37 protein-coding genes, 1 tRNA gene and 3 rRNA genes (2 of these 41 only partly in view) are annotated in these 57,671 nt (G+C 68.8%); 21 read left to right on the top strand and 20 right to left on the bottom strand.

What is annotated here, in order from left to right; all coding sequences use genetic code 11:
• On the bottom strand, positions 1–1,574 hold the 5' end (the start) of the coding sequence (locus AB6L24_RS34310) for a HAMP domain-containing protein (protein WP_405661902.1). 3,961 nt of this gene lie to the left of the window's left edge; 1,574 of the gene's 5,535 nt are visible here — the first part of the coding sequence; the start codon lies at positions 1,572–1,574; its stop codon lies beyond the left edge, outside the window.
• A gap of 264 nt (positions 1,575–1,838) precedes the next feature.
• Between AB6L24_RS34310 and AB6L24_RS34305 the strand changes: the two genes are divergently transcribed.
• Positions 1,839–4,499, top strand: coding sequence for a SpoIIE family protein phosphatase (locus tag AB6L24_RS34305; protein WP_405661900.1), 2,661 nt, complete (start codon positions 1,839–1,841; stop codon positions 4,497–4,499).
• 91 nt (positions 4,500–4,590) lie between these two features.
• On the opposite strand, the gene AB6L24_RS34300 is transcribed toward AB6L24_RS34305, so the two are convergent.
• The 7 genes from AB6L24_RS34300 to dapA all read right to left on the bottom strand — a co-directional run bounded on the left by AB6L24_RS34300 (position 4,591) and on the right by dapA (position 13,978).
• Positions 4,591–4,663, bottom strand: a tRNA-Thr gene (locus AB6L24_RS34300).
• A gap of 108 nt (positions 4,664–4,771) precedes the next feature.
• Positions 4,772–5,431, bottom strand: coding sequence for a DegT/DnrJ/EryC1/StrS family aminotransferase (locus AB6L24_RS34295; protein WP_405663530.1), 660 nt, complete (start codon positions 5,429–5,431; stop codon positions 4,772–4,774).
• A gap of 117 nt (positions 5,432–5,548) precedes the next feature.
• Positions 5,549–5,665 (bottom strand): 5S ribosomal RNA (gene rrf, locus AB6L24_RS34290).
• An 89-nt stretch (positions 5,666–5,754) separates the two neighbouring features.
• A 23S ribosomal RNA gene (locus AB6L24_RS34285) occupies positions 5,755–8,877 on the bottom strand.
• Positions 8,878–9,182: 305 nt separating this feature from the next.
• Positions 9,183–10,708 (bottom strand): 16S ribosomal RNA (locus AB6L24_RS34280).
• The 16S, 23S and 5S rRNA genes sit together here, the layout of an rRNA operon.
• A gap of 555 nt (positions 10,709–11,263) precedes the next feature.
• Positions 11,264–12,949, bottom strand: a complete 1,686-nt coding sequence (locus tag AB6L24_RS34275) for a ribonuclease J (RefSeq protein WP_030363224.1) — start codon at positions 12,947–12,949, stop codon at positions 11,264–11,266.
• Between the two features lie 129 nt (positions 12,950–13,078).
• Positions 13,079–13,978, bottom strand: coding sequence for a 4-hydroxy-tetrahydrodipicolinate synthase (dapA, locus tag AB6L24_RS34270; protein WP_405661898.1), 900 nt, complete (start codon positions 13,976–13,978; stop codon positions 13,079–13,081).
• A gap of 449 nt (positions 13,979–14,427) precedes the next feature.
• On the opposite strand from dapA, the gene AB6L24_RS34265 reads away from it, so the two are divergent.
• Positions 14,428–14,667, top strand: a complete 240-nt coding sequence (locus AB6L24_RS34265; RefSeq protein ID WP_030363222.1) for a hypothetical protein — start codon at positions 14,428–14,430, stop codon at positions 14,665–14,667.
• A gap of 173 nt (positions 14,668–14,840) precedes the next feature.
• Positions 14,841–15,401, top strand: a complete 561-nt coding sequence (locus AB6L24_RS34260; protein ID WP_405661896.1) for a PH domain-containing protein — start codon at positions 14,841–14,843, stop codon at positions 15,399–15,401.
• 33 nt (positions 15,402–15,434) lie between these two features.
• On the opposite strand, the gene AB6L24_RS34255 is transcribed toward AB6L24_RS34260, so the two are convergent.
• The 6 genes from AB6L24_RS34255 to eccD all read right to left on the bottom strand — a co-directional run bounded on the left by AB6L24_RS34255 (position 15,435) and on the right by eccD (position 22,862).
• Positions 15,435–15,887 (bottom strand): tetratricopeptide repeat protein, encoded by a 453-nt coding sequence (locus AB6L24_RS34255; protein WP_030363220.1) that lies wholly within the window; start codon positions 15,885–15,887, stop codon positions 15,435–15,437.
• A 5-nt stretch (positions 15,888–15,892) separates the two neighbouring features.
• Positions 15,893–16,645, bottom strand: a complete 753-nt coding sequence (gene dapB, locus AB6L24_RS34250; RefSeq protein WP_380846842.1) for a 4-hydroxy-tetrahydrodipicolinate reductase — start codon at positions 16,643–16,645, stop codon at positions 15,893–15,895.
• Positions 16,646–16,730: 85 nt separating this feature from the next.
• Positions 16,731–18,110 carry a M16 family metallopeptidase gene (locus tag AB6L24_RS34245; RefSeq protein ID WP_405661894.1) on the bottom strand — a complete coding sequence of 460 codons (1,380 nt, stop codon included), beginning with the start codon at positions 18,108–18,110 and terminating at the stop codon, positions 16,731–16,733.
• Positions 18,107–20,332, bottom strand: coding sequence for a polyribonucleotide nucleotidyltransferase (locus tag AB6L24_RS34240; RefSeq protein WP_030363217.1), 2,226 nt, complete (start codon positions 20,330–20,332; stop codon positions 18,107–18,109). Before AB6L24_RS34240 ends, AB6L24_RS34245 begins: the two co-directional genes overlap by 4 nt.
• Positions 20,333–20,734: 402 nt before the next feature.
• Positions 20,735–21,022: a 30S ribosomal protein S15 gene (gene rpsO / locus AB6L24_RS34235; RefSeq protein WP_030363216.1), complete on the bottom strand. Its 288-nt coding sequence runs from the start codon at positions 21,020–21,022 to the stop codon at positions 20,735–20,737.
• Between the two features lie 310 nt (positions 21,023–21,332).
• Positions 21,333–22,862 (bottom strand): type VII secretion integral membrane protein EccD, encoded by a 1,530-nt coding sequence (gene eccD / locus AB6L24_RS34230; protein ID WP_405661891.1) that lies wholly within the window; start codon positions 22,860–22,862, stop codon positions 21,333–21,335.
• A 465-nt stretch (positions 22,863–23,327) separates the two neighbouring features.
• Here eccD and eccCa point away from each other — a divergent pair, with 465 nt between their 5' ends.
• The 7 genes from eccCa to AB6L24_RS34195 all read left to right on the top strand — a co-directional run bounded on the left by eccCa (position 23,328) and on the right by AB6L24_RS34195 (position 34,368).
• Positions 23,328–27,296, top strand: a complete 3,969-nt coding sequence (gene eccCa, locus AB6L24_RS34225) for a type VII secretion protein EccCa (RefSeq protein WP_405661889.1) — start codon at positions 23,328–23,330, stop codon at positions 27,294–27,296.
• A gap of 146 nt (positions 27,297–27,442) precedes the next feature.
• Positions 27,443–27,775 carry a DUF397 domain-containing protein gene (locus AB6L24_RS34220; RefSeq protein WP_405661887.1) on the top strand — a complete coding sequence of 111 codons (333 nt, stop codon included), beginning with the start codon at positions 27,443–27,445 and terminating at the stop codon, positions 27,773–27,775.
• 168 nt (positions 27,776–27,943) lie between these two features.
• A complete protein-coding gene (locus AB6L24_RS34215) occupies positions 27,944–28,402 on the top strand; it encodes a hypothetical protein (RefSeq protein WP_405661885.1) in 459 nt (152 codons plus the stop codon).
• Entirely contained in the window at positions 28,399–29,124 is a 726-nt protein-coding gene (locus tag AB6L24_RS34210) for a hypothetical protein (protein ID WP_405661883.1), read from the top strand. The genes AB6L24_RS34215 and AB6L24_RS34210 overlap by 4 nt, the downstream gene beginning before the upstream one ends.
• A complete protein-coding gene (locus AB6L24_RS34205; protein ID WP_405661881.1) occupies positions 29,124–33,857 on the top strand; it encodes a putative T7SS-secreted protein in 4,734 nt (1,577 codons plus the stop codon). Before AB6L24_RS34210 ends, AB6L24_RS34205 begins: the two co-directional genes overlap by 1 nt.
• A complete protein-coding gene (locus tag AB6L24_RS34200; protein WP_405661878.1) occupies positions 33,854–34,114 on the top strand; it encodes a hypothetical protein in 261 nt (86 codons plus the stop codon). The genes AB6L24_RS34205 and AB6L24_RS34200 overlap by 4 nt, the downstream gene beginning before the upstream one ends.
• A gap of 83 nt (positions 34,115–34,197) precedes the next feature.
• Positions 34,198–34,368 carry a hypothetical protein gene (locus AB6L24_RS34195; RefSeq protein WP_405661875.1) on the top strand — a complete coding sequence of 57 codons (171 nt, stop codon included), beginning with the start codon at positions 34,198–34,200 and terminating at the stop codon, positions 34,366–34,368.
• Between the two features lie 77 nt (positions 34,369–34,445).
• On the opposite strand, the gene AB6L24_RS34190 is transcribed toward AB6L24_RS34195, so the two are convergent.
• The 4 genes from AB6L24_RS34190 to AB6L24_RS34175 all read right to left on the bottom strand — a co-directional run bounded on the left by AB6L24_RS34190 (position 34,446) and on the right by AB6L24_RS34175 (position 38,554).
• The gene (locus AB6L24_RS34190) at positions 34,446–34,748 is read right to left on the bottom strand and encodes a WXG100 family type VII secretion target (protein ID WP_380846863.1); all 303 of its coding nucleotides are present in this window, start codon (positions 34,746–34,748) and stop codon (positions 34,446–34,448) included.
• Between the two features lie 58 nt (positions 34,749–34,806).
• On the bottom strand, positions 34,807–35,109 hold the full coding sequence (locus tag AB6L24_RS34185; protein ID WP_405661872.1) for a WXG100 family type VII secretion target: 303 nt from the start codon (positions 35,107–35,109) through the stop codon (positions 34,807–34,809).
• A gap of 102 nt (positions 35,110–35,211) precedes the next feature.
• Positions 35,212–36,390, bottom strand: coding sequence for a S8 family serine peptidase (locus tag AB6L24_RS34180; protein WP_405661869.1), 1,179 nt, complete (start codon positions 36,388–36,390; stop codon positions 35,212–35,214).
• A 1,690-nt stretch (positions 36,391–38,080) separates the two neighbouring features.
• Positions 38,081–38,554, bottom strand: a complete 474-nt coding sequence (locus AB6L24_RS34175; RefSeq protein ID WP_405661867.1) for a hypothetical protein — start codon at positions 38,552–38,554, stop codon at positions 38,081–38,083.
• Between the two features lie 881 nt (positions 38,555–39,435).
• On the opposite strand from AB6L24_RS34175, the gene AB6L24_RS34170 reads away from it, so the two are divergent.
• The 4 genes from AB6L24_RS34170 to AB6L24_RS34155 all read left to right on the top strand — a co-directional run bounded on the left by AB6L24_RS34170 (position 39,436) and on the right by AB6L24_RS34155 (position 43,996).
• On the top strand, positions 39,436–40,083 hold the full coding sequence (locus tag AB6L24_RS34170) for a hypothetical protein (RefSeq protein WP_405661865.1): 648 nt from the start codon (positions 39,436–39,438) through the stop codon (positions 40,081–40,083).
• A gap of 473 nt (positions 40,084–40,556) precedes the next feature.
• The gene (locus AB6L24_RS34165; RefSeq protein WP_405661864.1) at positions 40,557–41,069 is read left to right on the top strand and encodes a hypothetical protein; all 513 of its coding nucleotides are present in this window, start codon (positions 40,557–40,559) and stop codon (positions 41,067–41,069) included.
• Positions 41,069–43,363 (top strand): hypothetical protein, encoded by a 2,295-nt coding sequence (locus tag AB6L24_RS34160; RefSeq protein WP_405661861.1) that lies wholly within the window; start codon positions 41,069–41,071, stop codon positions 43,361–43,363. The genes AB6L24_RS34165 and AB6L24_RS34160 overlap by 1 nt, the downstream gene beginning before the upstream one ends.
• A 111-nt stretch (positions 43,364–43,474) precedes the next feature.
• Complete coding sequence (locus AB6L24_RS34155) at positions 43,475–43,996, top strand: hypothetical protein (RefSeq protein WP_405661858.1); 522 nt, start codon at positions 43,475–43,477, stop codon at positions 43,994–43,996.
• Positions 43,997–44,017: 21 nt separating this feature from the next.
• On the opposite strand, the gene mycP is transcribed toward AB6L24_RS34155, so the two are convergent.
• Entirely contained in the window at positions 44,018–45,199 is a 1,182-nt protein-coding gene (mycP, locus tag AB6L24_RS34150) for a type VII secretion-associated serine protease mycosin (protein WP_405663528.1), read from the bottom strand.
• Between the two features lie 62 nt (positions 45,200–45,261).
• Complete coding sequence (gene eccB / locus AB6L24_RS34145; RefSeq protein ID WP_405661855.1) at positions 45,262–46,803, bottom strand: type VII secretion protein EccB; 1,542 nt, start codon at positions 46,801–46,803, stop codon at positions 45,262–45,264.
• Between the two features lie 238 nt (positions 46,804–47,041).
• Between eccB and eccE the strand changes: the two genes are divergently transcribed.
• From eccE to AB6L24_RS34110, 7 genes are all read left to right on the top strand, one after another.
• On the top strand, positions 47,042–48,274 hold the full coding sequence (gene eccE, locus AB6L24_RS34140) for a type VII secretion protein EccE (protein ID WP_405661852.1): 1,233 nt from the start codon (positions 47,042–47,044) through the stop codon (positions 48,272–48,274).
• Positions 48,274–49,098: a hypothetical protein gene (locus tag AB6L24_RS34135; RefSeq protein ID WP_405661851.1), complete on the top strand. Its 825-nt coding sequence runs from the start codon at positions 48,274–48,276 to the stop codon at positions 49,096–49,098. The genes eccE and AB6L24_RS34135 overlap by 1 nt, the downstream gene beginning before the upstream one ends.
• A 425-nt stretch (positions 49,099–49,523) precedes the next feature.
• Entirely contained in the window at positions 49,524–53,171 is a 3,648-nt protein-coding gene (locus AB6L24_RS34130; protein WP_405661849.1) for an SCO5717 family growth-regulating ATPase, read from the top strand.
• 303 nt (positions 53,172–53,474) lie between these two features.
• A complete protein-coding gene (locus AB6L24_RS34125; RefSeq protein WP_405661847.1) occupies positions 53,475–55,376 on the top strand; it encodes an ABC transporter substrate-binding protein in 1,902 nt (633 codons plus the stop codon).
• An 89-nt stretch (positions 55,377–55,465) separates the two neighbouring features.
• Entirely contained in the window at positions 55,466–56,536 is a 1,071-nt protein-coding gene (locus AB6L24_RS34120; protein ID WP_405663526.1) for an ABC transporter permease, read from the top strand.
• Positions 56,533–57,495 (top strand): ABC transporter permease, encoded by a 963-nt coding sequence (locus AB6L24_RS34115; protein ID WP_405661845.1) that lies wholly within the window; start codon positions 56,533–56,535, stop codon positions 57,493–57,495. The genes AB6L24_RS34120 and AB6L24_RS34115 overlap by 4 nt, the downstream gene beginning before the upstream one ends.
• A protein-coding gene (locus tag AB6L24_RS34110; RefSeq protein ID WP_405661843.1) for an ABC transporter ATP-binding protein crosses the window boundary here: on the top strand, positions 57,492–57,671 show its 5' end (the start). 873 nt of this gene lie beyond the right edge of the window; only the first 180 of its 1,053 coding nucleotides appear in the window; the start codon lies at positions 57,492–57,494; its stop codon lies beyond the right edge, outside the window. The genes AB6L24_RS34115 and AB6L24_RS34110 overlap by 4 nt, the downstream gene beginning before the upstream one ends.

Here is a 57,671-nt window from a genome sequence, read left to right as displayed (position 1 = left end):
GAGAGGTCGCCGTTGGCCACCGCCGTCGTCACCTGCGCGATGTTGCGCACCTGCCCGGTGAGGTTGCGGAAGGCGGTGTTCACCGAGTCGGTGAGGTCCTTCCACGTCCCGGCGGCGCCCGGCACCTGCGCCTGCCCGCCGAGCTCGCCCTCGACGCCGACCTCCCGCGCCACCCGCGTCACTTCGGCACCGAACGAGGACAGCTGGTCCACCATCGTGTTGACGGTGTTCTTCAACTCCAGCATCTCGCCCGCGACATCGACGGTGACCTTCTGCGACAGATCACCGTTGGCGACCGCCGTCGTCACCTGCGCGATGTCCCGCACCTGCGTCGTCAGGTTCCGGAAGACCGTGTTGACGGAGTCGGTCAGGTCCTTCCACGTCCCGGCCGCGCCCGGCACGTTGGCCTGCCCGCCGAGCTGCCCCTCCGCGCCGACCTCGTTGGCGACGCGCGTGACCTCGTCCGCGAACGTCCGCAGCGTCTCCGTCATCTGGTTGATGGTCTCGGCGAGCTGCGCCACCTCGCCGCGCGCGCTCACCCGCACCTTCTGCGACAGATCGCCGTTCGCGACGGCCGTCGTGACCTGGGCGATGCCCCGCACCTGCGCGGTCAGGTTGCCCGCCATCAGGTTCACCGAGTCGGTGAGGTCCTTCCACACCCCCGCGACGCCCGGCACCTGCGCCTGCCCGCCGAGCTCGCCCTCCGTGCCGACCTCCCGCGCGACCCGGGTGACCTCGGAGGAGAACGAGGACAGCTGGTCCACCATCGTGTTGACGGTGTTCTTCAGCTCCAGCATCTCGCCGGCCACATGCACAGTGACCTTGCGGGACAGATCGCCCTTGGCCACCGCCGTCGTCACCAGGGCGATGTCGCGCACCTGCGCCGTCAGTCGGTACGCCATCGTGTTGACCGAGTCCGTGAGGTCCTTCCACGAACCGGACATACCGCGCAACCGGGCCTGCCCCCCCAGCTTGCCCTCCGTGCCGACCTCACTGGCCACCCGCGTGACCTCGTCGGTGAACGTGGACAGCTGGTCGACCAGGTTGTTGACCGTGCGCCCGACCTTCAGGAACTCACCGCGCAGCGGATGGCCGTTGCCCTCGTCCACCTCCGCGCGCAGCTCCATGCGCTGCTCCAGGTCGCCCTCCGCGACCGCGGAAAGGACACGGCCGACCTCGGAGACGGGCCGTACGAGGTCCTCCACGAGCGCGTTCGAGGCGTCGATCGCCGCCGCCCAGGAGCCCTCCATGGCCCCGCCCCGCAGCCGCTCTGTGAGCTTTCCCTCACGCCCCACCGTGCGCCGCACCCGCGACAGCTCACCGGTGAGGTGGAGATTGCGGTCGGCGACCTCGTTGAAGACGGCGGCGATCTCCGACATCACGTCGTCGCCGGAGACCGTCAGGCGCTTGCGGAAGTTCCCGTCCCGCATCGCCACGAGGGCGACGAGCAGCCTGTTGAGGGCCGCGGCGTCCACCGTGGCCGTCGTCCCGCTGCGCGGTTTGCGCTGACTGCTCAGGGACTGTCCGTCTTTCGCGCGCGCCTTAGAGGTCCGCGTCGCAGCGCCAGACTCCACTGTGTCCCTCCCGCAAGGGTCGACCGTACTGCTGGGGCTCCATCTGGAAGCCTGCCCAGTGTTTCACCATGGCCGAACGAGGCCATAACAGTTCGGCAGCTTCGCACACCGTCCGCACACCCTCCGGGCGGAAACACTGGCGACCGGCATCAGCTTGGACGGCGAAGGTAAGTAACCTGGCATCCGGCTGTCCAACCACCCCGGTCCTGCCCGGCCAGGGCGGTGGCACACATAAACAGCGGGCATCGGAGGGGCGGCCGCACCATGGGACTGCAGATTCCCGGGGGACAACGGACGAGGAGCTCTGTGATCACCGCGCGCGCGGCTGCGACTTTCGAACCCGTGGGGCGTTCCGTCGCGACGGCCCGTTCGTTCGTCAGAGACACCCTCCAGGGCTGGGGGTTCTCCGACATCGTCGACGACGCGGTCGTGCTGACCAGTGAACTCGTCACGAACGCCGTCGTCCACGCGGGCACAGCCGCCGACGTCCTGTGTCTGCGCACCGAGGACGCCGTCCGCATCGAGGTCTCCGACCACTATCCCGAGCGTGAGATCCCCCTCCAGAGCTCCCCCGCTACCATGGGCAGCCCCGACCGCGAGGGCGGCCGCGGCCTCCAGCTCTGCGCCGCGCTCGCCACCCGCTGGGGCGTCGACTACACCTCGACCCACAAGCAGGTCTGGTTCCAACTCGACCTGCCCGACCGCCCCGTCGGCACCCGCGCCGCGGGCCCCGCCCTCCCGGCCGACCTCCTCCCGATCACCGACGGCCGCGTCCGTGTCGCCGTCGTCCAGATCGACCGCGCGGGCGCCATCTCCGCCTGGAACGAGGACGCCGAGGAACTCTTCGGGTACGTCGCCGAACAGGTCACCGGCAAGCCCCTCACCGACTTCGCCGCCTGGCCGCACACCCCCGGCACCAGCACCGGCATCGCCGACGCCCTCCGGCTCTCCCGCTGGGAGGGCAGCTACGGCATCCGCGACTCCGGCGGCCGCGTCATCCCCGTCTACGCCTCCCACCTGCGCGTGCGCGACACCGACGGCGACCCCTCCACGGTCTGTCTGCTCGTCCGCGACGACGAGCGCGCCGTCCTGCAGACCCCGCTGCGCGGCCCCTCCCCCGAGCCCGGCACCCTCAGCGAGCCGCGCGCCGCCGACCCCTTCGAGGTCTTCATCGGCTCCCCCGCGCCGGAGGACCTGGACGGCCTCCTGCAGCGCACGGTCGAGCGCGCCCGCGACATGCTCGACGGCGACGCGGCCTTCCTGCTCCTGGCCACGGACGACGAGACGGAGCTGGAGGTCCGCGCCTCCACGGGCCTGCCGTCGGCCCGCCAGCGCTTCGCCCGCGTCCCCGTGGAGGCGGGCCCCGGCCGGTACGGCTCAGCGCGCCTACCGGCCGTCCATGAGGACCTCACGGTGGTCCCAGGCGCAGTCCCGCTGCTCAACAGCACCGGCATGCGCTCGGTCGTCACGGTCCCGCTGAAGGTCGAGGGCCGCCTCACGGGCTCGCTCGGTGTCGCCGCCGAGGCCCCGGACCGGTACTCGAACGAAGAGGCCCTGCGCCTGCAGTTCGCCGCCGACCGCATCGCCCTCGCCGTGGAGTCGGCCCGCCTCGGCGAGCTGGAGCGCCTGCGCCGCGGCTCCCTCTCCTTCCTCGTGGAGGCCTCCGACCTGCTCGCGGGCACCCTGGACCGTGACCAGACCCTGGCCCTCATGGCCCAGATGACCGTCCCGACGCTCGCCACGTGGTGCGCCGTCTACACGATCGCCGACCAGGCCTCGGAGCCGTACCTCTCGTACGTCCTGCACGAGGACGAGGAGCGCATCGACGGCCTCAAGGCGCTCCTCACGAAGGTCGCCCCGCCGGACCCGGTCCCGACCCCCGGCGCCCGCGTCTGGACGGCCCCTTCCGACGCCGCGCACCAGGCGGCCCTGCGCACGTCGATGCGCAACCTCGGCCTCGGCGAGCCGATGTCGGTCGGCACGGGCATCGGCACGACCCTGTCGACGGCCTCCGCGGTGGGCGGCGAGACCGTCGTCCTGCCCCTGGTGGCCCGCAACCGCGTCATCGGCATGCTGGTGCTCGGCAAGCCGTCCGACGAGCACTTCCGCCAGGAGATCCTGGAGCTCGCCGAGGACCTGTCCCGCCGTGCCGCCCTGGCCCTGGACAACGCCCGCCTGTACTCGGAGCGCATGGCGATCAGCCAGTCCCTCCAGCGCAGCCTGCTCCCGCCCGGCCTGCCCCAGGTCCCCGGCGTGGAGGTGGAGGTCATCTACCGCGCGGCCGGCGAGGGCAACGAGGTCGGCGGTGACTTCTACGACCTCTTCCCGATCCGCGACGGCGCGTACGGCTTCGCGATCGGCGACGTCTGCGGCACGGGCCCGGAGGCCGCCGCGGTCACGGGCCTGGCCCGGCACGCCCTGCGCCTCCTCGCCCGCGAGGGCTTCGGCGGCCCCGCGGTCCTGGAGCGCCTGAACGCCGCGATCCTCGACGAGGGCGCCCGCAGCCGCTTCCTGACGCTCCTGTACGGCGAGTTGTGGCCCCAGGAGGACGGCTCGGCGGTCCTGAAGATCGTCTGCGCCGGCCATCCCCTGCCGCTGCGCCTGCGCCAGGACGGCACGGTCGAGCCGTATGCGGAGCCGCAGCCCCTGCTCGGCGTCATGGACGACCTGGAGCTGTACGAGCAGACGGTGACTCTGGATCCCGGGGACGTCCTGCTGTGCGTCACGGACGGCGTGACGGAGCGCCGCGAGGGCACGCGCATGCTGGGGGACGACGGTCTCGCCGATGTCCTGACGACGTGCACGGGTCTCACGGCGGGCGCGGTGGCGGCCCGCATCATGCGCGCGGTGGAGCGCTTCGCTTCGGACGCCCCGTCGGACGACATGGCGATCCTGGCGATGCGCGTGCCGGGCCTCGACGACTGACCGCCGTGTGCCCCCTCCCGAGAAGGGGGCACACAACGAAGAAGGCCACCGTCCCCAGGACGATGGCCTTCTCTCATTCCTTCAATCTCTGAGCCCCCAAGCGGAATCGAACCGCTGACCTTCTCCTTACCATGGAGACGCTCTACCGACTGAGCTATAGGGGCCAGTTGCGTTCTGCGCGGTTTCCCGCGCGGCAACGAAATAAATCATACCCGAACATCGGGCGCCTCAGAACCGCCGTCTCCTCGGGCGCAGAGGAAACCTGGCCGGATTCAGAACGCGGGCTGGAGCAGTCCGCCGAGGGCGTTGCACGCCGACACGATCCGCTGGAGTTCCCGTCGCGTCAACGAGGCGTCCACGGGCAGCGCGAGCGTCTCGTCGGCGGCCCTTTCGGTCTGCGGCAGTTCCACGTCCCGCCAGTACTTCGGCGTCCGGTGCAACGGCGTCTTCACGGGTACGCGGCAGTCAACTCCCCTGGCCCGTACGGCGCGCGCGAACGCGTCGCGGTCCGGCCGCCCGTTCCCGGGCACCCGCACGACGTACTGGTGGCTGTGGGCGGCTCCTCGGGCCGGCGTTATCACTCCGGTGAGGCGCCCATTCAGATACGAGGCGTACGCCTGCCGCTGCGCCATCCCGTCATGGGGCGCGTCCGGCTCGGCGTGCTCCAGTACGAGGAGCGCGTGCCGTTGTCCGACAGCGTGGAGCCCGGCGATGTCCGCCTGGTTCCCGAAGCGGTGGACGGCGACCACGGCGGCCGTTCGGGGGGTGACGACGGCGTCGACGGCCGCGGGGTCGAGGCAGTACGTCCGCGGGTCGATGTCCGCGAACACGGGCATGGCGCCCGCGAGCACGGCGGCCTCGGCCACTTCGGCGTTCCCGTAGGCGGGGACGATGACCTCGTCTCCGCTACCGACTCCTGCGGCTCGCAGCATCGCAAGTGTTCCCATGTCGCGGATGTTGGTCGCGCAACGTGAACGGGGAGTAACGCGCAACAAAAAAGAGCTGGTCCCTGAACCGAAGTTCAGGGACCAGCTCTTTTATCAAATTTAGTTCGGCGGCGTCCTACTCTCCCACAGGGTCCCCCCTGCAGTACCATCGGCGCTGTAAGGCTTAGCTTCCGGGTTCGGAATGTAACCGGGCGTTTCCCTCACGCTATGACCACCGAAACACTATGAAACTATCAACCGCACCATGCCGTGACCATGGCATGGGGTTGTTCGTGGTTTCAGAACCAACACAGTGGACGCGAGCAACTGAGGACAAGCCCTCGGCCTATTAGTACCAGTCAACTCCACCCCTTACAGGGCTTCCATATCTGGCCTATCAACCCAGTCGTCTACTGGGAGCCTTAACCCCTCAAAGGGGGTGGGAGTCCTCATCTCGAAGCAGGCTTCCCGCTTAGATGCTTTCAGCGGTTATCCTTTCCGAACGTAGCCAACCAGCCATGCCCTTGGCAGGACAACTGGCACACCAGAGGTTCGTCCGTCCCGGTCCTCTCGTACTAGGGACAGCCCTTCTCAAGACTCCTACGCGCACAGCGGATAGGGACCGAACTGTCTCACGACGTTCTAAACCCAGCTCGCGTACCGCTTTAATGGGCGAACAGCCCAACCCTTGGGACCGACTCCAGCCCCAGGATGCGACGAGCCGACATCGAGGTGCCAAACCATCCCGTCGATATGGACTCTTGGGGAAGATCAGCCTGTTATCCCCGGGGTACCTTTTATCCGTTGAGCGACGGCGCTTCCACAAGCCACCGCCGGATCACTAGTCCCGACTTTCGTCCCTGCTCGACCCGTCAGTCTCACAGTCAAGCTCCCTTGTGCACTTACACTCAACACCTGATTACCAACCAGGCTGAGGGAACCTTTGGGCGCCTCCGTTACCCTTTGGGAGGCAACCGCCCCAGTTAAACTACCCATCAGACACTGTCCCTGATCCGGATCACGGACCCAGGTTAGACATCCAGCACGACCAGAGTGGTATTTCAACGACGACTCCACGAACACTGGCGTGCCCGCTTCACAGTCTCCCACCTATCCTACACAAGCCGAACCGAACACCAATATCAAACTGTAGTAAAGGTCCCGGGGTCTTTCCGTCCTGCTGCGCGAAACGAGCATCTTTACTCGTAGTGCAATTTCACCGGGCCTATGGTTGAGACAGTCGAGAAGTCGTTACGCCATTCGTGCAGGTCGGAACTTACCCGACAAGGAATTTCGCTACCTTAGGATGGTTATAGTTACCACCGCCGTTTACTGGCGCTTAAGTTCTCAGCTTCGCCACCCCGAAGAGTGACTAACCGGTCCCCTTAACGTTCCAGCACCGGGCAGGCGTCAGTCCGTATACATCGCCTTACGGCTTCGCACGGACCTGTGTTTTTAGTAAACAGTCGCTTCTCGCTGGTCTCTGCGGCCACCCCCAGCTCAGACCGTAAAGATCATCACCAGGTGTGGCCCCCCTTCTCCCGAAGTTACGGGGGCATTTTGCCGAGTTCCTTAACCATAGTTCACCCGAACGCCTCGGTATTCTCTACCTGACCACCTGAGTCGGTTTAGGGTACGGGCCGCCATGAAACTCGCTAGAGGCTTTTCTCGACAGCATAGGATCATCCACTTCACCACAATCGGCTCGGCATCAGGTCTCACCCTCATGAACGACGGATTTGCCTATCGTTCGGGCTACACCCTTACCCCGGGACAACCACCGCCCGGGCTGGACTACCTTCCTGCGTCACCCCATCACTCACCTACTACCAGATCGGGCCGGCGGCTCCACCACTCCCCTCAACTCCGAAGAGATCAGGGCGGCTTCACGGCCTTAGCATCACTGGATTCGATGTTTGACGCTTCACAGCGGGTACCGGAATATCAACCGGTTATCCATCGACTACGCCTGTCGGCCTCGCCTTAGGTCCCGACTTACCCTGGGCAGATCAGCTTGACCCAGGAACCCTTAGTCAATCGGCGCACACGTTTCTCACGTATGTATCGCTACTCATGCCTGCATTCTCACTCGTGAACCGTCCACCACTGCCTTCCGGCGCAGCTTCACCCGGCACACGACGCTCCCCTACCCATCCCAGCCGCCGTTGGGCGTATATGCTGGAATGACACGACTTCGGCGGTACGCTTGAGCCCCGCTACATTGTCGGCGCGGAATCACTAGACCAGTGAGCTATTACGCACTCTTTCAAGGGTGGCTGCTTCTAAGCCAACCTCCTGGTTGTCTCTGCGACTCCACATCCTTTCCCACTTAGCGTACGCTTAGGGGCCTTAGTCGATGCTCTGGGCTGTTTCCCTCTCGACCATGGAGCTTATCCCCCACAGTCTCACTGCCGCGCTCTCACTTACCGGCATTCGGAGTTTGGCTAAGGTCAGTAACCCGGTAGGGCCCATCGCCTATCCAGTGCTCTACCTCCGGCAAGAAACACACGACGCTGCACCTAAATGCATTTCGGGGAGAACCAGCTATCACGGAGTTTGATTGGCCTTTCACCCCTAACCACAGGTCATCCCCCAGGTTTTCAACCCTGGTGGGTTCGGCCCTCCACGAAGTCTTACCTCCGCTTCAGCCTGCCCATGGCTAGATCACTCCGCTTCGGGTCTTGAGCGCGCTACTAAAACGCCCTATTCGGACTCGCTTTCGCTACGGCTTCCCCACACGGGTTAACCTCGCAACACACCGCAAACTCGCAGGCTCATTCTTCAAAAGGCACGCAGTCACGACTACACAGCAAGCTGCATAGCGACGCTCCCACGGCTTGTAGGCACACGGTTTCAGGTACTATTTCACTCCGCTCCCGCGGTACTTTTCACCATTCCCTCACGGTACTATCCGCTATCGGTCACCAGGGAATATTTAGGCTTAACGGGTGGTCCCGCCAGATTCACACGGGATTTCTCGGGCCCCGTGCTACTTGGGTGTCTCACAAGCAAGCCGCTGACGTTTCGACTACGGGGGTCTTACCCTCTACGCCGGACCTTTCGCATGTCCTTCGCCTACATCAACGGTTTCTGACTCGCCGACCGGCCGGCAGACCGGTCAAGTGAGATCCCACAACCCCGTATACGCAACCCCTGCCGGGTCTCACACGCATACGGTTTGGCCTCATCCAGTTTCGCTCGCCACTACTCCCGGAATCACGGTTGTTTTCTCTTCCTGCGGGTACTGAGATGTTTCACTTCCCCGCGTTCCCTCCACACTGCCTATGTGTTCAGCAGCGGGTGACAGCCCATGACGACTGCCGGGTTTCCCCATTCGGAAACCCCCGGATCAAAGCCTGGTTGACGACTCCCCGGGGACTATCGTGGCCTCCCACGTCCTTCATCGGTTCCTGGTGCCAAGGCATCCACCGTGCGCCCTTAAAAACTTGGCCACAGATGCTCGCGTCCACTGTGCAGTTCTCAAACAACGACCAACCACCCATCACACACCGCGCAAACGCAGTGCTGCACTGGGGTCGGCATTGAGGTCAGGAACAAGTCCGTACCCTCAGATACCCAACAGCGTGCCCGACACCCTTACCCTCTCCATCTCGCTTTCCACGCCGAAGCAGTACTTGCGACCAGATCAGGTCAAGTGTGCCGAGTAGTCAACGTTCCACCCATGAGCAACCAGCATCAGACGTTCGCTGATGTTCTGGCCTCTGACCGAGCGAACTCGGTTAGAAGTGCTCCTTAGAAAGGAGGTGATCCAGCCGCACCTTCCGGTACGGCTACCTTGTTACGACTTCGTCCCAATCGCCAGTCCCACCTTCGACAGCTCCCTCCCGCAAGGGGTTGGGCCACCGGCTTCGGGTGTTACCGACTTTCGTGACGTGACGGGCGGTGTGTACAAGGCCCGGGAACGTATTCACCGCAGCAATGCTGATCTGCGATTACTAGCGACTCCGACTTCATGGGGTCGAGTTGCAGACCCCAATCCGAACTGAGACCGGCTTTTTGAGATTCGCTCCACCTCGCGGTATCGCAGCTCATTGTACCGGCCATTGTAGCACGTGTGCAGCCCAAGACATAAGGGGCATGATGACTTGACGTCGTCCCCACCTTCCTCCGAGTTGACCCCGGCGGTCTCCCGTGAGTCCCCAACACCCCGAAGGGCTTGCTGGCAACACGGGACAAGGGTTGCGCTCGTTGCGGGACTTAACCCAACATCTCACGACACGAGCTGACGACAGCCATGCACCACCTGTACACCGACCACAAGGGGGCGACCATCTCTGGCCGTTTCCGGTGTATGTCAAGCCTTGGTAAGGTTCTTCGCGTTGCGTCGAATTAAGCCACATGCTCCGCCGCTTGTGCGGGCCCCCGTCAATTCCTTTGAGTTTTAGCCTTGCGGCCGTACTCCCCAGGCGGGGCACTTAATGCGTTAGCTGCGGCACGGACAACGTGGAATGTTGCCCACACCTAGTGCCCACCGTTTACGGCGTGGACTACCAGGGTATCTAATCCTGTTCGCTCCCCACGCTTTCGCTCCTCAGCGTCAGTATCGGCCCAGAGATCCGCCTTCGCCACCGGTGTTCCTCCTGATATCTGCGCATTTCACCGCTACACCAGGAATTCCGATCTCCCCTACCGAACTCTAGCCTGCCCGTATCGACTGCAGACCCGGGGTTAAGCCCCGGGCTTTCACAACCGACGTGACAAGCCGCCTACGAGCTCTTTACGCCCAATAATTCCGGACAACGCTTGCGCCCTACGTATTACCGCGGCTGCTGGCACGTAGTTAGCCGGCGCTTCTTCTGCAGGTACCGTCACTTTCGCTTCTTCCCTGCTGAAAGAGGTTTACAACCCGAAGGCCGTCATCCCTCACGCGGCGTCGCTGCATCAGGCTTTCGCCCATTGTGCAATATTCCCCACTGCTGCCTCCCGTAGGAGTCTGGGCCGTGTCTCAGTCCCAGTGTGGCCGGTCGCCCTCTCAGGCCGGCTACCCGTCGTCGCCTTGGTGAGCCACTACCTCACCAACAAGCTGATAGGCCGCGGGCTCATCCTGCACCGCCGGAGCTTTCAATCCCCTCCCATGCGAGAGGGGGTGTTATCCGGTATTAGACCCCGTTTCCAGGGCTTGTCCCAGAGTGCAGGGCAGATTGCCCACGTGTTACTCACCCGTTCGCCACTAATCCACCCCGAAGGGCTTCATCGTTCGACTTGCATGTGTTAAGCACGCCGCCAGCGTTCGTCCTGAGCCAGGATCAAACTCTCCGTGAATGTGTACCGGTAATCCGGTTCAACACCACGAGAGCGGAACCAGGAGAGGAATAATCCCCCGGTTCACAGCGTCCTCGCTGTGCGCCTACCCCTAAGGGGCAGGACTTTTTCAAAGGAACCTCAACTCACCGGAGTGAGTCGGGGTATCAACATATCTGGCGTTGACTTTTGGCACGCTGTTGAGTTCTCAAGGAACGGACGCTTCCTTTGTACTCACCCGCAGAACATTCTCTGGGGCTTTCCTCCGGGCGCTTCCCTTCGGTGTTTCTTTTGTTCTTGCGTTTCCGACTCTATCAGATCTTTCCGGCTTCCCGTTCCGATCCGATTTCCTCGGTGCTTTCCAGGTCTTCGCTTTCGCGTTTCCCTTTCCGGCGGCTCCGACTTTATCAGAGATTCTGAGTCGGAATTTCCGCCCCGTCCGAGTCGGCCTCCGGCACGACTGTGCGCGGCGCTTCCCCGTCTGGCGGAGCCGTAAACGTACTGGAGCGGGGCGCCCCGATGCAAATCGAGGCGCCCCGCTCCAGGAGACCGGTGGTCAGACCGGTCGGGCGACCGTCAGACCTCGACGACGACCGGCAGGATCATCGGGCGGCGGCGGTAGTTGTCCGACACCCACTTGCCCAGCGTGCGGCGGATGAGCTGCTGCAGCTGGTGGGGTTCGACGACGCCGTCCTGGGCCGACTTCTCGAGGACTTCCTGGACCTTCGGGATGACGGCGTTGAACGCCGAGTCCTCGATGCCGGAGCCGCGGGCCTGGACGTGCGGGCCGCCGGTGATCTTCCCGGTGGAGGAGTCGACCACCACGAACACCGAGATGATGCCCTCGTCCCCGAGGATCTTGCGGTCCTTCAGGGCGGGCTCGCCCACGTCACCGACGGAGAGCCCGTCGACGTACACGTACCCCGCCTGGACCTTGCCGACGATCTTGGCCTTGCCCGCGACGAGGTCGACCACGACGCCGTCCTCGGCGATGACGATGCGGTCGTGCGGGACGCCGGTGAGGGCGCCGAGCTCGGCGTTGGCGCGCAGGTGGCGCCATTCGCCGTGGACCGGCATCAGGTTCTTCGGCTTGCAGATGTTGTAGAAGTACAGCAGCTCGCCGGCCGAGGCGTGGCCCGAGACGTGCACCTTGGCGTTGCCCTTGTGGACGACGTTGGCGCCCCAGCGGGTCAGGCCGTTGATGACGCGGTAGACCGCGTTCTCGTTGCCCGGGATGAGCGATGACGCCAGGATCACCGTGTCGCCCGAGACGATGCGGATCTGGTGGTCCCGGTTGGCCATGCGGGAGAGCGCGGCCATCGGCTCGCCCTGGGAGCCCGTGCAGACCAGGACGACCTCGTGGTCCGGCAGGTCGTCGAGGGTCTTGACGTCGACGACCAGGCCCGGCGGGACCTTCAGATAGCCGAGGTCACGGGCGATGCCCATGTTGCGGACCATGGAGCGGCCGACGAAGGCGACCCGGCGGCCGTACTCGTGCGCCGCGTCGAGGATCTGCTGGATGCGGTGCACATGGCTGGCGAAGCTGGCCACGATGATCCGCTTGCGGGCGCCCGCGAAGACCTGGCGGAGCACGTTCGAGATGTCGCGCTCCGGCGGGACGAAGCCCGGGACCTCGGCGTTCGTCGAGTCGGAGAGAAGAAGGTCGATGCCCTCCTCGCTCAGGCGCGCGAAGGCGTGCAGGTCGGTCAGGCGACGGTCCAGCGGGAGCTGGTCCATCTTGAAGTCACCGGTGTGCACCACCATGCCCGCGGGCGTGCGGATGGCGACCGCGAGCGCGTCCGGGATGGAGTGGTTGACCGCGACGAACTCGCAGTCGAAGGGACCGACGCGCTCGCGGTGGCCCTCGGCGACCTCGAGCGTGTAGGGCCGGATGCGGTGCTCCTGGAGCTTGGCCTCGATCAGGGCGAGGGTCAGCTTGGAGCCGATCAGCGGGATGTCCGGCTTCTCGCGCAGGAGATAGGGGACACCGCCGATGTGGTCCTCGTGGCCGTGCGTGAGGACGATGCCCTCGATGTCGTCGAGGCGGTCCCGGATGGACGTGAAGTCCGGCAGGATCAGGTCGATTCCGGGCTGCTCCTCCTCGGGGAAGAGCACTCCGCAGTCGACGATCAGGAGACGCCCGTCGTACTCGAAGACGGTCATGTTGCGGCCGATCTCGCCGAGGCCGCCCAGCGGGGTGACCCGCAGGCCGCCCTTCGGGAGCTTCGGCGGGGCGCCGAGTTCAGGATGCGGATGACTCAAAAGACTCTCCTCACCACACACGCCACGTACCTCCGGGGCACGTGGCGCGCATGACGTTCGTGCAGTAGCAGTTGTGTGGGTGCAGGCATGTGGCCTGCGGTGTTGCCTATTCAGTTGTGAAGTCTGTGGTTAAAGCTGTACCCCACCGGCGGCAAGATCGATCTTGAGCTGGGCCGTCTCCTCGGGTGAGAGCTCGACCAGCGGCAGGCGCAGCGGTCCGCCGGGGCGGCCCTGCAGGGCGAGCGCCGCCTTGGTGGTGATCACACCCTGCGTACGGAACATGCCCGTGAAGACCGGGAGCAGCTTCTGGTGGATCTCGGTGGCCTTCTGGACGTCCCCGCTGGTGTGGGCGTCGATCATGGCGCGCAGCTCCGGCGTGACGACATGGCTGACGACGGAGACGAAGCCGCAGGCGCCGACCGAGAGCAGCGGCAGGTTGAGCATGTCGTCGCCGGAGTACCAGGCGAGGCCGGAGCGGGCGATGGCCCAGCTGGCGCGGCCGAGGTCGCCCTTGGCGTCCTTGTTGGCGACGATACGCGGGTGCTCGGCGAGGCGCACGATCGTTTCGGTGTTGATCGGTACGCCGCTGCGGCCCGGGATGTCGTAGAGCATCACCGGCAGCTCGGTGGCGTCGGCGATCGCCGTGAAGTGCCGGAAGAGGCCCTCCTGCGGGGGCTTGTTGTAGTACGGCGTGACGGTGAGCAGGCCGTGTGCGCCGGCGCTCTCGGCCGCGCGGGCCAGTTCGATGCTGTGCCGGGTGTCGTTCGTGCCGACTCCGGCCACGACGTGGGCGCGGTCTCCGACGGCGTCCACCACCGCGCGTACCAGCTCTGCTTTCTCCGCGTCGCTGGTGGTCGGGGACTCGCCCGTGGTGCCGTTGACGATCAGGCCGTCGTTGCCTGCGTCCACCAGGTGGGCGGCGAGCTGGCGCGCGCCGTCGAGGTCGAGTGCGCCGTCCGCCGTGAAGGGCGTGACCATGGCGGTGAGGACCCTCCCGAAGGGGGTCTGCGGAGTGGAGGTCGGAGCCATGGGTAACACGCTACTCGCTGCTCAGCACGGGGTCGCCCCTCGGGTGACGCACAGGGCCTGACACGGGAGGAGCCCGGCACTGCCTGCTCGGGGGTTCAAGCAGTGCCGGGTCCGTTTGATCAGGCTAGATGAACTTCTAGAAATGCCGCAATACGGACACTTCGCTCGGGCCATCCGCACATACGTGCCTCAAGACGCCGCGTGTCCGCGCCTCGTGACGCCGATCGTCGGCCTCGTGCGCGGTCGCGCGCTCCGGTTCAGGGAGCGACGGCGGGAGGTCTCCTCGAAGGTGCGTCTTCGGGTGGCCCGGGGTGCACGACAAAGGGCCGTCAGCTGCCCGTCCGCACAATCTTCGGCGAATTTGCCGATACAGGGCACCTTTTGGGCGTTTCGAGCGTCTGTCTTGTTGACAGAGTTCAGTTCGAGTCCCGTGAGGAGACGCGCGACCCATGTTCCGTCGGCGAGAGCCCGTACCCTTCGCCTTCATCGCCGAAGCCGACAAGTTCCGCAGCAACGTCACTCCCCCGCCCCGGCAGCGTGCCACGGCCGGTCAGATCGTGGGCCGCACGCTCATCGGTCTCACCGTGGTCGCCGGTCTAGTGGGTTCCGTGCTCTTCGGCATGCCCGCGATGTCGGCCGACCAGTCGCCCGCCAAGACCCAGCAGTCCGAGGCCTCGGACGGGCGCTGACCGCACCGCCCGCCGCTGACCAGTGCTGACCAGCGGCAGCGGGAGAAAACCCGCACCCCGCCGTCCGAGTGGCGCGGGAGGTACCCCCTTGGCCCCCCAAGGGTGGTAGCAGGGAGCACGGCTCGATAACCTCACCGGGCACAGCCCATGCGTGGATTGAGTGAGGATCAGCCGTGCCCCTGCCTTTCCTGACCGCGGACCGCGCTTTCGACGAGGCCGCGCACGACGCCGCGCTCCCCTTCGACGACCGCGACCGCTGGCGCCGGCCGTACCGCCCGGGGCCCTGGCGCGTGGGCGCCGCCGCCGTGCTGCTGCTGCTCGCCTCGTTCGTCCTGGTCGCCGCCGTGATCATCGCGGCCGCCGGTGCCCTCTCGGGCGCCGCGATCTGCGTGGGCCTGGCCGTCCTCATCATCGCCGCCGCCCTGCGGCTGCTGCGCGTGGGCACCTGGGTGAGCGCGCAGGGGCTGCGCCGCGTGGGCTTCCTCAGCACCCAGACGGTGCCCTGGGCCCAGGTGGCGTCGGTGCGCACGGCGCAGCAGCCGGTGCGGTGGCTGGGGCTGCCGCGCACGGTGCAGGGGCAGGCCCTCGTGCTCGTACGACATGACCGGGCGGCCGGGGAGCGGCGGCTGCTCCTGACCGACCGGAACGCGGACTTCCTGGCGCGGCGCGCGGCCTTCGACCGGGCCGCCGACACGGTCGAGGTGTGGGCCGACGAGTACCGACGGACGGCCTAGTCGCCTGCGGGCCCCCGACCCCGCCGACCACCGCTAGGCGCTGACCGGCCTGCCCTCGCGCAGGGCGATCGCCCGCTGCATGGCCTTGCGCGCGCGAGGCGTGTCGCGGGCGTCGTGGTAGGCCACGGCGAGGCGGAACCAGCAGCGCCAGTCGTCGGGGGTGTCCTCCGTCTCGGCCTTGCGCCGGGCGAAGACCTCGTCGGCCGAGTCCCGGTCGACGCGGCCGCTCGGCGTGCGCTTCAACTCGTCGACGGGCAGCCCGCCTTCGGCCTCCAGCTCGGCGGCGAGACGGTTCGCGCGCTGCACGAACCGCGTGTTCTGCCAGAGGAACCAGACGCCGATGACCGGCAGGATCAGCACCGCGACACCGAAGGTGACGGTGAGGACGGTGCCGTGCTTTATCAGGAGCACGCCGCGGCTGCCGACCAGGACGAAGTAGACGACCAGGACGGCTGCCGTGACGGCGTAGGTGATCTTTGCGCGCATGACGGTCAGCTCAGGTCCAGGAAGTGTTCCAGGCCGAAGGTCAGGCCCGGCGTGGCCACGACCCGGCGGGCGCCGAGCAGGATGCCCGGCATGAAGCTGCTGTGGTGCAGCGAGTCGTGGCGCACCGTCAGGGTCTCGCCCTCCGCGCCGAGCAGCACCTCCTGGTGGGCCAGGAGGCCGCGCAGACGCACGGCGTGCACGGGCACGCCGTCGACGTTCGCGCCCCGGGCCCCGTCGAGCGCCGTCGCCGTCGCGTCCGGCTGCGGGGCGCTGCCCGCCTCCGCACGGGCCGCGGCGATGAGCTGGGCGGTGCGCGTCGCGGTGCCGCTGGGGGCGTCGACCTTGTTCGGGTGGTGCAGCTCGACGACCTCGACCGACTCGAAGTACGGCGCGGCGATCTGCGCGAACTTCATGGTCAGGACCGCGCCGATGGAGAAGTTCGGGGCGATGAGGACGCCCGTCTCCGGGGACGCGGCCAGGGACGTCCGCAGCTGCGCGAGGCGCTCGTCGGTCCAGCCCGTCGTACCGACGACGGCGTGGATGCCGTGCCGTACGCAGAAGTCGAGGTTGCCCATCACCGAGGCCGGGGTGGTCAGCTCCACCGCGACCTGGGCGCCGGTCTCGACCAGCGTGTCCAGGCGGTCACCGCGTCCGAGGGCGGCGACGAGATCCATGTCCTCGGCGGCCTCGACGGCCCGCACGGCCTCGGAGCCGATCCGGCCCTTGGCGCCGATGACCGCCACACGCAGCTTGCTCATGTCCTTCATTCCTTACGGGAGTGACGAGACGTACGGGACGTACGTACCGGGGCCGCGCGCACCGCGCGGCCCCGCACGCACGAACCTACGCGACCGCTTCGTGCAGGCGCTCCGCCTGCTTGCCCCGGAGCGGGCCTATCGCCGACAGCGAGGGGCGCCGGCCCAGGACGTCCTTGGCCACCTCGCGCACCTCGTCGGGGGTGACGGCGGTGATCTTCGCGAGCATGTCGTCGACCGACATCTGCTCGCCCCAGCACAGCTCGCTCTTGCCGATACGGTTCATCAGCGCGCCGGTGTCCTCCAGGCCGAGGACGGTGGAGCCCGCGAGCTGGCCGATGGCACGGGCGATCTCGTCGTCCGTGAGGCCGTGCTGCGCGACCTGGTCCAGCTCGTCGCGGCAGATCTTCAGGACGTCGTGCACCTGACTGGGGCGGCAGCCCGCGTACACACCGAAGAGGCCGGTGTCGGCGAAGCCCGAGGTGTACGAGTACACGCTGTAGGCCAGGCCGCGCTTCTCGCGGACCTCCTGGAACAGGCGCGACGACATGCCGCCGCCGAGGGCCGTGTTCAGGACGCCGAGGGCCCACCGGCGGTCGTCGGTGCGGGCCAGGCCCGGCATGCCGAGGATGACGTGGGCCTGCTCGGTCTTGCGGTCGATCAGCTCGACGCGGCCGGACGTGGTCAGGCGGCGGGAGCCGTCGCGCGGCGCGAGCGGAGTGGCGTCCGTGCGGTGCAGCGCGCCGGCCTTCTCGAAGGCGGCGCGGACCTGGCGGACGACCTTCTGGTGGTCGACGTTGCCCGCGGCCGCGACGACCAGGTGCGTCGGGTCGTAGTGCTTCTTGTAGAAGCGGCGGATGCGGTCGGCCGTCAGGGCGTTGATCGTGTCGACGGTGCCGAGGACCGGGCGGCCGAGGGGGGTGTCGCCGAGCATCGTGTGCGCGAACAGGTCGTGCACGCAGTCGCCCGGGTCGTCCTCGGTCATGGCGATCTCTTCGAGGATGACGCCGCGCTCGGCGTCGACGTCCTCCTGCTCGATGAGCGAGCCGGTCAGCATGTCGCAGACGACGTCGATGGCCAGCGGCAGGTCCGTGTCGAGCACGCGTGCGTAGTAGCACGTGTACTCCTTGGCCGTGAACGCGTTCATCTCGCCGCCGACCGCGTCGATCGCCGAGGAGATGTCCAGGGCGCTGCGCTGCCTGGTGCCCTTGAAGAGCAGGTGCTCCAGGTAGTGCGTGGCGCCGTTCAGGGACGGCGTCTCGTCCCGTGACCCGACGTGGGCCCAGATGCCGAAGGTGGCGGAGCGGACGGACGGCAGGGTCTCGGTGACGATGCGCAGGCCGCCGGGGAGGGTGGTCTTGCGGACCGTGCCGATGCCGTTCGCGCCCTTGATCAGGGTTTGGGTACGGGCGACGGCCCGCGCCTCCGAGGAGGTGCGGGCCGTCGTCGTGGTGCTACGCGACGTCACTTGTCGGTGTCGTCCTTCTTGTCGGAGGCCTCGTCGCCCTCTTCGCCCTCGATGACGGGGATGAGGGAGAGCTTGCCGCGGGAGTCGATCTCGGCGATCTCGACCTGGACCTTCTGGCCCACGCCGAGGACGTCCTCGACGTTCTCCACGCGCTTGCCGCCGGCGAGCTTGCGGATCTGCGAGATGTGCAGCAGACCGTCCTTGCCCGGGAGCAGCGAGACGAACGCGCCGAAGGTGGTCGTCTTCACGACCGTGCCCAGGTAGCGCTCGCCGACCTCCGGCATGGTCGGGTTGGCGATGCCGTTGATCGTGGCGCGGGCGGCCTCGGCGGCCGGGCCGTCGGCGGCACCGATGTAGATGGTGCCGTCGTCCTCGATCGTGATGTCGGCGCCGGTGTCCTCCTGGATCTGGTTGATCATCTTGCCCTTCGGGCCGATGACCTCACCGATCTTGTCCACCGGGATCTTGACGGTGATGATCCGCGGGGCGTTCGGGGACATCTCGTCCGGAACGTCGATCGCTTCCATCATCACGTCGAGGATGTGCAGGCGGGCGTCGCGGGCCTGCTTCAGGGCGGCGGCCAGGACGGAGGCCGGGATGCCGTCCAGCTTCGTGTCGAGCTGGAGGGCGGTCACGAACTCCTTGGTGCCGGCGACCTTGAAGTCCATGTCGCCGAAGGCGTCCTCCGCACCGAGGATGTCGGTGAGGGCCACGTAGTGCGTGTCGCCGTCGATCTCCTGGGAGATCAGACCCATGGCGATACCGGCGACGGCGGCCTTCAGGGGCACACCGGCGTTCAGCAGCGACATGGTGGAGGCGCAGACCGAGCCCATGGACGTCGAGCCGTTGGAGCCGAGGGCCTCGGACACCTGGCGGATCGCGTAGGGGAACTCCTCGCGCGTCGGCAGGACCGGCACGATGGCGCGCTCGGCGAGCGCGCCGTGGCCGATCTCGCGGCGCTTCGGGGAGCCGACGCGGCCGGTCTCGCCGACGGAGTACGGCGGGAAGTTGTAGTTGTGCATGTAGCGCTTGCGGGTCACCGGGGAAAGGGTGTCCAGCTGCTGCTCCATCCGGAGCATGTTGAGGGTGGTGACGCCCAGGATCTGGGTCTCGCCACGCTCGAACAGCGCCGAGCCGTGCACGCGCGGGATGGCCTCGACCTCGGCGGCGAGCGTACGGATGTCCGTGACGCCGCGGCCGTCGATGCGGACCTTGTCCTTGATGATGCGCTCGCGGACCAGCTTCTTGGTCAGCGCGCGGTAGGCACCGGAGATCTCCTTCTCGCGGCCCTCGAACTGCGGGAGCAGCTTCTCGCCGGCGATCTCCTTGACGCGGTCCAGCTCGGCCTCGCGCTCCTGCTTGCCGGCGATGGTGAGCGCCTGGGCGAGCTCGGTCTTGACCGCGGCGGTCAGGGCCTCGAGCACGTCGTCCTGGTAGTCCAGGAAGACCGGGAAGTCGCCGGTGGGCTTGGCGGCCTTGGCGGCGAGGTCCGACTGGGCCTTGCAGAGGACCTTGATGAAGGGCTTCGCGGCTTCCAGACCGGCGGCGACTACCTCTTCGGTCGGGGCCTCGGCGCCGTCCTTCACCAGCTGGATGGTCTTCTCGGTGGCCTCGGCCTCGACCATCATGATCGCGACGTCGCCGTCCTCGAGGACGCGACCGGCGACGACCATGTCGAAGACGGCGTCCTCGAGCTCGGTGTGCGTCGGGAAGGCGACCCACTGGCCCTTGATCAGGGCGACACGGGTGCCGCCGATCGGGCCGGAGAAGGGCAGGCCGGCCAGCTGCGTGGAGCAGGAGGCGGCGTTGATCGCGACCACGTCGTACAGGTGGTCGGGGTTGAGCGCCATGATCGTCTCGACGATCTGGATCTCGTTGCGCAGGCCCTTCTTGAAGGAGGGGCGCAGCGGGCGGTCGATCAGGCGGCAGGTCAGGACCGCGTCCTCGGAGGGGCGGCCCTCCCGGCGGAAGAAGGAGCCGGGGATCTTGCCGGCGGCGTACTGCCGCTCCTCGACGTCCACCGTGAGGGGGAAGAAGTCGAGCTGGTCCTTGGGCTTCTTGGAAGCCGTGGTGGCCGACAGCACCATGGTGTCGTCGTCCAGGTACGCAACGGCGGAGCCGGCGGCCTGCTTGGCGAGGCGGCCCGTCTCGAAGCGGATGGTGCGGGTGCCGAAGGTGCCGTTGTCGATGACGGCCTCGGCGTAGTGGGTCTCGTTCTCCACTAGCGGTTCTCCTACTTTTCGTCTTCGCTCCCGGACCCGTGTGGTCCGGGAGTCCCCCGCCCGTGTGGCCGGGGAGGTCCACCGCGGGCCCGTGTGGCCGTGCGGTGGGGCGGAGGAGCGCGCCGTGGGTGCGGGCCGGTCTTCGATCGAAGCACCCGGGGTTCGTTCTCTTGCGTATCCCGGGGGCCACTACCGAGGACCGGCGGCGGCTGGGTGCGCCTCTCCTATGGATTTGTCCTGCCGGGCGCTCCAGGCGGATGCGTCCCGTCCGGGCTCGTGCCCGGCGTCCGTACCGTGCCGGACGTCACCAGACTACAAACGGGCGGTGACATCGCGCACGTACAGCAAAGGGAGCGGCCCCCTTCGAGTGCTTCGAGTGGGAACCGCTCCCTTCACGGCGTCTTACTTGGCGCCCGCCGCACCGCGGCGGATGCCGAGCCGGTCAACCAGGGCACGGAAGCGCTGGATGTCCTTCTTGGCCAGGTACTGCAGCAGACGGCGGCGCTGGCCGACGAGGATCAGCAGACCACGACGGGAGTGGTGGTCGTGCTTGTGCGTCTTGAGGTGCTCGGTCAGGTCCGAGATGCGGCGGGAGAGCAGCGCCACCTGGACCTCGGGGGAGCCGGTGTCGCCCTCCTTCTGGCCGAACTCGGTCATGATCTGCTTCTTCGTAGCGGCGTCGAGCGACACGCGTACTCCTTGTGATGTCTTCGTTTCGCCTTCGAGTGCCCCTGGTCTTCGTCTCAGGGGAGCTTTCGGAACTCTGAAGGCTGGGTCCACCTGGAAGGGTGGGGTTCACCTCGGGGAGGTGGGGTCGCCTTGGGAGGCGGGTCCGCCGGGCGCGGGCCTCTGGCCGGAGGGCCTGGGGCGTGCGCAGACATGCGGGCGTTACACAGAGTACCAGGGCGGGGCTGGCGGGTTCGCCGGGGGCCGCGAAGGCGGTCTGTGACCGGCGGCGGCCGGTGACCGTCCGGTGTCAGCGGCCGGTGACCGTCCGGTGTCAGCTGGTCAGCGCGCGTGCGGAGGCGTACACGTCGAAGACCGCGAGGGTCAGGGGTACGAGGGTGAGGAGGACGAAGACCTCCGCGATCTCCATGAAGCGGCCCCAGAAGGGGGTCACGCCGCTGCGGGAGGTGATCAGGCCGACGGCGGTGCACAGGACGGCGGCGGCCGCGATGGCGGCGACCAGCCAGATGGTGCGCAGGTCGAGCGCGGCGGTGTCGCCGTTCAGGGCGTCGCGCATCAGGCTGTCCGAGGGGTTGAGGCAGAGGCCGACGCCGAGCAGGACCAGGCAGGCCAGGCCCGCGGCGAGGGTGGCGGCGACCTGGGCCGTGTAGCGGAAGAGCTGGGCGCGCATCAGCATCGCGACGCCCGTGGCGAGGGCCAGGAGCTGTCCCCAGCCGTCGTCCGAGAAGCCGAGGACGGCCGCCGCGCCCACGGAGACCAGGGCGCAGCCGCCGACGAGGCCGATGAGCAGTTCGTGGCCGCGGCGGGCCTGGGCGGCGATGCGGTCGGCGTCGACGGGGCCCTGGGGGGCGCGGTCGGCGTCGGGGTCGAGGTCGGCGCCGTACGTGGGGCGTGCGGCGTGCGGCGAGGCGAAGCCGATGGGGAGGCGGGCGAACCGCATGGCGAGGCCCGGCAGGAAGGCGAGGGCGCCCACCGCCAGCGGGGCGCACAGCGCGGCGGTCTCGACGGCCTCCATGCGCCAGACGGTCGCCGCGAACACCGTGAACAGGCCGATCGCGGACGCGCAGACGAACGCCACGAACGGCCCGTCCCCGCGCGGCGACACCAGCGTCAGGACCACCGACGCGACGAGCACGACCGCGCAGGCCAGCAGGAACTGGAGCCTGCCGATGCCGTCACCGTCGGTGAGGGGCAGCAGTCCGGAGCCCGCCACCGCCAGGTTCGGCAGCGCGCCGAGGCCGAGCGCGACGGCGGCCGCCCGGTCGTCGTACACCCGGGCCCGTACGCAGGCGAAGGTGAGCAGCAGCACCCCCGCGACCGCGGCGAGGACGCCGGGGAAGCTGTGCATGTCGTGGCGGGGCTCGGCGGTCCAGGTCACGAAGGCCAGGAGGAGCGGCAGGACGGCGCCGCCGATCAGGCCCGCGGCGCGCGTGAGGTCGCCGTTCCACAGGGTGCGGTCGCTCGTCACGGCGGAGGCGACGGCGTCGGACACGTCGTCGTAGACGGCCGGCGGCAGCGATGCCGCGAAGGGGCGCAGGGTCAGCAGCTCGCCGTCGAGGATGCGCTGGGCAGCGAAGGAGCGGGCGCCGTCCAGGACGGCGCCGTCCCTGCGGACGAGGTGGTAGCCCACGGGGGCGCCTTCGGCCGGGCTCTGCCGGGCGAGGCGCAGGACCTCCGGGTAGATGTCGGCGACCGGGATGTCGTCGGGCAGCGCCACGTCGATGCGGCTGTCGGGCGCGACGATGGTGACGCGGCAGAAGCCGAGTCCGGCGCCGGTCCCGGTCGTGGCCACGTGGCCGGGCCGGCCGGTGGTGGTGGCCGTCGCGGAGGCCGTGGTGCTCACCTGCTGTTCCCCCTCAGTCAGTCTCGGTCAGTGCTGGTGCTGTGTGGTTCTTTACCGGCGCTCCGGGACTCCGTCCTGGTGACCGCTCGACGCTGACGCGACGTCAACACCGTTCCCGCGTCCGGCGACCGAGTCCCCCGCCAGGCCGCGCACCCCGCACCACCCGCACCACCCCCGCCGACTGTGCCCCATCGCGCCCGGCGGTACGGCGCAAATCGGCTCGGCTGGCTGGTTCTTGAGCCCGTACGCCTCCCCCGAGGCTCCCTGTGGCACGAAATGACCTGATTCCACTGGCTGTTGGCCGGAGTGTGCTTCGGCTTGAATTCGCGTGTGTTCACACGCACGATCGGCACCCTATCGCCCCTCGCGAGGGCCGTTGTCAGTAGGATCGGGCGCTGGTCTTCGTCCGCCCGGAACGGGGACGGCGGACGGAACACCCAGGCCTGGCAAGGGGATTGGTGCGTAGTGAGCCACATCATCGTGAGGCGCCCGCCTCGGGTTCTTCCGTCCGAGGTGCCCACCGCGGAGATCGTTCTGCAGCCCCCGCCGGAGCTGCCGCGCGGTCAGCAGGAGGGCGCGATGATGCAGCTCCTGCCGATGCTGGGCATGGGCGGCTCCGTGGTGTTCTTCTTCATGCCGAATTCGCATCCGTTTATGAAGATCATGGGCATGGTGATGGTCACCGCGACGCTGGCGATGACCATCGCGATGGTGGTCCGGCACCGCCGCGGCACCCAGGGCCAGCTCGCGGACCTGCGGCGCGACTACCTCCGGTACCTGAAGCAGACCCGCCGCTCCGCCCTGAACACCGCGAAGGCGCAGCGCGACGCCCAGTACTATCTCCACCCCTCCCCCGAGCAGCTGTGGGCCCTGGTCGCCGAGGGCAGCCGGGTGTGGGAGCGGCGCACGGGCGACGCGGACTTCGGGCAGGTGCGCCTCGGCCTCGGCTCGCAGGCCCTCGCCGCTCCGCTCGTCGCCCCCGAGACCGCGCCGGTGGACGAGCTCGAACCGCTGACCGCGGGCGCGATGCAGCGTTTCCTCGCCACGCACGGCACCGTGGAGTCGCTGCCGATGGCGGTGTCCCTGCGCGCCTTCTACCACGTGACGGTGAGCGGCGAGCCGGACGCGGTGCGCGCCGCCGCCCGCGCGCTGACCGCCTCCCTTGCCTCCCTGCACGCCCCCGACGACGTGCTCATCGCCGTCGCCGCGGGCCGGGACGCGGCGCCGCACTGGGAGTGGACCAAGTGGCTGCCGCACTGCCAGGCGCCGGGTGCCGCCGACGGGGCGGGCAGCCGCCGCCTCATCACCGGCGACCCCGTGGAGCTGGAGGCGATGCTGTCCGCCCGGCTCCAGGGCCGCCCGCGGTTCCACCCCGGCGGGACCCCGCTGCCGGACGAGCCGCACATCGTCGTCGTGCTCGACGGCCTCTCCCTGGACCCGACGTCCGTCCTCGCGTCCGCCGAGGGGCTGCAGGGCGTCACCGTCGTGGAGGTCGTGCCGGGCGAGCTCGGCGGCGGGCGCGGAGGGCTCTCCGTCGTCGTACAGCCGAAGTCGCTGCGCCTGGAGTCGGGGCACGGCCTCGTCTACGACGGGACGCCCGACCTCCTGTCGTACGAGGCCGCCGAGGCGCTCGCACGGCAGCTCGCGCCGCTGCGGATGGCGTCGGGCGGTGACGACGGCCAGCCGCTGCTCGCCAACCTGGAGTTCACCGAGCTGCTCGGGCTCGGCGACGCCGACTCGGTGGACACGAGCCGGACCTGGCGCCCGCGCGCGCGGGCGGAGCGGCTGCGCGTCCCGATCGGCGTCGGCGAGGACGGCAGGCCCGTGATGCTGGACCTCAAGGAGGCGGCGCAGGAGGGCATGGGGCCGCACGGCCTGTGCGTGGGAGCCACCGGTTCCGGCAAGTCGGAGCTGCTGCGCACCCTGGTCCTCGGCCTGGCCGTCACCCACTCCTCCGAGAGCCTGAACTTCGTCCTCGCCGACTTCAAGGGCGGCGCGACCTTCGCGGGCATGGCGCAGATGCCGCACGTCGCCGCCGTGATCACCAACCTCGCGGACGACCTGACGCTGGTCGACCGCATGGGCGACTCGATCCGCGGCGAACTCAACCGCCGCCAGGAGCTCCTGCGCGACGCGGGCAACTACGCGAACATCCACGACTATGAGAAGGCGCGCGCCGCCGGAGCCGCCCTCCAGCCCATCCCGTCGCTCGTCCTCGTCATCGACGAGTTCAGCGAACTGCTCACCGCGAAACCCGACTTCATCGACATGTTCGTGCAGATCGGCCGCATCGGCCGGTCCCTCGGCGTGCATCTGCTGCTCGCCTCGCAGCGCCTGGAGGAGGGCCGCCTGCGCGGCCTGGAGACCTACCTCTCGTACCGCGTGGGCCTGCGCACGTTCTCCGCCGCCGAGTCCCGCGCCGCCCTCGGCGTGCCGGACGCCTACCAGCTGCCGAACGTGCCCGGCTCGGGCTATCTGAAGTTCGGCACGGACGAGATGGTGCGCTTCAAGGCGGCGTACGTCTCCGGGGTGTACCGCACGGGATCGGCGCAGGCCGCCGCCCTCGGCGGGCCCCTGCCGGTGGACCGGCGGCCCGTGCTGTTCACGGCCGCCGAGGTGCCGGTGCGGTACGCGGCCACTCCCCCGCCGGGCCCGCGGTCCGCCCCGGACGCGGACGACGCGCTCGCCGACACCGTCCTCGACGTCATCGTGCGCCGCCTGGAGGCGCAGGGCCCGGCCGCGCACCAGGTGTGGCTGCCCCCGCTGGACAGCCCGCCGTCACTGGACTCGCTGCTCCCGGGGCTCACCGCCGTGCCCGGACGGGGTCTCACCCAGCCCGGTTACGAGGGGGCGGGCCGCCTCGTCGTACCGCTCGGCCTGGTCGACAAGCCGTACGAGCAGCGCCGCGATCCGCTCTGGTGCGACTTCTCGGGCGCGGCAGGCCATATGCAGGTCCTGGGCGGGCCGCAGTCGGGCAAGTCGACGCTCCTGCGCTCGCTGATCGCGTCGTTCGCGCTCACCCACACCCCGCGGGAAGTGCAGTTCTACTGCCTGGACTTCGGTGGTGGCGGGCTCTCGGCGGTCGCGGGGCTGCCGCACGTGGGCGGGGTCGCGTCGCGGCTCGACCCGGAGCGGGTGCGGCGGACGCTCGCCGAGGCGTTCTCCGTCATGACGCGTCGCGAGGAGTACTTCAGGTCGGCCGGCATCGCCTCCATCGCCGACTTCCGGACGCGCCGGGCCCGCGGCGACATCTCCGTGACCGACCAGCCGTGGGGCGACGTCTTCCTCGTCATCGACGGCTGGGGCAACTTCCGCACCGACTACGAGGCCCTGGAGCCCGCCGTCCTGGAGATCGCGGCGCGCGGCCTCGGCTACGGCATCCACCTGGTCCTCACCGCGTCCCGGTCGATGGAGGTCCGGGCGAACCTCAAGGACCACGTGATGAACCGGCTCGAACTGCGCCTCGGCGACACCATGGACTCCGAGTTCGACCGCAAGGTCGCCGCCAACGTCCCGGCCGGAGTGCCAGGGCGTGGCCAGACCCCGCAGAAGCAGCACTTCATGGCGGCCGTCCCGCGCGTCGACGGCCTCTCGTCCGACACCGACCTCGCCGAGGCCACGGCCGCGCTCACCGCCGAGGTCCGCAGGCATTGGACGGACCCGGCCGCGCCCGCCGTACGACTGCTGCCGCGCGAGCTGCCCGCCGCGCAACTCCCGCCCGGGAACCTCTTCCCGGACCGGGGCGTCTCCTTCGCGCTCGACGAGGACAACCTCGAACCCGTCTTCGTGGACTTCGAGCAGGACCCCTTCTTCCTCGTCCTCGGCGAGAGCGAGTCCGGCAAGTCCAACCTGCTGCGCCTGCTCGTCCGGCGGCTCACCGAGCGCTACAGCGGCGACGTCTGCAAGCTCTTCGTCGTCGACAACCGCCGCTCGCTCCTCGACGTCACCCCGGCCTCCCACCTGGCCGAGTACATCCCCATGTCCAACGCCATGGACCACCACGTCAACGCCCTGGTCGACCTCATGCGGCGCCGCGCCCCCGCCGACGACGTCACCCACCAGCAGCTCCGCGACCGCAGTTGGTGGCAGGGCCCGACGGTGTACGTCGTCGTCGACGACTACGACCTGGTGTCCACGTCCAGCGGCAACCCGCTCGGCCCGCTCACCGAACTCCTCCCCTTCGCCCGCGACGTGGGCGTCCGCTTCATCCTGGCCCGCTCCACGGCGGGCGCGGGGCGCGCCTCGTACGAGCCCTTCCTCCAGCGCATGAAGGAACTCGGCGCCCAGGGCGTCCTGCTCGCCGGCGACCCGTCCGAGGGCGACCTGCTCGGCGGGGTGCGGCCGCGGCCGATGCCCGCGGGGCGGGGGATCTTCGTCTCGCGGAAGCGGGGGAAGCCGTTGGTGCAGACGGGGTTGGTGGAGGGGGGCGGGTGAGGTGGCTGTTCCGGCCGGTCGTTGCTTGTTGTGCGCCCCCGGAACACACGCGGTGACCAGTACGCTGAGCGCACAGTTCGTCCGTTCAGCGTTCAGCGTTCGTCGATACGTCGCGAAGTCGGCAAGTCGGGAAGGGGTCGATCCACATGGCCGAGGCACAGGAGCAGGCAGCGGGCCAGGCACCGGGCAAGGAGACGGAGGAGGAGGTCAAGGCGCGCAAGGAGCGGGAGAAGGACGAGCTCTACGCCCTCGACATCTCCGGCGTCGAATGGCACGGCGCACCGGGCACCGAGACCCACGAGGAGCGCGTCGAGATCGCCAACCTCCCCGACGGCGCCGTGGCCATGCGGTCCTCCCTCGACCCCGACACCGTCCTGCGCTACACGGAGGCGGAGTGGCGGGCGTTCGTCCTGGGGGCGCGGGACGGGGAGTTCGACCTGGAGCCCGCGCCGCACAACGGTGGGGTCGGGGCGGAGTAGGGCGCCGTTCCGGGCGGCGCGAGCGGGGAAGGGACAGGTGAGGTGCCGCTCATGAAGGCGGACGAGAGTGGGGACGGCGGCGGGGACGGGGGCGGCATATCCCGTCCGCCGCGGGTGCCTGTGCGACGGTCACGGCTGGCCGAGCTGGCGGACACGACGGTACCGGCGGTGGGGCCACCCGCTGGCACCAGCGCCCCGACCGGCACAGACGCCGACGCTGACACCGACACCGACACCGACACCGCCCGAATACGCCGAGGACGCCGCGAGTTCGCCGCCCTCCTCGGTGAGTTCCGGCGCACGCCCGTCCTGTTGCCCCTCGGCGAGCACGACGCGTACCCGCTGACCGCGGACTTCAACGGCGTCCGCTGGATCTACGCCTTCTCCGACGAGGCGGCCCTGGCCCGGTTCGCGGTCCTGCGCGGCGAGTCGGACCGCCCGTGGGACTACCAACGCCTGCTCGGCGCCCGCCTCCTGGACGGAATCGTTCCGGCACTCGGAGTGCCGTGCGGCGTGGCACTGGACGTGGGGAGCGAAGGACACGAGGCCCTGTTCCCGCCCGTCGCGGGGATCGTCCCCGACGCGGTGGCCGTGGACACCGACACGCACGGGGAGGCACGGGGATGAGCGGCGACGCGAAGGACCTCCGGGTGGGCGGCCTGGACCTGATCGCGCAGGGGATCACCCTGACGCTGGACGAGCTCAAGGAACTCGGCATGACGGGCCGGGCCGGGGCCGGTCGCGGCTTCGAGGAGCTGGCCCTGGGAGACCTGGAGCTGGGGCACGGCGAGCTGGTGGCCGGCCTCAAGTCCTTCTGCGAGCGCTGGGAATGGGGAGTGCGGTCCCTGGTGAACGAGGGGAATGCCTTCGCCCGGGGCGTGGGGCTGTCCGCGGGGACGTTCCACGAAACCGATCAGTACGTGGGCAACTCGCTCAAGATCGCGGTGAACTCGCTCAACGGCAACCCTTATGCGACCGAGGAAGAGGTCACGCAGAAGAGCTGGGGCGATCTGGTCAAGCAGCACCCCCTCGGCGATCCGGACTACAGCGCCGACTCGTTCGAGAAGGCCACGGACAACATCGGCCAGGGCTACAAGGACGCCGCACGGGACGCCGCGACCTCACCGCTGGCCGGGCCGCTGAGCCCGCAGAACCTCACCGGACAGAGCGACGAGGAGTACGAGGCGATGCTCGACGACACGTTCGGCCCCTCCGCCGAGGAGCGGGCCGAGACGTCGCGGCAGTTCGCCCCGCAGCGACCCGAGGGGGACGTGGAGGAGCCCCAGCAGGACGGAGACCGTGCCCCGCAAGGCGGGCACCGTGCCCCGCAGGGCGGAGACACCGGCTGATGGGCATCCTCGACGACATAGGCGACGGCTTCAACTCGGCGAAGGACGCCGCGAAGGACGGCCTCAACTCCGGCCTGGAGAAGGCGGAGGACGGCTGGGACGCGGCGAAGAAGCACGCCGGCGAGGGCATCGAGTGGGGCACCGGCAAGGCCGCCGACGGCCTCGACCGCATCGGCGCGGACGGCACCGCCGACAAGGTCGAGGACTGGGGCAGGTCCGCGGCCTCCAAGCTGGGCGCGGACGTCCACGAAGGGCAGCTCGGCGAGACCGACCAGGCGAACGAGCTGATCCACGGCAACCCGGGGAAGATCCGCGCGAGCGCCCGGCACCTCGCGGACTTCCACACGGCCTTCGACAAGGTCGGCACGGGGATGCGCGGCCTCGACTCCGCCCACTGGAAGGGCGAGGCCGCGAGCACCTTCCGCGAGAAGTTCGCCGTGCACCCCGGCAAGTGGCTGCACGCCGCGGACGCCTGCGAACAGGCCGCCCGCACCCTCGACGGCTACGCGGACACGGTCAAGTGGGCGCAGGGCCAGGCCCAGGACGCCATCGACCTGTACAAGAAGGGCAAGAGCGCGTCCGACACGGCGGTCGAGGCGTACAACAAGCGCGTCATGACCTACAACGCGGCCGTCGCGCTGGACAAGGACCCGGGCCCCCGGCCGGACCCCTTCAAGGATCCCGGCAAGGCCGACATGGAGCGCGCCCAGGAGATGCTCGCCGAGGCGCGTCGGCAGCGCGACGAGGCGGGCCGCGCGGCCGCAGCCGTACTCAAGGCGGCCGTGCGGCACGCCCCGGCCGAGCCGCCGGCCCTCGACCGGCTCAAGTCGAACGCGACCGACGCCTTCAAGGCGACGAACACGGAGCTGACCCACGTCGTGGGCGGGGTGATCAAGGGCGGTGCCGGTCTGGTCAACTTCGTGCGCGGCATCAACCCGGCCGATCCGTACAACATCACGCACCCCGCCGAGCACATGCAGAACGTCCACATGACGCTGGCCGGTCTGGCCTCCACGGTCACGCACCCGGACCGCGCGCTCAAGGACGCGTACGAGAGCTTCAAGAAGGACCCGTCCGAGTTCGGGGGCAGGCTCCTCCCGGAGGTCATCGGGACCAAGGGCGCCGGGTTCGCCCGGGGCGGGGTCAGGGCCGGTGCCGGGCGGGCGACGCGGGACGCCGCCGAGGGGCGCGGGGCGCGCGGGCCCGTGCACGACGACCCCGGCAAGTCGTCCCGCACCGACGACACCAGGACGACCAAGGGCACCGACCCCGTCGACCTCGCGACCGGCACGATGTTCCTGCCGCAGACCGACGTCACACTGCCGGGCGCGCTGCCGCTCGCCTTCACCCGGCGGGTGGAGTCCGGCTACACGCTGGGGCGCTGGTTCGGTCCTTCCTGGTCGTCGACGGTCGACCAGCGCCTCGAGATCGACTCCGAGGGCGTCGTCTTCGTGACGGAGGACGGCCTGCTGCTCCCCTACCCGCATCCGGCTCCGGGACTGCCGACCCTGCCGAGCCACGGCCCGCGCCGCCCGCTCGACCGCGTGGACGGCGGCTACACCGTCACGGATCCGGACACGTCCCGGGTCTGGCACTTCGCGGACCGCGGCGGCGACCTCGCGGTCCTGGAGCAGATCGACGACCGCAACGGCAACTGGATCACCTTCGAGTACGACGCCGGGGGCGCGCCCCTGTCCCTGGTCCACAGCGGCGGCTACCGCCTGGGGCTCAGCACCGCCGACGGCCGCGTCACCGCCCTGCGCCTGGCGGGCGCGGGTCCCGGCGGCGCCGACCAGGAGCTGATGCGCTACGGCTACACCGACGGCCACCTGACGGAGGTCACCAACTCCTCGGGGCTGCCGCTGCGCTTCACGTACGACGGGGCGGGCCGGGTGACGTCGTGGACGGACACCAACGGCCGCGGCTACACCTACGCGTACGACGACCAGGACCGCTGTGTGGCCGAGGGCGGCACCGAGGGGCACCTGAGCCTGAGCCTGGCGTACGACTCCGTCGACCCCGCGACCGGCCTGCGGCAGACGACGACCACCACCGGCGAGGGACACACCCGCCGCTTCCTCGTCAACGACGCCTGGCAGGTCGTCGCCGACATCGACCCGCTCGGCGCGGTCACCCGCTACGCGCACGACCACCGCAACCGGCTCCTCGCCCGCACCGATCCGCTCGGCCACACCACGTCCTTCCGCTACGACACGGAGGGCAACCTGCTCTCCTTGGTCCGGCCGGACGGACGCGAGGCGCGCGCCGAGTACAACGCGCTCGGACTGCCGACGAAGGTGGTCGGCCCGGACGGCACGGTCCGACGCAAGTCGTACGACGAGCGCGGCAACCGCACGGCCGTCACGGATCAGGCCGGGCAGACCACCCGCTTCGCGTACGACGCGGCGGGCCGCCTCACCTCGGTCACGGACCCGCTCGGCAACACGACGGGCGTGCGGTGCGACGCGGCCGGCCTCCCGGTCGAGACCGTCGACCCGCTCGGCGCCGTGACCCGCTTCCAGCGGGACGCGTTCGGCCGCCCGGTGGCGATCACGGACGCGCTGGGCGCCACCACCCGGCTGGAGTGGACCGTAGAGGGGTTCCTCGCCCGGCGCACGGCACCGGACGGCAGCGCGGAGTCATGGACGTACGACGGCGAGGGCAACCGCACCACCCACACGGACGCGATGGGTGCCGTATCGCGCTTCGAGTACACCCACTTCGACCTGCTGTCCGCCCGCACGGGACCGGACGGGGTGCGGTACGAGTTCACCCACGACACCGAGCTGCGCCTCACCGAGGTCGCGGGCCCGGGGGGTCTGCGGTGGAACTACGCGTACGACGCGGCGGGCCGCCTGATCTCGGAATCGGACTTCGACGACCGCACTCTCACCTACGCCCACGACCCGGCGGGCCGCCTCCTTTCCCGTACGAACGCCCTCGGCCAGACCGTCGCGTACGAGCGCAACGCCCTGGGCCAGGTCATCCGCAAGGACGCGGACGGCCGCGTCACGACGTTCGCGTACGACCTGACGGACCAGCTCGGACAGGCGGTGGGCCCGGACGGAACGACCTTGACGCTGCTGCGGGACCGCTTCGGCAGACTGCGGTCGGAGACGGTGGACGGCCGTGAGCTGACGTACGCGTACGACTCGCTGGGCCGCCGCGTCGGCCGGACGACCCCTACGGGGGCGACGAGCGAGTGGACGTACGACGCGGCGGGCCGCCGCACGCAACTGCTGGCGTCCGGCCGCACGATCGACTTCGCGTACGACGCGGCGGGCCGCGAACTCACCCGTCAGGTCGGCGACTCAGTCACCTTCACGCACGCCTTCGACGACCTGGGCCGCCTCACCACACAGCACGTCACGGCCGCCGGCCGCACGGCCCAGCACCGCGCGTACTCCTACCGCGCGGACGGCAACCTCATCGGCGTCGACGACCACCTGAACGGCCCCCGCCGCTTCGACCTGGACGCGGCGGGCCGGGTCACCGCGGTGCACGCGGCGAACTGGACGGAGGCGTACGCCTACGACGAGGCGGGCAACCAGACCTCCGCGTCCTGGCCCGCCTCCCACCCCGGCCACGAGGCGACCGGCCCCCGCGCCTACACCGGCACCACGCTCACCCGAGCCGGCTCGGTCCGCTACGAACACGACGCCCTCGGCCGCATCACCCTCCGCCAGAAGCCCCGCCTGTCCCGCAAGCCCGACACCTGGCGCTACACCTGGGACACGGAGGACCGCCTGACCTCGGCGGTCACGCCGGACGGTGTGACCTGGCGCTATACGTACGACCCCCTCGGCCGCCGCACGGCCAAATTGCGGATGTCCTCCGACAGTTCGACCGTCACCGAACGGGTGGTGTTCACCTGGGACGGGACGACGCTGTGCGAACAGACCACGGTGGGAGGTGGGTTACCGGACCCGGTCACGGTGACCTGGGACCACCAGGGCTTACGCCCCCTCACCCAGACAGAGCGGATCACGACGTCCGGCCCGTCCCCCGCCGCCCAGTCCGAGATCGACTCCCGCTTCTTCGCCATTGTCACCGACCTGGTGGGGACGCCGAGCGAACTCGTCGACGAGGAGGGGGAGATCGCTTGGCGGATGCGGAGCACTTTGTGGGGGGCTACGGCTTGGGCGGCGGGTAGTACGGCGTATACGCCGCTGCGGTTTCCAGGGCAGTATTTTGATCCGGAGACGGGGCTGCATTACAACTGTTTTCGGTATTACGATCCCGAGACAGCCCGATACCTGACCAATGACCCCCTCGGTCTGCCCCCAGCCCCCAACCCGTCGACGTACATTGCGAACCCACACACCTGGACAGACCGCCTGGGACTGGCGCCGGACTATGTCTCGATCTATCGAACCCCGAAGGGCGCACACGCCGAGTACGAGCTCACTCACGGCCCAAACCCGGACAACCATCGCTCCGGTGTGGACATCGGTGGAGGCATCCTCTCCAACGGGAAGATCTACTTCGGCGAACGGGATGTAGCCGCAGAGTACGCAGGACCCACAGGCATGAACTTCGCCAGAGGCATGGTGAAGTACGACATGCATCCGTCTTTCATGGAGGAGTTCGGCGAGTATGCAAAGATTCACGACTACAACGGCCCCAATGGGGCGGTGCGCCTGGAGTTCGAAATCCCCGTGGAGAAACTGGATCGATTCAACGAACTGACCCAGGGGCGCAGTTGGATTTTTATCTACGGAGGAACGGAATGACTTTTCGCAATCATCAGGAACTCGATGTGACTGTTGTCGCGGTGGCCCCTGTGGGAGCGAAGGTCGAGACCGATGGCGAGATCGGGTTCATCGACCAGGTCAAGCACCCCTCCTGGTGGGACGAGAACGCCGCCCCGCCTCAGGCCGGGGACCGGCTTCACGTCGTCGTACTCGACGCGAGCCGGCAGCCACCTCGTTTCAGCGCACTGCAGCGGGACATCGATGTCGCCCGACGGCTGCGGGGCACCGGCGTGTAAGTGCCATGACGATGCTCCCGTGCCTCAATCAACGCCTGGGCGCGGCCGGGCTTCCAAGAAGGCCCGCTGGAGCGCGCCCATTGATGCCGGAGCCGGACAGCCCTGGCTCAAAGGGCAACCCCCTCAAGATCGCCGCGACCGAACACCTCATCGCCGTAAGCAACTCCAATCAGCCCGAGCCGCCGTCGGCGACGGTGAGCCGCGAGGCGTCGGCGCGCTTCACCGGCACCCTGGGCAAGGAACCGCTGCCGTAGACCAGCCGAACGGGGTGGGCATCTCCCGCGCATGCCCACCCCGCGTTCCGCGCTGTTCAGCGTTCAGTTGCGACGACTCACTGGAAGTAGCTGGCACCCTTCAGGTCGCCACCCCGGTAGTCACCGCCGGCCTGGCTGACCTTCTGGCCGATCTGCATGAGCGCCTGGTGGATCGCCGACGCGTGCTTGTCCCACTCCTTCTGCTTCAGGGTGTACGCGGTGTGGGCCTCACCCTCCCACCCTTCGGCGACCCTGGCCACGGCCCGTTTGATGTCGCCGAGGTCGGACTCCAACTGCTTCGCCTGAATACCGAGTTCGGTCGTGATGGCGTCAAGCCCGCCGTATTTGACCGCGAGTTCGTCCCTGTTGACGCTGGCCATGCTTACCTCATCTCCTGGTGGTTTCGGCCGGGCGGCGCCCGGCCGGGAAGGGCTCGGCTCAGTAGCTGCTGATCGCCGAGTGCTGCCCGCCGTACTGCACATCAATGCTGTTCATGGTCGAGCGGACCTGGTCCTCGAGCCCGTCCTTGTCCTTGCGGTTGGCGTTGATGCCTTCCAGGAAGTCCACCAGGATGCGGCCGATCGCCTGCATGTGCTGGTTGATTTCGGTCTGCTTCGCATCGAAGGCATGCGCGCCGATACCGCGCCAGTTGCCCTCCATCGTGTCGAGCGTCCCCTGCAGGCGCCTGAGCTGCCTCTGTACCGAGTCGTACTTGTCGACGATCTCCTTCTCCAGGAGCACGACTTCCTGATCATTTAGCTTCCGGCCATCTGACACGGCGGGCTCTCCTAACGTGAGCTGTCGGGCAGTTCTTTGAAGCTGGGTGGCTGGTTCCTGAGCTAATCAGGCATTGCGCCGCTTTCGAGCCGCAGCAAGGGCCCCACCACCGATGACCGCTGCGGCGGCAACCCCGCCGCCGACCATCCACAGCTGGTCGTTGTCATCGGGTTTCGATCCTGACGCTGCCTCAGCCGGGTCATCGGCAGCAGAGCTCTTCGAAGGCTGCGACGCGGACTTCGAAGACTCCTCCTGAGGTGCGGAAGGCGAGGCCGCCACGCCTGGGGTCTTCTCGTTCGTGAGCGGGTCGATGTCCGGCGGGCCCGGGTTACCTCTGTTCTTCAGCAGGTTCGGGGCGGGGCGGACCAGGCCGTAGCCGAGGTAGTCACTGGGCTTGTCCTTCGGCCAGCTGCGGCCCGCGGTGTCGATGAGGACGCGGAGGACCTGGTTCGCCGTCCAGGTGGGGTGCTTGGACCAGATGAGGGCGGCGGAGGCGGAGGCGATGGCGGTGGATGCGCTGGTGCCGCCCTCGCCGTCACAGTACGAACGGAACGTCGCGTCGCACCACTGAGGAAGGTTCCGGCCGGGCGCCGCCAGGTCCACATACTCGCCGAACTCGGAGTACTTGGCGACCTTGCCGGACTTGTCCGCGGAGGAGACGCCTGTGACGTTGGGGTAGGCAGCCGGATAGCCGATGAAGTTCTTCTTCTGCGCATCGTTTCCGACACCAGCGAACATCAGCTTTCCTTTCGATGCCGCGTACTTCACCGCTGCCCCCACAGACGGGTTCATGAGCGGAGAGGTGAACGACATACTGATGATCCGCGCATCGCTGTCCGCAGCAGCCCGAATCGCCTCGGCATCCTCGGGGTTGTTCTTCCTGCCGTTGTCCTTACCCTTGCCCGGGGCCCCCGTCAGAGTGAGCCGATAGGAGATGATCTTGGCTCCCGGCGCCAATCCCTTGAGGCCCCCTCCTCGCCCGGACCCGGCGATCAGCTCCGCCATCGTGGTTCCGTGGCCGAGATAGTCGTCCAGAGCTCCGCCCTTCAGGCCTGTCACGTCCTTACCAGCAAGCACACGGCCCTTGAGAGAAGGAGTCTCTGTAACGCCAGTGTCGACAACTGCGACCTTGACGCCCTCGCCAGTGCTGACATCCCACAGCTCCTCGGCGCCCATGGCATCCAAGTACCACTGCTTCGACTGAACGTCATCGGCGACTGCACTCGGCGCCAGTCCCACAGACATCAGAGCGAGAACGCTGACCGCCAAACCCGTGGAGACGATCCATCGCCTCGCGCACCCTACAAACGGCGCAGCCCCGCCACCGTGTCGGCCAATTCCTGACTCCACGCCCTGCACGCCCTCACTCATCACTAGTCGATTACCGGCGGCACGTGCCGCCGTTCGCCAGGCAGATGGGTCTCTTCTTCCTCGACCAGGTAATCGGGCCGCTGTGCGACCTCATCCTCTTCACGTTCAGGGCGCCGACCGCTTCCCGCAGGGCCACGTACCAAGCCGACACCACCGGCAGTGAATCCGCTCCCACGGCCGCCGCCGATAGGCGTACGCCCACGGGGTGTGCCGACCACGCCATCGGGATTGCCGATAGGACGGCGCGGCATCTGCCCCCTGGCCCCTGGAGGCTGGGGAGCAGCTCCCACAACGCCACGCTGCCCGGCATGGGCGACTTCCTGTGGCGTCCTTGAACCAGGGCCTCCGGCCATAGGTGTAGGAGCTGGACGACCACCTACGATGCCGTCGGATCTTGGCGTGCCAGGGATGCCCGGAACTGCAGGCCGTGGGCCCGGCAGGCCATGAGGCTGCGGCGTGCCCCCTGAGATGCCTCTCGCCATCGGTGAAGGCACAGACGTCATCGGACCGTTGGGGCTCTTTGCCGGAGGCACCGGCCCGGTCCGTCCAGTCGGGCCTGGGCCTGAAGGGCCGCGCCCAGGAAGCCCAAGCGCCTCCTTGGAACGTCCAACCGCCGTTCGTCCCTGCTCGGGCAACACCGACTTCCCACCCCCTCCGCGACGGGACGCCCGGGAGTCGGGGCCGTCCGGCGGCCGCCGTACAGGGCCACCGCCAAGTACGGGAGGAGGTCCGCCGTCGGCGCCCGTTGGGCCGGGAGCAGGGGGCGGCGAAGTAGGCAGCGGGCCAACGGTCTGTGGAGGCAGCGGGCCAGTACCGTCAATCTCCGTGCCAACAGGCTCCACACCGGCGGGTCGGTCTGGAGAGGAGGCCGGGCCACGCACATCGACACCGGACGGCAAGGTGTCGCCCGATCCGGAAGAAATCGGCGTGACAGGCTCGGCAGTACGAGGAGACGCCGACGGCACATCATCAGCAACCGTGCCAGGGGGCGTCACCGGCCTGGGCTCGCCGGAAATGGGGTCCACCGTCGGTAGCTGCGGCGGCGGCACCCCCACATCCGGCATAACCGAAAACGTAGGCGGCTCCTGCCCCGCCATCTCATGCTGGGACACCCTGTAGAACGACGCCAACCGATTCATCTGGTTGATCGCCTCTTGGCGGTGCTTCTCCGACTTGACCGCAGCCTCGTAGTCGGCGTTGCCGGCCTCCCGCTTCCCTGAGGGGATGTCCCCCACGGCCTTCGGGTCGGCGCGCGTGTCCCGCGGCGGCATGGAACTGCGTACGGAAGCCAACCCTGCCCCCGCCGAGGCGATCTGAACGCTCGCGGTGTCGGCGTAGTCGGAGAGCTGGTGGGTTTCCTTGACGAGTTTCTTGCCCCACTTGCGGAAGGCCTGGCCTGCCTCGCCCTCCCAGTCGACGCGGTCGATGTGGTCGCCGAGTTCGCGGGCCGCGACGGCGATCGCGTCGCGTGCCTTCTTGAGGGCTTCGCCCGCGCTCTCCAGGTCGGCCGGATTCGCGTGCTCGACGAGGTCGATCATGTCGTTGAGTTTGTGGCTTTCGAAGCTCACAGCTTCCACCCCGAGTCCGACTTGTCGCTGCCGTGGCCGCCTTGCTCGTCGGGCTTGCCGTCCCGCTCGCGCCCGGTCGGCGGCTGGTCGCGCTGGACCGATGTCTGGATCGACCAGAAGCGCTGCCGCAGGTCGTCCTCGAGGTTGTCGAAGCCGACGTCCGCGCCGTGCACGGCGATTCCCATGGCCTCGATCTGCCGGCCGAGCATCTTCGAGAGTGAGGTGAGGCGTTCGTGCACCCGGTCGTACTGCGCGTAGAGGCCGTCCGCCTCGGGGAAAGGCGCCGCCTGGCCGCTGAAAGAAGCGCGGGCGACCTTCTGGTGGCCGACTTTGGACGAACCCCCGTCCGACCCCTCGAACTCCGTGAGCAACGTGTCGATGCGCCGCCGGAACTTCTTCAACGCCTCCAGGCCACGCTTGATGTCAGCGCCACCCGGCGTCGGTGCCCCCCTGTACCCGTCCTCGAGCACGATGCCCCATCCCCGATCGCAATCCCCGTTGACCTCAACTTGCCACTGCAGCAGACATCGACGGCCAGCGGCCAAATGACTGCACACGGCAATGTGACTGCACATCCCACCACCGTCACTCTAGCCACACTGTGAGTGACATCCAACTGGGCTTTGCGTCACAGCAGTTGCAAATAAGCCATCTCGTCGGCCAAGCCGACGCTTTGCACGTGGACGCCGGTTGCGCCCCCCTGCGCGAACGTCCAGGACCCACCCTGCGAAGCCATCGAGGACCGGCCAACCATCGCTCCTGCCGGGGGCTTTCGCACTCGCCACCCCGGCCCCCGGTGTCCACGTCGACGCTGCGTGTTTCACTCGTTGGCGCGCCCTACACTGCCGTGTCAGTCGGCGCAGGTCCACTCGTCCCCTACCCAATCAGCTGAGTACGCGTACTCAGCTGCCCCGGTGGCAACTGCCGCTATCCTCGAACGGGTTCTGATGTTGTCCCCGACTACTGGGCCGCGGCGCCTCGTCGTGGGACCTGAGGACGTGAGAACCGCATGGCATGGGACGAGTGGGAACAGCTCAAGGCAGAAGTGCTCGCGCAACAGTCCGCGCAGATGCAGCTCAACGAGGCGCCCGCCGACAACGGAGACTCCGCCGCCGGGAATGACGGTAGGGCTGGTTCCCTCAGACACACACGCAAAGCGTAGATGCACGCCGTCAGCGTGGCGGACGATAGCAGCACCGACCCGAACGGTCGCGCCGACTTGCTTACCGCTCACGGGGGCCGGGACCGGCAGGTAGAGGCGCGTAGGGGCTCGACCCAGTCGAGCGAGTGCACACGCCCCTGGGTACGGCTACTCATGCGGCGCATAGCGATGGCGCCTACCGTCCCATGAATGTTCAAGAGCCGTGTATCCAGAGCCCGGACCTCCGGGCGCTCTGTCCTGTATGCGGTCGCAGGGATCGTGATGGCGGCGCTGCTCGTCGCGGCGGTGGCGGCAGGCAACGCCGCATGGATCAGCGTGTGGAACGGCGCGCCGTATCCTTCGGTCGACCCCGACGCGGTCGCGCAACGACTCAAGGCTCGGTCGGATGAGGTATACGACGGCTTTGCGCTGCCGGACAAGTATGCCGCGGACTCGGGCAAGGTAACGACCGGCGCCTGCTACTACCGCGGGCTGAGGAGCATCGCCCACATTGACGAGGCACGAAGCGACGTCCGCAGTTTCGGTCTCGATTGGAGTGTGCCCGACGTCTCCGAAGCCACCGCACGAGACGCACAGCAGCGCGTGCGCCGGCATCTGGTCCAGAACGGTTGGAAACTCACCCACCAAGGCGACCGCATCAACCCGAAGTTCCGTGAACTGGGCTTCCGATTCGAAAACCCGGACAGCGGCGATCAAGTCGACGTGCGGTGGAACGACTTGACCGCCACTCTGTTCGTCAGCATCTACGCGCCCTGCGGGCAGGTTCCCGGCGATTTCGTAGAGTACGACTGGTCAGAGGCAGGCTGGCAGCCGAATGAGCACTCCGCCGGGATGTAAAAGGGCACTGTCTCAACTTGGGCTCTGCCAGGAATTTCGCAACTGTTGGTGGCGCTCGTCGGCATCAAGGCGGTGCGGCGCGCCGGGTGCAAGTCGGTCGCTTGCGCCGACAAACTTGTGCTGCCGCTAACGACGTTGACGGCAGTGCGGGCCAAACGTGAAGTCGGCGACGGCCTAGTCCGGGATTGTGACCTGCTGGATCTGGACGATGATCTATCGGGGCATCCAGTTCGTGCGATTGTGGCTTGAGGATCCCGCGACCGCTCTGAGCCCGGAACGCAGCTGACGATCCGCCTTCGTATCGATCAAGTTCACCCTTGCGGGTAGCGATTTCAGGACAACTCACTCTGGTCACCAGCGAGTTGTCGCGCCGCGCCGGAAGGCTGCTCGCCATACTGAGCCAACATCCGCATGGTTCCAAAGGTCCGCAGGGTCCGCAAGGCCCGAAAGAATCCGAGGGAAGGTACGCGTCCATGGCATGGGAAGAGTGGGAGCAGCTGAAGGCGCAGGCGTTGGAGCGGCAGGGAGCGCAGATGCGGCTCAACCAGGTCGAACCCGGCATGGGCGGAGGTCCCGGGTCGGCCCCTAGTTCGTATGGGGATTTGAGGGTCAGCCAAGACGACCTGGCGACGATCGGCGAGCATGCCTTCGACCTCTTCGAACGGCTGAGCAGCAAGGGGAGCGTGGCGGTGCCCAGCAGTCAGCAGGCCGCAGGAGATCTGACGGAGCAGGGATTCGTGCTCGGGAGCGGGCTCCAGCACGTCGCCAAGCGCTGGGAGGACCAGCTCAACTCACTCCGCGATGCCTGCGCCCACATCTCGAACCACATGCGTGTCACGAGGAAGTTGCACCAGGGCGATGAGCACTACATCAGCCGCCAGTTGACCAGCATCGATGTGCTCGATGCCGGATTCGACGAACGGGCCGGCAAACCCGGCGAGAAGAACCCGGTGTACCTACCGCCGAAGAAGCGGGGGAACAATTGATGGACCTCGACGCGCTCCGCTTCGCCAGGTTCGCGCTGCTGGATGCCGCCGTCGACGACTGGTCGACATTGGTGAACCAGCTGGAGAAGTGGGAGAGGGACGCGAGCAAAGGGCTCCAGGGAGCGGCAAATAGGGCCAATTGGGCCGGTGTCAACGCCACCGTCTCGAAGGAGTTCATCGGCAAGACCGCCGGGGAGTTTCACGACGCGCACGCCCAGGCCAAGTCCATCCACCGGATTCTGCTGGACACACGTGACGAGCTGAAGCGCCATCACCGTCGGCTCAACGACGCCATTGAGCGCGGCATGAAGAAGAATCTGACTGTCACGCCCACCGGCGGCGGGGGTTTCACCGTACGGATGAACGTCCATCCCGACCGGGCGGGGCAAGGCACCGGTGCCGCACTCCCGGACCACGGCGAGAAGGATGTGACGGCCCTCCGTGACGAGGTCCAGCGGATCCTCGACGACGCCACCGAGAGTGACACCTCGGCCAGCCAGGTGCTCAAGGCGATTGCCGATCAGAGTACGTACGGCTTCACCGATGCCAAGTACAAGGACCGGGACAGTGCGGTGGCTGCAGTGAAGACGGCCGACGAGCTGGCGAAGCTCGCCAAGAAGGACCCCCGGGACCTCTCCGTCAAGGAGTTCGACAAGTTCAACGCCGGGCTGAAGACGTACGCGAATGATCCGCTCTTCGCGGAGCGTTTCGCCACGAAGCTCGGCGCTAAGGGAACGCTGGAATTCTGGGCGGGGATCAACGAACCCGGCGTCAATCCGGACCTGAACGATAGCCGGCAGGGCAAGTTCGGCGAGTTCCAGAAGAATTTGAGCCTTGCCTTGGCGTCGGCCACGCAAAGCGACTCCGCAGGGATGGTGGACTGGACGCGCCAGATGGTGGACCAGGGTGGCCAGCCCGTCCGAACAAACAGTGGCCCCTTCGGCTTCCAGGTCATGAGCAATCTGATGCGCTGGGGAAACTACGACGACTCTTTCCTCCACACGTACGGCAGCGCGCTGATGGACACCGAGAAGAAGCTCACGGGCAACGGCACGGGCGAGGCATGGCGGCGTACGCCCAACTCGCCCCATCTCAACCGCACTGGTAGCGATACGGGCTGGGATCCCATGGCAGGATTCATGAAGGGCCTCTCGAACAGTCCGGCCGCGGCTACGTCCTTCTTCAATAGCCCGTTCGTCGAGAGCGGCGACGCCGACAACCCTTTCGAGCGCAAGAACGACAAGGGGGAGATGGTGAAGCCCACTCTGTCGAACTTCCAGTACCTGTTTGAGGAGCGAGACTGGCCCATTGACGAGAACGCCAAGGGGCAGCCCAGCAACGTCGGGCGTAATAATTTTGCGCTCGCGCTCGAAGCAGGCACGACGGGGCATCCCGCCGGTGAACTTCCCACAGGTAGCCCCGCACCTCACACCCCGGACCAGGCCGGGCTAATGAGGAGCATCGTCGAATCGGTCTCCCAGGACAACACACGCCTGATCGAGCATCCATATATGGCGGACAGTTTTGGGCAGATGGGGGCCGAGTATCTGCATGATATGAATCGCGCGATGACCAACGATCTGGGCAGGGACACGGATCGCCTCTTTCCTATTGTTGGCGAGCCAGCGAACCTTCAGCATCGGGATGTGACTCGCTTCCTCTTTACGGTGGGCCAGCACCCCGAAGGGTATGCGGCTGTGGAGGTGGGCCAGAAGTCGTACATGGCGCACCTGATGGCCTACCACCTCGACCCCTCACTTCCAGAAGACCTGCGCTACGCCACGAACCCGCAGCTCGTTGTCGAAGGCGTGGCCAATGGATCTGGTGAAGTGGCAGGAACCCTCGCGCAGGCACGTGCAGAAGCTGTCGCCGGGGAAGCTGCGGAGAAAGACCAGGCCTACGAGGAGTCCGTCGCCCGATGGAAGGATGGGATCTCGGGCGGAATCGGTACGGGTATCGGCGTGGGAACGTCCTACATCGCCAGCCCTGTGGGGGGTGCGGTAATCGGCGGAGTAGCCGATACGGTCAGCAACCAGGTACTTGGTGATCTATTTAAAGATGCCGAAGGGAAAGCCAAGTCGGCGGCTGGATACGTCATGGGCGAGCATTGGGAAGCAGGAATGGAAAGAAACAGTCACTACTCGAAAGAGGCGGCAGAGAGTGCGGTAAAACACCACCATAGAGATGACCTTCCTGATGCCGGAGTGTGGGCACGCACAGCGACAGATCGCGCATACAGACAATCGGAGTCAAGTGTCAATAACATGGCAGCAGACCTAAAGACAGATATCTAGCATCCAATCCCAACGGCGAGCGGATTCCTTCTTGTGGCACTACATTGCAATCTAACCAACCCTCTCGACAAGTCCAAGAGTGTCGCCACCTTTACGGCTACCTTTACGGCCGTGATCATTCTGGGCACCACGATTACAGGATGCTCCGGAGACGGTGAAAAGAGAAGCTACTCCACTCCAAACTCCCTGTGCGGTGTGGCCGTGAATTCAAGCCTGCTTACGCCGTTCCTCCCTCCAGGTGAACACGTATCCACGCAGCGAACGTTTCCCGTCCAAGGAACAGAGCAATGCGATGTCATCGTGGACAAAAGCAAGCTGACGATCACTGCTAAAAAGAAGTGGTGGCCGGAACGAGGAAGCGTTCTTGACGTCGCTCCAGCTTCCGTCCGCAGGAAGCCTTACCAGATAGGAGAGGGCAAGAACATTCTGTACGCAGGCACTGGGGCTGTCGGCAGGACTAAGGACTGTGTGGACCCCACACACTCTGACCAGCGCCTCTTTACCATCATCCAATCCTTCACCCCCGACCGCGATGACGTCGGCACCATGAAGAAGCTCATCAAGGCCTACACCAAAGAAGTCGAACAGTCGAAAGCCTGCCACCCCAAGCGGCCCCAGCCCTCCGCATCGTGACCTGACCCCGGTTGCCCGCGATCAGCTACCCGCGCTCCCCCGCCTCCTCCGCGCATCCCGCAAAGCCACCCCCGCCCCACCCAACCCCGCCACCACGACCACAGCGCCCACGGCCACGTACGTGGCGATGCGGGCTGTGCGTTCCTCGGGGGTTTCGCCGAGGTGGAGTTTGGCTGCGCTCGGGGCCTTGCCTCGCTCCACGCCCTCGTGGGCCACGGGGCGGTCGATGGGGTGGTCGTCCTCTGTGAGGGCGCGGACCGGGTCGACGACGCCCCAGCCGACCAGGCGGTCGTGGCCGGACGTGGAGCGTTCGGCTGTTTGTTGGATCTGGGCTGTGATCTGGCGGGGGGTCCAGTCTTTGTGTTTGGACTTGATCAGGGCTGCTACGCCTGCCACGTACGGGGCGGAGAAGCTCGTGCCGTTGTCGGAGCAGTGGCCGCCCAGCGGGACCGTGGAGATCATGTCCACGCCCGGTGCCGCCACGTCCACGAAGTCGCCCGACTGGGAGAACGCGGCCCGTTCGTTGTTCCGGTCCGATGACGCCACCGCGAGCACGCCCTCGTACCACGCCGGGTACGTCCTCTTGACGTTGCCGCCCAAGCCGTCGTTGCCCGCTGAGGCGATGATCAGGCGGTCCTGGGCGATGGCTCGCTTCACCGCGTCCTCCAGGTGCTGCTCGGGGCGCACCGCGTTCGCTGTGTCCTGGGAGATGTTGATGATGTCCGCGTCGGCGGCCACCGCGTAGTCGATGGCTCGGGCGAGCGTGGCCGTCGTGCCGTGGCCCTCCGCGTCGTTCTGCTGGATCGGGATGATCGTCGCGTCGGGGGCCAGGCCCACGAAGCCGGTGTCCTTCGCCGGGCGGGCCGCGATGATCCCGGCCACGCGGGTGCCGTGGCCGACCACGTCCGACGTGCCCTTCTCGGAACCTCGTTCGATCTTGTTGCCGTCTTCGTCCTTGAGGTTCTTGGGGAGGAGGTTGCGGCCCTTGGAGACGTCCACTGCGGGCTTGAGCTGGCGGTTCTTGATGTCGACCCCGGTGTCGATCACCGCGACGGTGACCCCCTTGCCCGTCGACTGGCGCCACAGTTCGTCGAGGAGGACCCGCTGGAGCGCCCACGGGCGGCCCGCGTACGGCTTGTTCGGGAACTCGCAGCGGTCCGAGGCCGACGGCTCCGCGGCTGCCGGAACGGGTGTCGCCGCCATGGCGACCAGCGCCGCGCCGACGGCCGCCCATGTCCTGCGTGCGTACGTCACCTCGGTGCCCCCTAGGAACCCTGCGGCTGGCGTGCCGCGCCCGTGGACAGGCGCGGGCCCGTCGGCAGGAACCTCGACCACTCGGCGGGCACCGGAGACACGTCCGCGTCTCCGTAGCCGAGCCGGGTGCGCGCCTGCTCCGACTCCTGTTGCTGTTCCTTGCGCTGCTCGGCGGTCATGCCGATCCGCGCGTCGTCCGTCGCGCTGTCGCTGTTGGACTGCATCGCGTACCGCAGGCCCGTGTCGGTGACCAGGAAGTCGCCGCCGGTCTTCGTGTCCCTGCCGAGGAACTGGCGGTAGAGCTGGCCCGAGCCGGGCGTGACGTACGCGCTCGACGAACCGGCGGGCAGGGGCGCCGGGAAGTCCGTGCCCGCCCACGTGCTCAGCGTGGTCCTGCCCTTGTCGCCATCGACGTGCCGCAGGACGTTGCAGATGGTGTTGCGGCTGCCGGGCGCGGAGGAGGCCTCGTTGACGGTTCTCGGCGTGTGGCGCGGCCATACGTGCCGTGCGCCGAACTCCTCCTCGACGGGGCTGATCGCTCCGGGGCTGACGTCCCGGGCCGTGCCTCCCTGCCTCAGACCGGCCAGGTCGGGGCTCGCGAGCAGGAGGTGCGCGGTGAAGTCGGAGACCGGGGCGACGCGTCCGGGCAGCACTACGTAGTACTGCTTCTTGTCCCCGTTGAGGGCCCTGAGCACCATGCCCACCTTGTTCGCCCCAGGCTCCTGGAGGTCAGGGACCTCGGCGTCCTCTCCGGGGACGCCGTCCACCTTCGGGAAGTAGATCAGGTGGCCGCGGTGCAGGGTCTCCAGCCACTGCCGGGACACCCGCTGCGGTTCCCGGTCGGCGCGTACGAGGGCGCGCACCAGCTTCTCGTTCCTGGAGTTCTCGTTCTTGGCGGGTACGCGGTACGCCGTTCCCCGCGCATCCACCACATAGCGCGTCTTGTCAGGCCCGACGACGTACAACAACTCACCCCCGCGCAGCCGTTCCCTGCCCTCGGTCCTGTCCTGGTCGCGCTCCGCCAGGACGAACGCGGCCTTCTGGATGGCGCGTTCGCCGTCCGCCGGGCGTTCGCACACGGCCCAGCGCTTGGCGGAGCCGGCCTCGGACGCGGCGGGCAGCCGGTCGGGGGCGTACGGGATGCCGATGGTGGCGCCGCGCGGGATCCTGCCCTTGTCGAGGACGGACTCGGAGACCTTGATGACCTCGCCCTTGTCGGCGTCCAGGAGGAGTTTCGCCGACGCCATGTTGAGGACGGGGTGCAGCTGGCGCTTGCCGTCGGTCTTGAGGATCACGTACCGGGTCGTGGACTTGCTCGCGATGATCACGTGCTCCTTCGGCGTGTCCCAGCCGGGCTTGGCCGCGGGCTTGAGCATCCCCCACGCGCCGAAGACGGCCAGCACGATCACGCCGACCACGATCCCGGGAAGCACGCCGCGCAGCGGTCGCGGGGCGCTCTCCTCCGAGCCCGAGGGCGTCGGCTGGATGAAGGCCGCGAGCGTTCGACGCTTCGCAAACGTGTAGGCGTTGAGTTCGTCGCGCCGTGATGCCATGACTGTCCGCGTTCCCCCTGTGCAGCGCCGAGGGTCGGCGTACCCCCTCGTTCGTTGTCAGACCGAGCTCCTACTATGCCTGTTGAGTAATCATGCGTGTGGGGTGGGTAAGGTTCTCGGGTCTCAAGAGGCCTGCCGTGCACCGGTTTTCGGAAGATTCAGGGGGTTTGGAGTGACGGCTTCCGTTACGCGGGCGCGGCCGCCGGTGACATCCGGCCAGACGCCTGGCCGAGGACCGATGGTGCAGCACCTGAAGTTCCGTTCCGGGCGCGCCGGTTCATTGCGGCTGCGACAACTGGCGCTGGTGGAGATCGCGGCTGCGCTGCTGCTCGCGGCCTGGGTGGTCTCGCCGGTGGCCCTCGTTCCGGCGGGCGCGGTCGCGGCGGTTCTCCTGCTTCTCGCGGTGGTACGGCGGCGGGGCCGCTCGCTGCCCGAACTGCTGGGGGCCGCCTGGGCCTTGCGTGCCCGCAGGCGCCGCGCGGCTGCCGCGGTGGTGCCGCCCGGCACGGAGCCCGGGCTCGCGCCGGCCGTGGAGTGCGACCCGTCGCTGCGGACGTACGCGTACAGCCGCGGCAAGGACCAGGACCGGCGGCCGATCGGGATGATCGGCGACGGCAGCTTCCTGACCGTCGTCCTGCAGGTGGAGTCGGACGCGACGGCCCTGCGGGCGGAGCGGACGCGGCAGCCACTGCCCATCGGGCTGGTCCGCGACACCCTCCAAGTCGACGGCATCCAGCTGGAGTCGGCACAGGTCGTGCTGCACACGCAGCCCGCGCCCGCGCTGCACCTGCCGCAGCAGTCGGTGGCCGTCAGCAACTACGCACCGCTGCAGGCGCAGACCGGCGCCCCCGCGGTGCGCATCACGTGGATAGCCCTGAAGCTCGACCCGGAGCGCTGCCCGGAGGCCGTGGCCGCCCGGGGCGGCGGGCTCGTCGGGGCGCAGAAGTGCGCGGTGCGGGCGGCGGACCACCTGGCGAGCCGCCTGACGGGGGCGGGGTTCCGGGCGACGCTCCTGACCGAGGACGAGCTGACGGCCGCCGTCGCCACGTCCGCGTGCGCCAACCCGCTGGCGATGGCGCAGGCCGGCGGGGACGCGGCGCCCGCGCGCAGGACCGAGGAGACCCAGCGCGCCTGGCGCTGCGACAACCGGCGGCACACGACGTACTGGGTACGACGCTGGCCGCAGCTGAGCGGCCCGGGCGGCGGCCCCTCGCTGCCGCAGCTGGTGTCCCTGCTCACCGCGGTGCCCACGCTGGCCACGACGTTCAGCCTCACCCTGGCGCGCGACGAGCGGCAGGCGGTGTCGCTGCGCGGCCACATGCGGGTGACGGGCCGGAGCGACGCCGAACTGGTCGCGGCGCGGCGCGCGTTGGAGCACGCGGCGCGCCAGACCGGGACGGGACTGCTGCGCCTCGACCGGGAGCAACTGCCCGCCATGCTCGCGACGTTGCCGCTCGGAGGTGCGCGCTGATGAGCGTTCCGTCGTCTCCTCCGGCGCCGCAGGGCCCTGCTGTGCCACCGCTGGGTCCGGCACCGGCGTCGGCATCGACCCCAACTCCGGCTCCGGCCCCTCCTCCGGACGGCCTCCGCACGGCCCTGCGGACGGGCTTCGGGCTGCTCGGCCCCCGGCACCGGCGGCACGCGCTCTCCGTCGACGAAGTGGACCTGCTCGCGCTGCCCATCGGGGACGACGGCGTGGTCATCGGCGCCGACGCCGCCGGGCATCCTGCCGTGCTCGGCGTGAACCGCCCCACTCCGTACGACCTCCTGCTGATCGGCGGCCTCTGGACCGCCCAGGTGATCGCCCTGCGGGCCGCCGCCACGGGCGCGCGGGTGGCTGTCGAGACCGGACGGGCGCAGGCCTGGGCGCAGTTGGTGCAGGCCCTCGGGGTCGGGCAGGCCGGGATGTCCGTGCACGACGTGGGACGGGTGCCGCCGCAGGGGGCGTCGGCCGGGAGTCCGGTGCTCGTGGTGCGGGACTGCGGGATGCGGCCGCCCCGGGGGCGGGTGGTGTCCGGGCCCTGGCAGTCCGTGCTGACGCTGCTGCCCTATCTCAGCCCCGTGGCGCCCCGGTTGATCAGGCAGGCACGGCTCGTGGGGGTGCAGCGCGTCTCGCCCGACGAGGCCACGCAGATCGGGCGCTCGCTCGGACTGCCGCGCGGCGACGTGGACTCGCTGCCGACGCTCGCCGACGGGGTGACGCTGTGGTGCGCCGAGCGGGACCGGCAGTACGTGGTGACTCAGGGCACCGACGCGGAGATCGGGCTGCTGGGAGCGGCTCGCCGGATGGACTGACAGATGGACTGGCGGATGGACTGGTAGATGGACGGAACAGATAGACGGTACAGACGGGCTGAGAGGTCGGCGGCGTGGCGGGGGTGGGGTCGGAAGGGCAGCGGGGCAGCGGGCGCCGAAGGGTCCGGACGGTCGGGTGATGACCGTGCGCTTTGTGGGGTTCAGGGATGCCTGGGCGGTTTGTCCGTGTGGTTTGGCGGGAGTTGACCGGACTTGAGTGAGGCGTGACGTAACGGTCGCCGACCGGGGGGCGGACTGGCCTGCCGTGCTGGTGCTTTTGGTGATTAGGCTGGGACAAGGGCGACGCCAGAACCCGTACGCGGGGTGCGCGCGTCCCTCACTCGGGGAGAGCCAGGCGGATCGGACGACAGGAACGGTCGCCTCCCACCACGGCACGAACGTGCTCGACCACACCAGGAGGCATTGTGAACAGCGATCGGGACAAGATCCGCGGCGGCTGGGACACACCCGTCGACGATCAGTCCGACGCGGAGTCCGCTGCCGAGACAACGGGCGAGTTCACCATCGACTATGCCCCGCCCGCCTGGTACACGCAGAACGCGTCCGGCAGCGCCGGGGAGACGCCGTCCGCGGCGCCCGCCTCCTCCCCCACCCCTTCTCCCGACCCGGCCTCTTCTCCCGACCCCCTCGCCGACGCCGACGCCGGTGACCTGCCCGCCGCCTCTTCGGCCTCCGCAGGCTCCGCTCCGGGTACGGATGCCGCGGCTCCTGCCGAGTCCGGTGGCGCCGGGGGCTCCGAGGTTCCGGCCGGATCCTGGGGTACGGGGTCCGGCGCGCCCGCCGGCGTTCCCGCCACCGCCGTGCCGAAGCTTCCGGTCGGCAGCGGGTTCCAGCTCGCGCCGCCCACGGGGCAGCCGATCACCCCGCCCGCTCCGGCCGCGCCGCCCACGGCTCCCCCTGCCCCGCCCGCCCCGCCCGTGACCCCTCCGGCCTCCGGGGGCGTGGCGGACTGGGGTGGCGCCGTCGCGGGCGTCTCCTCCTCCGTTCCGGTACGAGGTGTGGGTGCCGGGACCGGCGACGCACCGGAGGCCGGGTCCGCCGAGAAGGACCGGGCGGCGGCTCCCGTCGCCGAGAGCCTCGGGGGTGGCGACCTGGGAGGTGGCGACCTGGAGAGCGGTGCCACCATGCGCTTCTCGCCTGCCGCGCTGCGGCGTGAGATGGCCGAGCTGGATGTTTCCCGCGCGTCAGGTGACGCCGGGGGTAATGAGGGCGAGGGAGGCACCGGCGAGGAGAAGCCCGAGGACAAGCCCGAGGGCAAGGCCGAGGACAAGGCCGCCGACACGGCTGACGGGGCGGATGCCTCGGGTGCGGTCGGCCCCGGTGCGATCGGCTCCGGCGCGGTCGACTCGGATCTGACCGACTCCAGCACGGTCGACGGGAGTTCGGCCGCCGAGGGCTCGGAGGTCGACGTCGCGGGCGCCGGGGACGCAGGGGACGCAGGGGCCCGTGAGACGGCGGGCCCGTCCGCCGATGCCGTCTCCGACGCCGGCGTCGACGACTCCGGCTCCGGCCTCACCTCCAGCGCCGACCCGGGTTCCGACTTCGACTCCCTCGCCGCAGCACTCGTCGCCGGTTCCTTCGGCGCCGACCCTCGTTCCAGCAGTGACAGCGGCCAGGGCGCCGAGCCCGAGCCCGAGTCCGAGCCGGAGACCAGCACTCCGGCCGACGCCGACGCCGACATCGACGCCAAGGCCGACGCGGCCCCGGCCCCCCAGGCCGAGCCGAAGGCCCAGGCCGAGCCCAAGCCCGACCCCGCGTCCGAGCCTGCGTCCGAGCCCCGCTCCGACGCCGCCCCCGAGGCCGAGCCCCATCCCACCGCCGCACCTCCCGCCGACCCCGCCCCCAAGGCCCCGGCCGCCCTCGACGACGTACAGGACTCCGTCCCGCCCTCCTGGACCCCGCCGCCCGCCCCCGAGGCCGGACTCCCGCCGCTGCCGCCCGCGTTCCAGCCCGCAGCGCCCACCTCCGCCCCGCAGTGGCCCGCCCCGACCCAGGCCCCCACGCCCGCCCCGGCGCCGACCCCGGCCCAGGCTCCCGCCGCCCAGGACCAGCACCCCGACCAGCCGCAGGCCCAGCCCCAGCCGCCGGCCCCGCAGGCCTGGGCCGCGCCCACCACCCCGGCCGTCCCCACCGCGCAGCCGCCCGCGCCGGCCACCGGAACGCCCACTCCCCCGCCGAGCGGGTACGGCTTCCCGGCCCCCACGCAGCCCGCCGAAACCCCCGCTCCCGCGCAGAGCGGCTACGGCTTCCCGACACCGAACCCGTACCCCGCGCCCGAGCCCAACTCCCCCGCACCCCAAGGCAGTTACGGCTTCCCCCAGACACCTCAGGCACCTCAGACACCCCAAGCGCCCCAAGCACCTCAGGCAGCCCAGCCCCTACCCTCGGCCGCCCAGCCCCAGCCGCAGGCCGCACCCCCGGCCCCCGTGCCCGCGCAGCAGCCGGCACCGCCCCTGGCCGCACAGCCCCAGGCCGCGTACCCGCAGGCCCAGCCCCCGCAGGACGCACAGGCCGCCCAAGCCGCCCAGGCGCAGCAGCCGTACATCCCGGGGCAGACGCCGACCACCCCCTACCAGCACCCCGCGCAGCCGCAGGCTCAGAGCCAGGCCCAGGGCCCACCCCCGTTCCAGCAGGGCCAGTTCCCGAACCCGCTGAGCCAGCAGCCCGCGCCTCCCGCACCGGAGCAGCCGCAGGCCGCACAGCCCCAGGCACCCCTGCCGCAGGCACAGCCACACGCCCATGCTCAGCCCCAACCGCAGGCGCAGCCCCAGGCGCCCCAGATGCCTCAGGCACCCCAAGCCCCTCAGATGCCCCAAGCTCCCGCCGACCCCCGTGCCGGTGCCGCCTGGCCGCAGCCCGTGCAGCACGATCAGCGGGAGCGGACCAACCCCGGCGCGCCCCTCGGGTACACCGCCGCCGTCGAGCTGTCCTCCGACCGGCTGCTCAACAACAAGAAGCAGAAGGCGAAGAGCAGCCGTCCGGCGGGCGGCGGGTCGCGGTTCAAGTTCGGCGGGAAGAAGGAGGAGGCCGAGCGCCAGCGCAAGCTGGAGCTGATCCGCACCCCCGTCCTCTCCTGCTACCGCATCGCGGTCATCTCCCTCAAGGGCGGCGTCGGCAAGACGACCACGACGACCGCGCTCGGCTCGACGCTGGCCAGTGAGCGGCAGGACAAGATCCTCGCCATCGACGCCAACCCGGACGCCGGTACGCTCGGGCGGCGCGTGCGACGTGAGACCGGGGCGACGATCCGCGACCTGGTCCAGGCGATCCCGTACCTCAACTCGTACATGGACATCCGCCGGTTCACCTCGCAGGCGCCGTCCGGCCTGGAGATCATCGCCAACGACGTCGACCCGGCCGTGTCCACGACGTTCAACGACGAGGACTACCGGCGCGCGATCGACGTGCTCGGCAAGCAGTACCCGATCATCCTGACGGACTCCGGCACCGGACTGCTCTACAGCGCGATGCGCGGGGTCCTGGACCTCGCCGACCAGCTGATCATCATCTCCACGCCGTCCGTGGACGGGGCGAGCAGCGCGTCCACGACGCTGGACTGGCTGTCCGCGCACGGGTACGCCGACCTCGTCTCGCGGTCCATCACGGTCATCTCCGGGGTCCGTGAGACCGGGAAGATGATCAAGGTGGAGGACATCGTGTCCCACTTCGAGACGCGCTGCCGGGGCGTCGTCGTGGTGCCCTTCGACGAGCACCTGGCCGCCGGGGCCGAGGTCAATCTGGACATGATGCGGCCGAAGGTGCGGGAGGCGTACTTCAACCTCTCGGCGATGGTGGCCGAGGACTTCGTACGGGCGCAGCAGGCGCAGGGGCTCTGGACGTCGGACGGCAACCCGCCGCCGCGGGTCGCGCCGCCGCTGCCGGGGCAGGGGTACGCCGGGGGCGGGCAGCAGCCGTACGGGGCGGCCGCGCCACAGGAAGGCGCACAGCCCCAGCAGCCGCAGCCCCCCGCCACCGGCCCGCAGGGCTGGCAGCAGTCCGTCCCAGGCCAGGCACAGCCCCACCAGCAGCCGCAGCCACCGCAGCAGCAGTAGCCACCGCTCCTCCCCGCGCCACCGGACACACCGGAAACACGCCGGAATCCCGCAAGCGCCCCGCCAGCGAAAAGGCGGGGCGCTTTTGCGTGCCACGCTCTGGCCAGCACGGCTTCAGTGGTCTCGACCAATGCGGATGAATTCCCGGTCAACTCGTTATTTCCGCAGGCCACATGGGGTTCACCGGCCGTTGACGCGCGATGACCGGCGCTGATACACACACAACAACCAACCGGACGTTCCTTGATCACGTAGCCGTAACCAGCCATCTCTGCGCAAGCGATGACGCGAGGTCACCGATCCATGGACACAAAAGATCAGCACGGCAGAACACGGTCATCATCAGCGGCCCGAGCGGCCACTGCGGCCCTCTCACCCAGGCGCCGCCGCCCCCGTCTGCTCCTCGCCGCCGCCGCGGCCGCCGCCTTCACGCTCACCGCGGGCCTGGCGACCCCCCTCAACCCGGCGCCCCAGCAGGCAGAGGCCAAGGACGACGGCAAGAAGACCCTCACCATCGCGGTGGCGCAGAGCGTGGACTCGCTCAGTCCGTTCCTCGCGCAGCGCCTGCTCAGCACCAGCATCCACCGGCTGACGTACGAGTACCTCACGAACTACGACGCCAAGGACAACCACGCGATCCCGGCCTTCGCCGAGAAGTGGGAGCCGTCGGCGGACAAGCTCACCTGGACGTACACCATCCGGTCGAATTCCAAGTGGTCGGACGGAAAGAAGGCCACGGCCGAGGACGCCGCCTGGACGTTCAACAAAATCATGTCCAAGGAGGGCACGGCCACCGCGAACTCCAACTTCGTCACCAATTTCAAGAAGGTGACGGCCCCCTCCCCCACGAAGCTCGTCATCGAGCTCAAGAAGCCGCAGTCGACGATGGCGGCACTCGATGTCCCGATCGTTCCCAAGCACGTCTGGGAGAAAGTCGACGACATCTCCAAGTTCAACAACGACAAGGATTTCCCGGTCGTCGGGAACGGTCCTTTCGTCCTCACGGACTTCAAGGTCGACCAGTACGTGAAGCTGAAGGCCAACAAGGACTTCTGGCGCGGCCCGGCGAAGTTCGACGAGCTGGTCTTCAAGACGTACAAGGACCAGGACGCGGCCGTGGCGGCGCTGAAGAAGGGTGAGGTGTCGTTCGTCGCGGGCCAGCCCGCGCTGACGCCCGCTCAGGCGAACGGGCTCAAGGGCGAGTCGGACATCAAGGTGAACGAGGGCCCGGGCCGCCGCTTCTTCGCCCTGGCCACGAACCCCGGCGCGCGCACGCTCGACGGCAAGAAGTTCGGCGACGGCCACCCCGCGCTGCTCGACAAGCGGGTCCGGCAGGCCCTCTTCCTGTCCGTGGACCGCAAGACGATCGTCGACAAGGTCTTCCAGGGCAACGCCGTCGAGGGCGCCGGGTACATCCCGCCGCGCTTCTCCGAGTACACCTGGAAGCCCTCTCCCGACCAGGAGCTGGGCTACGACCCGAAGCGGGCGGCGGAGCTCCTCGACGAGGCCGGGTACGAGAAGAAGGGCGGCAAGCGCGTCGGCAAGGACGGCAAGCCGCTCGACTTCCGGATCCTGTGCCACGCCACCGACCCGAACGACAAGGCGGTCGGCAAGTACCTCAAGGAGTGGTGGGGCGACCTCGGCATCGGCCTGAAGGTGAACTGCCTCGACGACGTGTCCGTGCCCTGGTACGCGGGCGAGTACGACCTCGCCTTCGACGGCTGGTCGGTGAACCCCGACCCCGACTTCGTCCTCGGCATCCACACCTGCGCCGCACTGCCGGAGAAGGCCAAGGAGAGCGCGGCCACGGACAACTTCATCTGCGACAAGAAGTTCGACGAGCTGTACGACAAACAGCTCGCCGAGTACGACCCGGCCAAGCGGGCCGCGCTCGTCAAGCAGATGCAGTCGTGGCTGTACGACTCGGGCTACATGAACGTCATGGCGTACCCGAACGCCGTGGAGGCCTACCGCACGGACCAGATCAAGTCCATCACCACCATGCCGTCGGCGGCGGGGAACATCTTCGGCCAGGACGGCTATTGGAGTTGGTGGTCGGCGGTCCCGGCGAGTGGGAAGAGTTCTTCCGATGGTGGCAGCTCGACCGGTGTCATCATCGGTATCGCCGTCGCCGCGGTGGTGCTCGCGGGCGGCGGAGTCCTGATCGCCCTGCGCCGCCGCTCGACCGCAGAGGACCGCGAGTAACGCATGAAACACCAGCGGATGACAGCCAAGCGGACGTCCCCCCACACCGCGAGTGACGCGTGAGCGGGGGCGAACGGAATCCGGCGGCGATCCTCGCCGCCGAGGCCGAAGCCAAGGCCGCGGCTTCCGGCGGACCGGCCGAGCAGGCCGGTCCCCGGGGCCGCGGCCCCCGGGCGGGCAACAGAGCCGCCTACCTCCAGTACGCCGCGGGCAAGCTCGGCGGCGCCCTCGTCTCGATGTTCGCCGTCCTCGTCACCAGCTTCTTCCTGTTCCGGCTCATCCCCGGCGACCCGGTGAAGCAGATGACGGGCGGGCGCCGCGTCTCCAGCGAGCAACTCGCCGCCATGCGCACGGAGTTCGGGCTCGACCAGCCGGTGTGGAAGCAGTTCACGGACTACTGCGGCAACGTCCTCACCGGGGACTTCGGCACGTCGTACCAGTTCCACACACCCGTCATGGACAAGATCACGGAGGCGCTCGGGCCGACGCTGTGGCTCACCGGCACGGCGTACGTCCTCTACACGCTCATCGGCATCTGGCTGGGGACGCGCACGGCCTGGCGCAACGGACGCCTAGGCGACCGGTTCCACACCGGGCTCGCGCTGACGCTGTACTCGGTGCCGTCGTTCTGGCTCGGCCTGCTGCTCATCATCACGTTCTCCGTGGGCGTCGGGCCGCTGCCCGGGATGTTCCCGACGGGCGGCATGGAGAGCGGTGACGAGAGCGGGATCGGGTACGTCGTCGACGTCGCGCACCACATGGTCCTGCCGGTGGTCACGCTCGTCGCCGTCGGGTACGCGCAGACGCTGCTCGTCATGCGCTCGTCGCTGCTCGACGAGATGGGCAGCGACTATCTGACGACGGCGCGCGCCAAGGGCCTGCGGGACGACCTGGTGCGGCGCCGGCACGCCGTGCCGAACGCGCTGCTCCCCACCGTCACCCTGATGTTCGTGAACCTGGGCACGGTGGTCGCGGGCGCGATCCTGGTCGAGACGGTGTTCTCCTGGCCCGGGCTCGGCGGCCTGTTCTACCAGGCGCTCAGCGTGCCCGACCTGCCGCTGGTGCAGGGGCTCTTCTTCGTCTTCGCGACGGCGGTGATCCTGATGAACACGGTGGCCGACGTGATCTATCCGCTGCTCGATCCCAGGGTGGGCCGATGACGACCGAGACAGCCTCCTCCCTGCCCGCGCCGCAGGAGCCGGAGAAGACGGGCGCCCCGCGGGAGGCGAAGAGCCCGCGCGCCCTCGCCTGGACGCGCAGGCGCCACTCGGCGGCCCGCTTCTGGCGGGAGTACCGCACCCACAGGGCCGGGGTCGTCGGCCTGGTCGCGCTGGTCCTCATCGCCCTCGCCGCGGTGTTCGCGCCCCTGCTCGTGGGCGCGGACGCGCAGAGCGTGACGCAGGCGCCGGGCGAGGCCATGCAGTCACCGAGCGGCGAATTCCCGCTCGGCACCGACCAGTTCGGCCGTGACCTGCTCGCGCTGCTCGTGTGGGGCGCGCGCATCTCGCTGACGGTGGGGCTGCTCGCGGCGTTCCTCTCGGTGGCGATCGGGACGGTCGTCGGGATCACCGCGGGTCACTTCCGGGGCTGGTACGCGACCGTCATCATGCGGGTCACGGACTGGTTCCTGGTGATGCCGACGCTCGTCCTCGCCATCGCGCTGGCGTCCGTGATGGACCGCTCCGTGTGGACGGTCATCCTCGCGATCGGCGTGACGACGTGGCCGACCACGGCCCGTCTGGTGCGCGCCCAGACCCTCGCCGTGGAGTCCAGGCCCTACATCGAGCGGGCCCAGGCCCTCGGCGGCGGCCACGGCCACATCATGGCCCGGCACGTGCTGCCCAACGTCATGCCGCTGGTCCTCGCGCAGACCACCCTCGTCATCTCCAGCGCGATCCTCACCGAGGCGACGCTCGCGTTCCTCGGCCTCGGCGACCCGACGGTCGTCTCCTGGGGCGGGCTGCTCCAGGACGCGCGCGAGGCGGGCGCGGTCAGCGCGGGCGACTGGTGGTACCTGGCGCCGCCCGGCATCGCGATCGCCGTCGTCGCGCTCGCGTTCACGCTGTGCGGGCGGGCCGTGGAGTCCGTGCTCAACCCCAGGCTGGGAGTGTCCCGTTGACCACCGAGACGACCGAGACCACGACGGGCGCCGCGGCCGCGGGGCGGACCCTGCTCGACGTGCGGGACCTCACCGTGACGTACGCGTCCGGGGCCGCCGCCGTCCGCGGCGTCGACCTCTCCGTGGCCGCGGGGCAGAAGCTGGGCGTGGCCGGGGAGTCGGGCTGTGGCAAGTCC

The organism is Streptomyces sp. RK9, assembly GCF_045070545.1.
Taxonomy (GTDB): domain Bacteria; phylum Actinomycetota; class Actinomycetes; order Streptomycetales; family Streptomycetaceae; genus Streptomyces; species Streptomyces alboflavus.
Note: the sequence above shows the minus strand (reverse complement) of the source record. Positions and strands in the feature narration are given on the sequence as shown.

Coding starts and splice junctions, on each gene's coding strand:
- AB6L24_RS34125 (WP_405661847.1), top strand. CDS start 53,475: ATGGACACAAAAGATCAGCACGGCAGAACACGGTCATCATCAGCGGCC.
- eccB (WP_405661855.1), bottom strand. CDS start 46,803: ATGGCATCACGGCGCGACGAACTCAACGCCTACACGTTTGCGAAGCGT.
- AB6L24_RS34180 (WP_405661869.1), bottom strand. CDS start 36,390: ATGTCTGTGGGACTGGCGCCGAGTGCAGTCGCCGATGACGTTCAGTCG.
- AB6L24_RS34190 (WP_380846863.1), bottom strand. CDS start 34,748: ATGGCCAGCGTCAACAGGGACGAACTCGCGGTCAAATACGGCGGGCTT.
- AB6L24_RS34295 (WP_405663530.1), bottom strand. CDS start 5,431: ATGCTGCGAGCCGCAGGAGTCGGTAGCGGAGACGAGGTCATCGTCCCC.
- dapA (WP_405661898.1), bottom strand. CDS start 13,978: ATGGCTCCGACCTCCACTCCGCAGACCCCCTTCGGGAGGGTCCTCACC.
- AB6L24_RS34210 (WP_405661883.1), top strand. CDS start 28,399: ATGAGCGGCGACGCGAAGGACCTCCGGGTGGGCGGCCTGGACCTGATC.
- AB6L24_RS34265 (WP_030363222.1), top strand. CDS start 14,428: ATGTTCCGTCGGCGAGAGCCCGTACCCTTCGCCTTCATCGCCGAAGCC.
- AB6L24_RS34220 (WP_405661887.1), top strand. CDS start 27,443: ATGGCCGAGGCACAGGAGCAGGCAGCGGGCCAGGCACCGGGCAAGGAG.
- AB6L24_RS34135 (WP_405661851.1), top strand. CDS start 48,274: ATGAGCGTTCCGTCGTCTCCTCCGGCGCCGCAGGGCCCTGCTGTGCCA.
- AB6L24_RS34255 (WP_030363220.1), bottom strand. CDS start 15,887: ATGCGCGCAAAGATCACCTACGCCGTCACGGCAGCCGTCCTGGTCGTC.
- mycP (WP_405663528.1), bottom strand. CDS start 45,199: ATGGCGGCGACACCCGTTCCGGCAGCCGCGGAGCCGTCGGCCTCGGAC.
- AB6L24_RS34115 (WP_405661845.1), top strand. CDS start 56,533: ATGACGACCGAGACAGCCTCCTCCCTGCCCGCGCCGCAGGAGCCGGAG.
- AB6L24_RS34205 (WP_405661881.1), top strand. CDS start 29,124: ATGGGCATCCTCGACGACATAGGCGACGGCTTCAACTCGGCGAAGGAC.
- AB6L24_RS34195 (WP_405661875.1), top strand. CDS start 34,198: ATGCCGGAGCCGGACAGCCCTGGCTCAAAGGGCAACCCCCTCAAGATC.
- AB6L24_RS34165 (WP_405661864.1), top strand. CDS start 40,557: ATGGCATGGGAAGAGTGGGAGCAGCTGAAGGCGCAGGCGTTGGAGCGG.
- dapB (WP_380846842.1), bottom strand. CDS start 16,645: ATGAGCAAGCTGCGTGTGGCGGTCATCGGCGCCAAGGGCCGGATCGGC.
- AB6L24_RS34305 (WP_405661900.1), top strand. CDS start 1,839: ATGGGACTGCAGATTCCCGGGGGACAACGGACGAGGAGCTCTGTGATC.
- AB6L24_RS34200 (WP_405661878.1), top strand. CDS start 33,854: ATGACTTTTCGCAATCATCAGGAACTCGATGTGACTGTTGTCGCGGTG.
- AB6L24_RS34170 (WP_405661865.1), top strand. CDS start 39,436: ATGTTCAAGAGCCGTGTATCCAGAGCCCGGACCTCCGGGCGCTCTGTC.
- AB6L24_RS34160 (WP_405661861.1), top strand. CDS start 41,069: ATGGACCTCGACGCGCTCCGCTTCGCCAGGTTCGCGCTGCTGGATGCC.
- eccE (WP_405661852.1), top strand. CDS start 47,042: ATGGTGCAGCACCTGAAGTTCCGTTCCGGGCGCGCCGGTTCATTGCGG.